Origin of the sequence: Marinibium conchae, assembly GCF_015595035.1 — a bacterium.
Classification (GTDB): Bacteria; Pseudomonadota; Gammaproteobacteria; order Enterobacterales; family Alteromonadaceae; genus Glaciecola.
The window spans coordinates 692,059-749,729 of the sequence record NZ_JADNRN010000002.1 but is presented as its reverse complement, the minus strand read 5'-3'; the positions used below and the strand labels follow the sequence as shown (position 1 = coordinate 749,729).

The 57,671-nt window shown below is 44.0% G+C and carries 44 protein-coding genes (2 of these 44 only partly in view); 18 read left to right on the top strand and 26 right to left on the bottom strand.

All coding sequences use genetic code 11. The features are described from left to right. Positions 1–323, bottom strand: the 5' end (the start) of a protein-coding gene (locus ISG33_RS10950; RefSeq protein WP_229333538.1) for a hypothetical protein. The gene continues 535 nt to the left of window position 1, outside the view; only the first 323 of its 858 coding nucleotides appear in the window; its start codon is at positions 321–323; the stop codon falls past the left edge of the window. Between the two features lie 293 nt (positions 324–616). Between ISG33_RS10950 and ISG33_RS10945 the strand changes: the two genes are divergently transcribed. Continuing rightward, entirely contained in the window at positions 617–1,732 is a 1,116-nt protein-coding gene (locus tag ISG33_RS10945; protein ID WP_195733624.1) for a polysaccharide lyase family 7 protein, read from the top strand. 70 nt (positions 1,733–1,802) lie between these two features. Here the strand turns inward: ISG33_RS10945 and ISG33_RS10940 are convergent, their stop codons facing one another. Continuing rightward, positions 1,803–3,251: an NAD(P)-binding protein gene (locus tag ISG33_RS10940; RefSeq protein WP_195733623.1), complete on the bottom strand. Its 1,449-nt coding sequence runs from the start codon at positions 3,249–3,251 to the stop codon at positions 1,803–1,805. Positions 3,252–3,483: 232 nt separating this feature from the next. Here ISG33_RS10940 and ISG33_RS10935 point away from each other — a divergent pair, with 232 nt between their 5' ends. Next, a complete protein-coding gene (locus ISG33_RS10935; RefSeq protein ID WP_195733622.1) occupies positions 3,484–3,828 on the top strand; it encodes a 5-carboxymethyl-2-hydroxymuconate Delta-isomerase in 345 nt (114 codons plus the stop codon). 112 nt (positions 3,829–3,940) lie between these two features. On the opposite strand, the gene ISG33_RS10930 is transcribed toward ISG33_RS10935, so the two are convergent. The 7 genes from ISG33_RS10930 to ISG33_RS10900 form a co-directional block, all read right to left on the bottom strand. Then, positions 3,941–5,230, bottom strand: a complete 1,290-nt coding sequence (locus tag ISG33_RS10930; protein WP_195733621.1) for a TRAP transporter large permease — start codon at positions 5,228–5,230, stop codon at positions 3,941–3,943. Further along, positions 5,227–5,712 (bottom strand): TRAP transporter small permease, encoded by a 486-nt coding sequence (locus ISG33_RS10925; protein ID WP_195733620.1) that lies wholly within the window; start codon positions 5,710–5,712, stop codon positions 5,227–5,229. The genes ISG33_RS10930 and ISG33_RS10925 overlap by 4 nt, the downstream gene beginning before the upstream one ends. A gap of 5 nt (positions 5,713–5,717) precedes the next feature. Beyond that, positions 5,718–6,713, bottom strand: coding sequence for a TRAP transporter substrate-binding protein (locus ISG33_RS10920; RefSeq protein ID WP_195733619.1), 996 nt, complete (start codon positions 6,711–6,713; stop codon positions 5,718–5,720). 202 nt (positions 6,714–6,915) lie between these two features. Continuing rightward, positions 6,916–7,551, bottom strand: coding sequence for a PqiC family protein (locus ISG33_RS10915; protein WP_195733618.1), 636 nt, complete (start codon positions 7,549–7,551; stop codon positions 6,916–6,918). Next, positions 7,551–9,221: an intermembrane transport protein PqiB gene (pqiB, locus tag ISG33_RS10910; RefSeq protein ID WP_195733617.1), complete on the bottom strand. Its 1,671-nt coding sequence runs from the start codon at positions 9,219–9,221 to the stop codon at positions 7,551–7,553. Before pqiB ends, ISG33_RS10915 begins: the two co-directional genes overlap by 1 nt. After that, positions 9,218–9,865 carry a paraquat-inducible protein A gene (locus tag ISG33_RS10905; protein WP_195733616.1) on the bottom strand — a complete coding sequence of 216 codons (648 nt, stop codon included), beginning with the start codon at positions 9,863–9,865 and terminating at the stop codon, positions 9,218–9,220. Before ISG33_RS10905 ends, pqiB begins: the two co-directional genes overlap by 4 nt. After that, the gene (locus ISG33_RS10900) at positions 9,855–10,415 is read right to left on the bottom strand and encodes a paraquat-inducible protein A (protein WP_195733615.1); all 561 of its coding nucleotides are present in this window, start codon (positions 10,413–10,415) and stop codon (positions 9,855–9,857) included. The genes ISG33_RS10905 and ISG33_RS10900 overlap by 11 nt, the downstream gene beginning before the upstream one ends. A gap of 180 nt (positions 10,416–10,595) precedes the next feature. Between ISG33_RS10900 and rlmF the strand changes: the two genes are divergently transcribed. Further along, positions 10,596–11,516 carry a 23S rRNA (adenine(1618)-N(6))-methyltransferase RlmF gene (rlmF, locus tag ISG33_RS10895; RefSeq protein ID WP_229333537.1) on the top strand — a complete coding sequence of 307 codons (921 nt, stop codon included), beginning with the start codon at positions 10,596–10,598 and terminating at the stop codon, positions 11,514–11,516. A gap of 38 nt (positions 11,517–11,554) precedes the next feature. Then, positions 11,555–12,709: an RDD family protein gene (locus ISG33_RS17095; protein WP_229333536.1), complete on the top strand. Its 1,155-nt coding sequence runs from the start codon at positions 11,555–11,557 to the stop codon at positions 12,707–12,709. 72 nt (positions 12,710–12,781) lie between these two features. Here the strand turns inward: ISG33_RS17095 and ISG33_RS10885 are convergent, their stop codons facing one another. After that, a complete protein-coding gene (locus tag ISG33_RS10885; protein ID WP_195733614.1) occupies positions 12,782–13,456 on the bottom strand; it encodes a YiaD family glycine zipper/OmpA-like lipoprotein in 675 nt (224 codons plus the stop codon). A gap of 146 nt (positions 13,457–13,602) precedes the next feature. Beyond that, positions 13,603–14,775 (bottom strand): XylR family transcriptional regulator, encoded by a 1,173-nt coding sequence (locus ISG33_RS10880; protein ID WP_195733613.1) that lies wholly within the window; start codon positions 14,773–14,775, stop codon positions 13,603–13,605. Positions 14,776–15,046: 271 nt separating this feature from the next. On the opposite strand from ISG33_RS10880, the gene xylB reads away from it, so the two are divergent. The 4 genes from xylB to ISG33_RS10860 all read left to right on the top strand — a co-directional run bounded on the left by xylB (position 15,047) and on the right by ISG33_RS10860 (position 22,073). Further along, positions 15,047–16,525, top strand: coding sequence for a xylulokinase (gene xylB, locus ISG33_RS10875; RefSeq protein WP_195733612.1), 1,479 nt, complete (start codon positions 15,047–15,049; stop codon positions 16,523–16,525). A 120-nt stretch (positions 16,526–16,645) separates the two neighbouring features. Beyond that, a complete protein-coding gene (xylA, locus tag ISG33_RS10870) occupies positions 16,646–17,965 on the top strand; it encodes a xylose isomerase (protein WP_195733611.1) in 1,320 nt (439 codons plus the stop codon). A gap of 92 nt (positions 17,966–18,057) precedes the next feature. Next, positions 18,058–18,660 (top strand): LysE/ArgO family amino acid transporter, encoded by a 603-nt coding sequence (locus ISG33_RS10865; protein WP_195733610.1) that lies wholly within the window; start codon positions 18,058–18,060, stop codon positions 18,658–18,660. A 455-nt stretch (positions 18,661–19,115) separates the two neighbouring features. Next, positions 19,116–22,073: a TonB-dependent receptor gene (locus ISG33_RS10860; protein WP_195733609.1), complete on the top strand. Its 2,958-nt coding sequence runs from the start codon at positions 19,116–19,118 to the stop codon at positions 22,071–22,073. A gap of 96 nt (positions 22,074–22,169) precedes the next feature. Here the strand turns inward: ISG33_RS10860 and glnG are convergent, their stop codons facing one another. The 4 genes from glnG to glnA form a co-directional block, all read right to left on the bottom strand. Further along, positions 22,170–23,576, bottom strand: a complete 1,407-nt coding sequence (glnG, locus tag ISG33_RS10855) for a nitrogen regulation protein NR(I) (protein ID WP_305040889.1) — start codon at positions 23,574–23,576, stop codon at positions 22,170–22,172. Then, a complete protein-coding gene (gene glnL / locus ISG33_RS10850) occupies positions 23,569–24,666 on the bottom strand; it encodes a nitrogen regulation protein NR(II) (protein WP_195733608.1) in 1,098 nt (365 codons plus the stop codon). Before glnL ends, glnG begins: the two co-directional genes overlap by 8 nt. 137 nt (positions 24,667–24,803) lie before the next feature. Beyond that, positions 24,804–25,355 carry a DUF4124 domain-containing protein gene (locus tag ISG33_RS10845; protein WP_195733607.1) on the bottom strand — a complete coding sequence of 184 codons (552 nt, stop codon included), beginning with the start codon at positions 25,353–25,355 and terminating at the stop codon, positions 24,804–24,806. 132 nt (positions 25,356–25,487) lie between these two features. After that, on the bottom strand, positions 25,488–26,897 hold the full coding sequence (gene glnA, locus ISG33_RS10840) for a glutamate--ammonia ligase (RefSeq protein ID WP_195733606.1): 1,410 nt from the start codon (positions 26,895–26,897) through the stop codon (positions 25,488–25,490). 511 nt (positions 26,898–27,408) lie between these two features. Here glnA and ISG33_RS10835 point away from each other — a divergent pair. The 3 genes from ISG33_RS10835 to ISG33_RS10825 are packed head-to-tail and all read left to right on the top strand — an operon-like array spanning position 27,409 to position 29,205. Next, a complete protein-coding gene (locus ISG33_RS10835; RefSeq protein WP_195733605.1) occupies positions 27,409–28,041 on the top strand; it encodes a YceI family protein in 633 nt (210 codons plus the stop codon). A gap of 4 nt (positions 28,042–28,045) precedes the next feature. After that, positions 28,046–28,627, top strand: a complete 582-nt coding sequence (locus ISG33_RS10830) for a cytochrome b (protein WP_195733604.1) — start codon at positions 28,046–28,048, stop codon at positions 28,625–28,627. Between the two features lie 26 nt (positions 28,628–28,653). After that, the gene (locus ISG33_RS10825) at positions 28,654–29,205 is read left to right on the top strand and encodes a YceI family protein (protein ID WP_195733603.1); all 552 of its coding nucleotides are present in this window, start codon (positions 28,654–28,656) and stop codon (positions 29,203–29,205) included. Positions 29,206–29,315: 110 nt separating this feature from the next. Here the strand turns inward: ISG33_RS10825 and ISG33_RS10820 are convergent, their stop codons facing one another. After that, a complete protein-coding gene (locus tag ISG33_RS10820) occupies positions 29,316–29,762 on the bottom strand; it encodes a hypothetical protein (RefSeq protein ID WP_195733602.1) in 447 nt (148 codons plus the stop codon). Positions 29,763–29,964: 202 nt separating this feature from the next. Continuing rightward, a complete protein-coding gene (locus ISG33_RS10815) occupies positions 29,965–30,585 on the bottom strand; it encodes a histidine phosphatase family protein (RefSeq protein ID WP_195733601.1) in 621 nt (206 codons plus the stop codon). Positions 30,586–30,857: 272 nt separating this feature from the next. Here ISG33_RS10815 and typA point away from each other — a divergent pair, with 272 nt between their 5' ends. The 5 genes from typA (at position 30,858) to ISG33_RS10790 (ending at position 40,393) form a co-directional block, all read left to right on the top strand. Further along, a complete protein-coding gene (typA, locus tag ISG33_RS10810) occupies positions 30,858–32,687 on the top strand; it encodes a translational GTPase TypA (RefSeq protein ID WP_195733600.1) in 1,830 nt (609 codons plus the stop codon). Positions 32,688–32,869: 182 nt separating this feature from the next. Further along, entirely contained in the window at positions 32,870–33,928 is a 1,059-nt protein-coding gene (locus ISG33_RS10805) for an efflux RND transporter periplasmic adaptor subunit (RefSeq protein ID WP_195733599.1), read from the top strand. After that, a complete protein-coding gene (locus ISG33_RS10800) occupies positions 33,921–37,040 on the top strand; it encodes an efflux RND transporter permease subunit (RefSeq protein ID WP_195733598.1) in 3,120 nt (1,039 codons plus the stop codon). The genes ISG33_RS10805 and ISG33_RS10800 overlap by 8 nt, the downstream gene beginning before the upstream one ends. Positions 37,041–37,148: 108 nt before the next feature. After that, positions 37,149–38,273 carry a MalY/PatB family protein gene (locus ISG33_RS10795; RefSeq protein ID WP_195733597.1) on the top strand — a complete coding sequence of 375 codons (1,125 nt, stop codon included), beginning with the start codon at positions 37,149–37,151 and terminating at the stop codon, positions 38,271–38,273. A gap of 113 nt (positions 38,274–38,386) precedes the next feature. Beyond that, the gene (locus ISG33_RS10790) at positions 38,387–40,393 is read left to right on the top strand and encodes a TonB-dependent receptor plug domain-containing protein (protein ID WP_195733783.1); all 2,007 of its coding nucleotides are present in this window, start codon (positions 38,387–38,389) and stop codon (positions 40,391–40,393) included. A 29-nt stretch (positions 40,394–40,422) separates the two neighbouring features. Here ISG33_RS10790 and ISG33_RS10785 read toward each other — a convergent pair whose 3' ends face one another. The 3 genes from ISG33_RS10785 to ISG33_RS10775 are packed head-to-tail and all read right to left on the bottom strand — an operon-like array spanning position 40,423 to position 44,990. Beyond that, positions 40,423–40,953 (bottom strand): DUF4920 domain-containing protein, encoded by a 531-nt coding sequence (locus ISG33_RS10785; RefSeq protein ID WP_229333535.1) that lies wholly within the window; start codon positions 40,951–40,953, stop codon positions 40,423–40,425. Then, positions 40,950–42,167 carry a saccharopine dehydrogenase family protein gene (locus ISG33_RS10780; protein WP_195733596.1) on the bottom strand — a complete coding sequence of 406 codons (1,218 nt, stop codon included), beginning with the start codon at positions 42,165–42,167 and terminating at the stop codon, positions 40,950–40,952. Before ISG33_RS10780 ends, ISG33_RS10785 begins: the two co-directional genes overlap by 4 nt. Next, positions 42,168–44,990: a M16 family metallopeptidase gene (locus ISG33_RS10775; RefSeq protein ID WP_195733595.1), complete on the bottom strand. Its 2,823-nt coding sequence runs from the start codon at positions 44,988–44,990 to the stop codon at positions 42,168–42,170. It lies immediately after the preceding gene. A gap of 182 nt (positions 44,991–45,172) precedes the next feature. On the opposite strand from ISG33_RS10775, the gene ISG33_RS10770 reads away from it, so the two are divergent. Further along, positions 45,173–46,030 carry a crotonase/enoyl-CoA hydratase family protein gene (locus tag ISG33_RS10770; RefSeq protein WP_195733594.1) on the top strand — a complete coding sequence of 286 codons (858 nt, stop codon included), beginning with the start codon at positions 45,173–45,175 and terminating at the stop codon, positions 46,028–46,030. Positions 46,031–46,056: 26 nt separating this feature from the next. On the opposite strand, the gene ISG33_RS10765 is transcribed toward ISG33_RS10770, so the two are convergent. Continuing rightward, on the bottom strand, positions 46,057–47,469 hold the full coding sequence (locus tag ISG33_RS10765; protein WP_195733593.1) for a sugar porter family MFS transporter: 1,413 nt from the start codon (positions 47,467–47,469) through the stop codon (positions 46,057–46,059). 421 nt (positions 47,470–47,890) lie between these two features. On the opposite strand from ISG33_RS10765, the gene ISG33_RS10760 reads away from it, so the two are divergent. Further along, a complete protein-coding gene (locus ISG33_RS10760) occupies positions 47,891–50,503 on the top strand; it encodes a beta-glucosidase (protein ID WP_195733592.1) in 2,613 nt (870 codons plus the stop codon). 36 nt (positions 50,504–50,539) lie between these two features. On the opposite strand, the gene ISG33_RS10755 is transcribed toward ISG33_RS10760, so the two are convergent. From ISG33_RS10755 to ISG33_RS10735, 5 genes are all read right to left on the bottom strand, one after another. Beyond that, positions 50,540–50,974 (bottom strand): thioredoxin family protein, encoded by a 435-nt coding sequence (locus ISG33_RS10755; RefSeq protein ID WP_195733591.1) that lies wholly within the window; start codon positions 50,972–50,974, stop codon positions 50,540–50,542. A gap of 88 nt (positions 50,975–51,062) precedes the next feature. Continuing rightward, positions 51,063–51,764 (bottom strand): hypothetical protein, encoded by a 702-nt coding sequence (locus ISG33_RS10750; RefSeq protein WP_195733590.1) that lies wholly within the window; start codon positions 51,762–51,764, stop codon positions 51,063–51,065. A 1-nt stretch (position 51,765) separates the two neighbouring features. Then, positions 51,766–53,517 carry an Aq_1262 family (lipo)protein gene (locus ISG33_RS10745; RefSeq protein WP_229333534.1) on the bottom strand — a complete coding sequence of 584 codons (1,752 nt, stop codon included), beginning with the start codon at positions 53,515–53,517 and terminating at the stop codon, positions 51,766–51,768. Positions 53,518–53,615: 98 nt separating this feature from the next. Then, on the bottom strand, positions 53,616–55,490 hold the full coding sequence (locus tag ISG33_RS10740; protein ID WP_195733589.1) for an alkaline phosphatase PhoX: 1,875 nt from the start codon (positions 55,488–55,490) through the stop codon (positions 53,616–53,618). 358 nt (positions 55,491–55,848) lie between these two features. Beyond that, positions 55,849–57,671, bottom strand: partial view of a TonB-dependent receptor gene (locus tag ISG33_RS10735; RefSeq protein WP_195733588.1) — the 3' portion only. 754 nt of this gene lie beyond the right edge of the window; the window shows 1,823 of its 2,577 coding nt (coding positions 755–2,577); the start codon falls outside the window, past its right edge — the gene reads right to left on this strand; its stop codon occupies positions 55,849–55,851.

Below are 57,671 nucleotides of genomic sequence, written 5' to 3'. Positions count from 1 at the left end.
TCACCAATTTCAATACTGCGAGGCAACTTGATATAACTCAGTGCTTTTCTGTTGCCAACAATCCCATCTTCAGCGGCTTGTTTCAAATAATAGGCATTCTGTGTTGATGGCTCGGTAATTATTTTTGACACTTGAGGTCGCGGTATAAAGGGTGATGTTTCGTTTTGAACATCTTCTATAAACCAATCACTTGACAGTAATTTAGCGCCCGACTCAAAGTTATCCACCAGAAGCCATTGTTTGTCATTCGCGTGAGCTTCTGCAAAGTAAATATGCAAAACAGCGCCTAATAAAAGGTAAAGCACTAAGCTGAGCTTTTTCATTTCCATGGCCTTTTTAATGAGTATTTTGTATGACCAATTTATCACAACAACAGTGGAAACCATATAATTCAGCACTAAAAAGTAAAATAATATAATTTCCAAATGCACTTTTGGTTAACAAAGTGGTATAAAAGGATTAACAGAAATGGTAGCTTATTTTAAAAAACTGATGCTAAACTCAGACGATAAATAGTAAGCAAGCCCGATAAACCCGCTTAACTAGAATTTGCTTTAAGCACCTAGTATTGAATGCCGGTTGTTGAATCTCGGTTTTTTGAATCAAAAGGAATATTATGAAAACGTCATCATCTCTCTATTCGTCGCGCCGCAGTCTTTGCATCGCAACAGCATCAAGCTTAGTGTTTGCCCTAAGTGCTTGTGGCTCAACGGACGACTCAACAAACGCCGCTGAAGCTACGGCAAAATCAGCAATAGATGCACCGGGCGCTTATTTTGACCTCAGCCAATGGAATATTACCTTACCAATTGATGCCAATGCAGATGGCAAGCCCGACATGGTAAAAGTCAAAGACCTTCAAACTTATACTCACCCAGACTTCTTTTACTTAAACGAAGATAAAGAATTGGTCTTTACCAGTCCTAACGTTGGTGTCACCACCGCCAATTCGAAAAATGCAAGAAGCGAGCTTCGACAAATGTCTCGCGGCATCAACACCAGAATAAAAACCAAAGCTCCGAAAAACAATTTTGCGCTAGCAGCTCACGAAAATGCTGCCGCTTTTGCTGCCATAGGTGGAAGAATGGAAGCCACCCTAGAGGTGAATCATGTCGCACTCAATAGCGCTCGACCAGAAAAGTACCCAAGCTACTCCGTAGTCATTGGGCAAATACATGCTGGCAACGATCCAGATCGCTCCAAAGGCTTTGGTTACGGTAATGAGCCGCTAAAAATATTTTATAAAAAGTTCCCTGACCACGACACTGGCTCAGTATTTTGGACATACGAGCGAAACTTACCCAAAGCAGATCCTAATCGAACAGATATCGCTTACCCAGTATGGGGGAATACTTGGGAAAATAGCGCCGATCCGGGTGTCGACGGCATAAAATTAGATGAGAGCTTCAGCTACGTAGTCAACGTTTACCAAAATACGATGCAGTTAATATTTTCGGCACCAGGTCGTGAAACAGTTAACTACACCATTAACCTAGCCAATAACGTTGATGCCTATGGCAAGGGCGATGAGAAAGACTTCGAACAAGGCTATGCTGGCGACTGGCATTATTTTAAAGCCGGTGCTTACAGTCAATGCAATGGCGGCACTAGTAATCCATTTTGGGGAACTGCTTGCGGTGGCACAGGTGTTTGGGAGACTGATAAAGCGAATGGCGATTATTCACAAGTTACCTTCTCACGCTTGGTATTATCAGAGCCTAAGCGTTTTTGATAAGGATGAAAAACGCTCAACGGCAAATGAGGATCAGGACGATCCTCAAAGCCAAGTGCAAGATAGAGCGTTAAGGTCGACTGATAGAACTGAGATAGCCCTGTAGCTTCATCATAGCTGGTTGGGCATTTTCTTTGAGCCTTTTCAAAATCAGCCTTTTTTCTATTTCATCTTCACCAACATTGCGCACCAGTTGACTAAAACCGTCTAAACGATTTTTCAATAACCACTCACGAAGCGCAGGGTCTTGACCCCAAATATGCTGGTTCATCATAAATGCAACGGTGAGTCTCAACCAATCTAGATCGGTATTTGGCAAAGGCACGACTTGGCAAAGCTTATTTTTTACTTCTTCGTTTGGATAGCTAAGCTCTACATGAGCTATAAAGGCTGCACTAAAAACAGGCTGATATGAACGCACAGTTTGTGGCGTAATCAGTTTATCTTCAAATATGGGTTTCATTACTAAGTTGGATATAGCACTTGCAGAGCAATCCACATGTATATGCTCCTTAGATGTCGTGATACTGCCTTTTTCTAGCGTAATTTGGCTGTTACTTATTGAAATAACCCGACCTTTACGCACAATATTCTTCACTCGACGGAGCTGCGCCAATTCCAGTCGACTGACAGTCGCGCCATGGAACATTTCTGGCCAAACATCAGTATCGATGCGTAAGAACACCCCCGCATCTTCCAAGCGAGAAAACATATCTTCAATCGAAGTCGACTGTGCAATAGCCTCCATTTGTTTAGCCTGTGCACCGATCGATTGATGAAAAAACTCTTCAGTAGGCTGTGTGTTTTCTCTATCCAACAACCATGCATCTCGAGGCATAATCCAGGTAATATCATCTGGCTCTACACCTTTGTCTAACAAAAAGAGCACAGCATCAATGCCGGTTTTTCCACCACCAACAATAACGTATCCTGCGGGTTTAGCGCTTATAGTAGGCAAGTTATTCAATGGCATAAACTGAAGATCAGCGTCTACGCTAAAGTTCGGTGTATGAGTTGAGGGAACCGTGGTTTTCAAGTACGTGCAATCAACCGTTTTTTTGTGTGCAGTTGCTTGGTATTGCGTTCCAGTAAGCAAGTTTTCAAACTTGCCATCGCCTTGGTAATTGCACATCGGGAAATACTGTACTCGACCAGTAGGTAAAAATTGTTCGCGCATTACGTCGTCAAAGTAAGCACTTATTTCAGCGCCAGTCGCTAATTCATTGAGTCCTTTATTCAGGCCTACTTGGTCTTTTTTGCCTTTGCTCAATTCGCGGGAGCTAACGCCATAGAAAGCCGAGGGTTGGTGCAGAGTGACAAAAGGATAGGCAACGTTCCAATGGCCACCAGGCTTGTGATGTTTATCAACAATGATAACGCTAGCATCACTTTCCGTTAGAATAATATCAGCAAATGCCATACCCACTGCACCAGAGCCTACAATTAGGTAGTCTGCGTTAATCTCATGGACTTGCTTACTGCTTAAAGTAGATGCTTGTAGCGCATTGTTCTTGCTCATTCGAAAACTCTTCTTTCATTTTTATCTTGTGAGTAAACATAGCACTCTTTTAGATGTAAAAAAAATGTAAATCAGAAACTCAAGCAAATGAAGCCACGCTCCATGCGTGCCGCCTCCGAAAAGCGCTATCTCCAAATTTCCATTTCTCGAATTATCTTTTGAGGCTGCCACTCTCAATGCTGTATAATGACCAAAATCATAAATCCGGTTAACCAAAACCCAAGGAAATTGAATGCCAAATTTTATCATTGAGCATAGTGAGTCACTTTTAGAGCAAGTTTCATTAGAAATACTTCAAGATGCCGTTTTTGAAGGAGCAAAAAACAGTGGCCACTTCCCACCTGAAGCTATCAAAATCAGAACAGAGGGGCGCAAGCACTTTCGTTTACATGGACAACAAAAAGACTTTCTACATATCAAAGGCCACATTCTGAGCGGTCGCACTGATGCGCAGAAAAAGGAGATATCTCAGGCAGTCATGCTGCCTTTAACACAACTTAAGTTAAACAGTGTGTTTGTATCGGTCGAGATTATTGATATTCACCGAGAGAGTTTTGTAGACTTTAGCTACTCATAAGCCGCAAAGCTCGTGTAAAGAAACAAAAAAGCCGATGCAGTCAAGTTCTGACACATCGGCTTTTTATGCTCTGCTATACTCCTCAGTTAGGCCTGAAGAGCATTCGCTCTGACTATGGCGCCAAGAGCGAGGGTAAGAAGGTACTGATAGATGGGAACATTGTTACCATAACCAACACCGCTATCATTCCCACGTAAAGAGGTAACATCGGTTTCACCATTTTTTCTATTTTGGTTTTCGACACTGCACAACTTACAAATAATATCGCTCCTACCGGTGGCGTACACAGCCCAATACATAAGTTCAATATCATCATAATACCAAACTGAAGTGGATCGATACCTAAGGTCGCGGCAATAGGTAGGAAGATGGGAGTGAAGATCAGAACAGCTGGCGTCATGTCCATAAAGGCGCCAATCAACAGCAGTATAAGGTTAATGATGAGCAATATCATTAAAGGGTTTTCGCTAATAGTTAGCAAGGTATCGGTAAGCTCTTGCGGAATATTCTCGTAAGAAAGCATCCACGATAAAGCTGAAGAGGTCGCAATCAAGAAAAGTACAATGGCGGTGGTTTCAACAGTTTTAGTTAAAATCGAACCGAACTTCTCCATATCGACTTCACGATAAACACCAGCAGCGAGAATAAGCGCATAAATAACCGCAATCGCGCCAGCTTCAGTAGGGGTAAAGATACCGCTAATAATACCGCCCATTACGATAAAAATCAGAGCAAGGCTCGGTACAGCTTGCCATACCTGTTTAAGCACAATACCTAAAGGCAAACGTTCGCTACCTTTAAAACCCTTTCTTTTTGCATAAATGACGCAGAAAATCATTAGTGCTAGTGCCACCAATAAGCCTGGAATGTAGCCTGCAAGAAACAGAGCCGATATAGATACACCACCGCTAGCTATCGCGTAAATGATAAGAATATTACTCGGCGGAATTAACAATCCTGTAGTTGATGCAGTTGCCGTCACAGCCGCTGAAAACTCCGGGCTATAACCCGCCTTTTTCATTTGCGGCACCATAAAGCTACCAATAGCAGAGGTAGCTGCAACCGCGGAACCAGAAATAGCACCAAAGAAGGTACATGACAGAACATTTACTAATGCTAAGCCACCCGGTAGCGCCCCAAGCAAGGCCATCGCGCAGTTTATTAAACGTTTAGCTATACCGCCCTGTGCCATTATCTGCCCTGATAATATAAAGAAGGGAATGGCCATTAAAGCAAAACTATTTACGCCATTTGTCATACGCTGAGCTACCGTAGTTGCTGCAGGCAAAAAGTCGATAGCAGTGAACATATACACAAAGGTAGCTAGTCCAATCGCGAAAGAAATTGGTACGTTTAGAAACAGTAGTAAGAAAAACAAACACAATAGAAAGATAATTGTCATAGTGACTCCTCCACGCTGAAGTCGGGCGTTAACATTGCCTTAATCGCATAAAGCACAATAAGAATGCCACTTATTGGCACCACCATATAAACGTAGCTAATGCCAATGCCCATTACAGCAGAGGATTGCCCGAGTTGGTCGGTCATATCCATTAATAGATAACCGCCGATTACCATTACACAAAGTGCAAAAGTCGCCACACAAAGATGAATAAAGTAATACATAACTTTGCGTTGTGTTGCGGTCGCCTGGGTATAAATCATGTCCAGACCTAAATGACTGTTTTTACGATAGGCAAAAACGCATCCTAATAAGGTAAGCCATATTAGGCAAAAGCGCGCGAGCTCTTCAGTAAAGGAGCTAGGAGCACCAAGCACGTAGCGTGAAAATACCTGCCAAGAAACCACTACGGTTATCAAAATAAGTAGTGATTGCAAAAAGCGGTTTAGAAAACTGTCTAATAGTGAGAATAACTGATTCATCCTAATTACCTCTGCTGGTCGATACGATTGAGAATATCGCCGACATCTGTCCCTTGAAAACTACTTTTATAATTCTTCACACGATCTTGAAAAGGCGTTTTATCGGGATAAATAATATTAATACCGGCAGCTTCTAACGCGTCTAGTGCCACTTGTGTGTCAGACGCCCATAAGTCACGCTGGAACATAACTGTTTTATCCATCGCGCTTTGTATCCAGCCTTTTTGTTGGTCGTTGAGCTGACGCCAAATTTTTTCGCTAAACATAACAATGCCCGGAATAGTATTGTGTTCGTCCAAGGTGAAGTTCTTACAAATCTCGTAGTGTCTGGCTTTGTAATACGTTATTGGACTGTTTTCCGCGCCATCAACAACGCCTTGTTGCAATGCCGTATACAACTCACCAAAGGAAATAGGTGTAGCTGAAGCGCCCAACTCCCCCATTAGCTCAACCGCCGATTTACTTTTCATCACGCGTATTTTCATACCCGCTAAATCATCTGGATTACTTACCGCTTTTGGACAAGTGTAGAAACTCCGACTACCGCCATCAAAAAAGGCCATTCCTCTCAAATCAACCGCCAATGGGGATAACAACAGCTCTTTACCTAAGTCACTTTCTATTACTCGCCAAAAGTGCTCTGCATCGTTAAATACATAAGGCAAACTAAATATTTGCATTTTAGGTACGAACGCCTCCAAAGGGCCTGCCGATACTTTGGCCATTGCTAAGCTACCAATTTGCAATAACTCAATGAGATCTCGCTCGCTGCCCAGCTGACCGCTTGCGTAAATCTCTAGGTCGAGGCTGCCATCAGAAATGTTGTTTAATTCTTGCTTAAAATACACCAATGACTTGTGAACAGCATGTTCAAGATCAACAGCATGACCAAGCCTGAGCGTCAGTGTATTGTTCTGTGATTTAGGCGCAAACAAAAAGCCGCCTGACACCAAGGTGCCAGCGAGCAAGAGTGCGATAAATATTTTGTAATGGGTCGCCATTGGATTTCCTTCCTAATGCAGCCAAAAGTGAAGAGTGACAAAAGTGCCACCACTCAATAAAACCATTCGAGTATAGACCAAAAATCAAATTTTGGTTAATCATTTGGTAAACAGCCTATAGACTAGTGCAATTTGAAAATAAGATAATTCGTTTTATTCTCAAATTTCATCAGGGGAAACCGATGTAAAGGGATTTTTAAGCCTATCTATTTAAATACGCGACTAATGATGCTGAGAAATCCGCAACCAAGCTTCTCATTTGTGTTACTGCGCTGGCATAACCATCACCTTTCAACTCGCTCGTAAAATGAAAATAGCGAACCTGCCCCTCGTTTTGCGCATGATCAATTTGATAGTAGCCCGATAGCAGAACATCCCCTGCTTGAGTCGGATAAAAATGTTCAACGGTAATGCGCACTTTTTGGCAACTATTGCAAAAATCAACAACGCTTGTTTCCGATAGTGCCACGTTGAGGTCGTTAATGATTGCACGCTGAATCGACTCATCTAAATCATCGGCCCAGCTATGATAGTTGGCCTTAACAATGCGATTTTCACCTTCTTTCATCACTAATTGGTTAGTTTTCAAATAATCGGGTAAAGCCACCACATCTATCATTAACAAGCCATTGCTAGTGTTAACTTTCTGCGGGTAAGATACTGGATTACTATCAAACAAGTAGTATGTTGTGTCTGGGGCTTGTACCGACGTGGTGCATGCTGACAGCATAAGAACAACTGCACACACTGATGTTTTTAGGAACAAACCTGTAAACCAAGCAGTGCCATTAAGGGCGCAGTGTTGATATGTTTTCGCTTCTAAAGTGGGCTTACGCATTAATCATCCTTTAGCGGTTTTGATTTCGGCTGTTTATCTTCTTTTGCTGGCTCACCAAATACGAGTGCATTGGGTTGATTGGTGACTTCTTTTACCAAAGGCTCTAATTCATCAAGGGTAGACTCGACCTTGCTCATCACCTGCTGCACCGAACGATAAACTTTAGAATCTGGTTGCAGCCCACTTAAGGTTGTTTGTAGTTCGTCCATGGTTTGCTCAAGAGTATCCAATGTTTGTGTCGCGCGTTGTAGCGATTCAGCAGTTACTTGCATAGTGCTATCGGTGCTATCAATAAGCTCATTGATATTTTTCAAAGTAGCATCCAGCGGCAGCTTTTCGAGTTTCGCTAAAATATTCTCGAGCTTGTCGGTAAGACTCGCGAAACCGCCAGATGAAGCTGGAATAACTGGGTAGTTCCCGAACTGGGCAATTTCATCTACGCGCTCGCCACCTGGCTGCAAACTCACCTTCAAGCTACCAGTGAGTAGATTGGCATTATCAATAGTTGCCGTAAGCCCCTCGCGTATCCATTCATCCACCATGCCACGAAAAATATCAATTGATATATAGCCATTTTTCATCAGCCTTTCGGGCTCTAAATTAATTACTACAGGAATACGCTCCTCTCGCCCTACCCCTGCAATATCGATAATTTCCCAAAACTCCATATAAGGTTCAGCCACCGTGCCTAAACGTATGCCGCGATACTCCACCGGCGCACCTTTATGCAAGCCACCAACGCTGTCCTCTACTAACACTACGTACTGAATGTATTTGTATTCACGTTGCTCATCAATACTGTCTTGTGAATCATAAAGAATAAACTCATGATTTTGTGGTACACCTGGCCCTGGCGCTGCACCATCAAGCAGATCAAATTCAACGCCACCCGATACTAAAGTGTCGAGTGACGACATGTTGACTTTAATCCCCTCGGTAGATGTAGATATGGATAAACCACTGACATTCCAAAATGAAGAATTCTGGGTAACCAAATTATGAAATGGCGCTTGAATAAAAATATCGTAGTGGGCTTCTTGCTCTAGGTCGTCATACACTCTCGACTCTACTGCCCCTACTTCAAAGCCTCTATGCATCACTGGGTTTCCAACATTGAGAGTTTTACTCCCCTTTGAAATCAGCTTTACATGGATGCCATCAGCACTTAAAGAGGTTACCGGTGGGCGCTCTAAGCCCACAAATTCGAATTGTTCAATGTTGGAATTGCCCGGCGAAACTTCAATATAAGCCCCCGACAACAAAGTGCCAATACCCGTGATACCCGTTGCACCAATACGCGGTTTAACCACCCAAAACTCACTGTCTTCAACAAGGAAGGAAGCCATGCTTTGCTGCACTTCAATATCAACCAGTATTTTAAGTTTATCTTCGCTAAAGCTGACTTTCTTAACTAATCCAATGTCGACATTACGGTTTTTGAGAACTGTTTTCTTAGCCTCTAAGCCCTCCGCTGTATCAAACTCGACCTGAACGAGAATACCGCGATTGCGCCAGTCGTTGTAAACCATGCCCAAGCCAATAAGCAAGGCAATTATTGGCAGTATCCAAATACGCGAGATGCGAGGCTTCTTCTCAATTAAGGGGCTGCGTGATCGTAGCGTTGTACTTGGCTTCGCAGTGTTGCTTTCCTGATTATTGCTGCTAGTCATTCATCTTCCATTTTATCCCATAAAATACGGGTATCGAATTGGTGAGCACTTACCATCGTTAAAATAACCACACCAGCGAATGCTGATGCTGCTATACCAACTTGAATCGACATAAGTCCGCCGAGTTGTATCAGGGCCACTAAAATAGCCACAACGAATACATCAACCATCGACCACTTCCCAATAAATTCGGTTATTCGGTATACTTGAGTGAGTTCCGCTTTCCGTATTGGCTTTTTACGGTTCACGCTATAACAAAGCCACGCAATTGCCGCCATCTTGCCAACTGGCACAATAATGCTAGCGATAAAAATAACAGCCGCGATGAAATACGATTCGCTTTCAAGGAAGAGTATCACACCACCAATGATCGTACTTTGCGTTCTGTCACCGAGCATATCCGTGATCATGATGGGATACACATTTGCGGGAATATATAAGAATAAAGCCGTTAGTAACAGAGAAAAGGATATCTGAGTACTATTGTTAACTCTAGCACGAAGCTTTGTTGAACAGCGAGGACAACGCTTTTCATGGTCACCCACCAATTCATGACACACCAAACAGTTTAGCAAGCCTTGGGCAGCAGCAGAATCTGGGTGAAAACAGGCTTTACCGCCCTGTGGCATCCGCTTATTTTGCATCGTCGACCCAGCGCCAAAGTCTGTGGTTGTCAACGATAAACACAATATGAGTAAATAGCGGAGCAAACAACACATAGGCCCAGAATGAGGCCTGTAAGAATATATCGGCCATCGATATAATCTTAATCAGCGCGACCAACACGCCAATGAGAAAAACCTCTGCCATCGACCACGGCAAAATGTGTGAAATGACCTTCCCTAAGCCGATTACCGGAAGGAACCCAAGCCTATAGCGGGTTGATAAAATAATATAACTCAGTGACAACAAATACAGTAGTGGCAAAAGTAAAATAAAAAGAAATACTAAAAGGGATACAAAAATATAGCCTTGGGCATAGAGTTCAGTGAAGGTTTGCAGCAAATTTATTGTGCGGGCTTGCCCGTTAGATGCAAATGAAATAAATGAGAAAGAACAGGCCACAGCAAGCAATATCAAGGCGGTAACACAAAGGGCCAACACATAATGCTTGGCATTATTATGTCCAACTGCTATCACATGCTTACAGCGAGGACACACTACGTTAGACCGATGCTCGATTTTATCGGGCATCGTCAAAAGTAAATCGCATTCTAAGCAAGCATGCTGGGTCACGTTCGTCGACTTTGATGGTTTTTTATAAAATTAGTATAAACAATCATTTGGAACAGTAAAGGCAAGTGCTAACATTAGAAACAATCGCTTAGCGCGACGAATGCCTTTGCATTCCGACCAAAACTGACTCTTGAGCCCATGAATAAAACTGAGATGCACCCACGTAACCCACATAATAAGGGCTACAACTTTGATGAGCTGGCTACTAGCTATTCGCCGCTAAAAGCATTTTTAGTGCCTAAAGCCGACGGTAAGCACTCGATAGACTTCGCTCAACCTGAAGCGGTAAAAGCATTAAATGCAGCACTGCTGAGCCATTATTACAAGGTGCATTTTTGGGATATTCCAAGCGGCTTTTTGTGCCCTGCTGTGCCCGGTCGAGCTGACTACATTCACTACATTGCCGATTTACTAAAACAGTCATCAAGTCAATCGGAAAGCGTTATTGGCTTAGACATCGGCACCGGTGCCAATCTCATTTATCCGATAATTGCTTCACAAAGCTACGGTTGGCAGATGATAGGAAGCGACATTAACCCAATATCATTTGCTAGCGCTAAAGCTATTGCAAAGAGCAATAAAAACCTGTCAAAAAAAATTAACCTACGCTTTCAAAATGAAAAGAGTATTTTTAAAGGCATTATCAATGATGGTGAGTACTTTTCATTTACGATGTGTAATCCGCCTTTTCATGAGTCTGCAGCGGCGGCTATGTCGGGCAGTAGGAAGAAAAATAAAAACCTAGCTCGGCACAAGCACAAGCGTCAACAAGGCACTGAAAAAAATAGTAGCGCAATTGATAAAGACAAACTGAATTTTGGCGGCCAACAAAGTGAACTTTGGTGTGATGGCGGTGAGTTTCGCTTCGTTAAACAGATGATAGAAGAAAGCGTTCGGTTTTCGCAGCAAGTAGGTTGGTTTACCTCTTTGTTATCAAAAAAGGAAAACGCACAAGCCTTATTGGAAATCGCCAAACACGCAGGTGCAACAGAGCAGCTTGCTATACAGATGGCACAGGGCGCAAAAGCTAGCCGATTTATAGCTTGGCGATTCAGCTAAAACCTTTTAAGCTTAATGGCGAGAACCTAAGGAACGCTATGCCTTCTTCAAAAAACAAAATTAAAAACGAAGAAAACCCACAACAACAGTCATTCGATATCGACGACGCTTTAAGCGATGCGCCTGAAGCTCCAACAACTGAGCCTGCGGAAAACAGTAAATTATCGAGTAAAGAAACCCGCGAAATCGTAACGCCCTATGCATTTACGGTCTCGCCAGACTTACTAGGCCAAGCTTTAGCTAGCCCGAGGAGACGGGCCGCAGCAATACTCATCGACCTTTTTTGTGTGTCGGTACTAAGCACTCTGAGTGCTCTTTTTTTTGCGGGCTTTGTTGCCTTAACCTTCTTCAAAGCTGGCGGCCATTTAAAACAACAAAGACGTTTCAATACCACCCGGCGTGGTCTGCGAGGCAGTGCAGCGATATTGATATTTATTATTGCGTTTAGCCTTGTTAACGCAATTAACGGCGAAGATGGCCCCCCAACGGCACCTGAACTCTCATTCGAAAACAAAGACAAAGAAGACATGGAGAGTTTAATGGACCTCGCCTCTGCTATTTTCGCTTTGGCCTGTGCTGAAAATGAACCAAATAAGCAATCAGCAACACCTCAAGATACCCAAGCACATACAAGCTGCATTGTTGAATCGGCTGAGGGCTTAGCTATTGCTGCAGCAGCAATGCCTACCCCAATTGAAGACGTAAAAGCGTCGGCAGCAGATTTAGTTGCGCAGCAGTCTTGGCAGGAACAAAACAAGCTTCTTTTTCTCACTCAATTTAATACAACGCTGGAAGAGGAAAAGAACGCCTACACTGAAGATGTACTCGCCATCACGCAAGCCGAAAAGAAATCAGAAGAAACATCATCAACGAGCTACAGCGTCATAAATTGGGTAAAAGGTGTGATGTCAGACTTAGGCCTCGGTCTAGGATGGGCCGCACTTTACTTTACCGTATTCACCGCCTGGTGGCGCGGCCAAACTATTGGTAAAAAAGTGCTTGGGATTGAGGTGGTCAAGCTCGACGGTAACTACCCTAGCCTTTGGGAAAGTTTTGGTCGCTATGGTGGTTATGGCGCCGGTTTTGCGACCGGATTGCTCGGCTTTTTGCAGATCTATTGGGACCCGAATCGTCAAGCGATCCAAGACAAAATATCTGAGACTTTAGTACTTCGCTTGGGCAGAAAACCCTAAACAGCCATTGAGTGTGGTGAAAAGTCACACTGCCTCAAACTCAAGCAATGCGACCTTAGCTTTACTAGAGCACTATTCGCTAATTGGCATCAGCGTTATTTCTACACGTCGATTGAGCTCTTTACCCGCAGCCGTTTCGTTTGTTGCTATCGGATTAGATTCTCCAAAACCAACCGTTTCGAGCCTGTCAGTGATAACACCTGCATTAGCAAAATAAGTTGAAACAGAGCTAGCTCTGCGCTCAGACAAGGCTTGATTTAATTGTTGTGAGCCGGAACTGTCAGTATGCCCAGCAACTACCACTAATGTTTGGTCGAATTCGTTCAATACCAAAACAACTGAGTCGAGCACCGATAAAAAGTTACTTTTGATGTCGCTTTTTCCAGAATCAAAGGTGATATTTCCTGGCATGATAAGGTTTATGTTGTCGCCGTCACGCTCAACACTCACGCCTGAGCCTCGCAGTTGCTTTCTAAGTTTCGCCTCTTGTGTGTCCATATAGTAACCGATACCGCCGCCTATAGCGCCGCCACCCGCTGCCGCTTTAAGAATACGACGGTTACGCTTTCTCACATCGTCTTCGTCTTTATTGTCAAGGTAAGCCACAATAGCCGCGATACCAGCGCCAATTCCTGCTCCTTTCGCTGTATTACTGACTTTCTCTTCGCCGGTGTAAGGATCGAAGGTAGCACAGGCACTGATACTCAAACATGTGAAAATTGAGATAGCAAGTTTAGATAGTTTCATTGATTTCCTATTCTATATTGATGATTTGGTTCGTCTGAAGTATAGCAGAATAGAAACACGAATACGGCTACAATAGTATGTAATTAACGCACATTAGTATTCTTACATTAGTTTTGAAAAGACCATGCATAGCAATGTGTGCATGGCTATTTAGTGTGTAAGCTGTCGCGATATTCCTTGGGTGTTTTATCAAAGTGTTTTTTAAAGACTGCGTACATATACTGCAAAGACGGATAACCCGCTGTTTTTGCGATATCTTGCGTGCTCAATTCTGGATTTTTTAACATCCTACATGCCGTTTCCAGCTTCTCTTGATGGAGTTCATGGTGAATACTGTGCCCTCGCTCTTCCTTAAATCGACTCTCTAGGTTAGAGCGAGAAATACCCACAAATTCTAGAACCTGATCAACCTTAATTCCACGACACGCATTCTGACGAATATAATGCATCGCTTGAATCACGTAAGGGTCTTGGAGCGCCTTAAAATCTGTACTTTGACGTTGAACAACACCCACCGGCGCTACGGTAACAATTTTATTCTTCAACTTCGGGTTTTCGATACGTCGATGGAGGAGTTTTGCGGCTTGAAAACCCATGTCAAAACAGCCCTGCGTAACTGAACTGAGGCTGATGCGACTTAAGTTCCTAGCAATATCGTCATCGTCGATACCCACGATGGATATTTGATCGGGTACCAGTTTTCCAATATGGTCACACGCTTGAAGTAAATGTCGAGCTCTTGCGTCGGTGACCGAAATTACCCCTACCGGATTAGGTAAGGTCTGTAACCACTCTGACAGACGATTCATGGTGTATTGCCAAGTTTCAGGACGCGTGGGATGCCCTCGATACACAGCACATTCATACCCATCATCTTGGCAGAGCTTTACGATCGCACTCTCTCGCTCACTGGCCCAGCGGTGATTTAGGTCGTTAGGCACACCGTAGAAAGCAAAGCGCTCAAGTCCTTTCGATTTCAAATGCTCGTAAGCGGCTTTGATCACTTCATAATTGTCAGTTGCCACGTAGGGCACATCAGGGTAATCATGCTCGTTTTTGTATGAACCACCTACACCTACCACTGGCATATCAAGATTTTTGAGTGCTTCCTGAATTTTCGTATCGTCAAAGTCTGCAATAATGCCATCACAGCCCCAATTTTTCACATTATCAAGCCTTGCTAGGAAGTCTTCTTCTAAGTAAACATCCCAATTAACTTTCGATGACTGCAAATAATGTCCAACGCCTTCAATAACTTGACGGTCATAGACTTTGTTTGCGTTAAACAATAGGGTAATGCTGTGTCGAGTGCTAAACATAGTGCCTTCCTAAACCATACATACTTCGGATAGCTCGGTGCTTTATGAGCCATTAACGCTAAGCCAAATAGTGTTGTATTTGTAGATTAAACGATCGTTACGTCAAAAACGATAATTACGATTTTTTTATTTAGTCGATACTAATACGAAAAAAAATAAATAGAACTACCACACTAGATTACGAAATTTAATTACTAATTTTCGTAATTGAGATGGAAAGCATAATCTTCAACTATAATCAGGTCATTTTTTAGACCAAGAGAATTTGTATATGTATATGGGAATCGATTTAGGCACGTCGGGAATTAAAGTCATACTGACCGATGTTGCGGGTACTATCATTGATAGTGCATCAGCATCAATAACGGTGTCACGCCCCCATGCTCTTTGGTCTGAACAGAACCCTCACGACTGGCTTTCAGCGACACACTCAGCGATTGCTAATTTAGCAAAGTCGCACAGTCTCAGCAATGTAAAAGCGATAGGAATTGCCGGTCAGATGCACGGAGCAACGCTACTTGATGAAAATCATCAGGTTCTTCGCCCTGCGATATTGTGGAATGATGGACGCTCAGAAGCTCAGTGTAAAACCATCGAGAGCATGGTCAGCAATAGTCGAGAGATTACAGGCAACCTAATGATGCCTGGGTTTACCGCACCAAAACTGCTTTGGGTGAAAGACAATGAACCTGAAATATTCGCCAAGACTGCAAAAGTACTGTTACCGAAAGACTATTTACGCTTTCTCCTAAGCGGCGACTTATATTCAGATATGTCTGACGCCGCAGGCACCTTATGGCTGAACACAGAAAAACGCTGCTGGGACGAGTCATTATTAAATGCGTGTGGGCTTAGCGAAAAGCAAATGCCGCAGCTCTGTGAAGGCAGTGATATAAGCGGTAGGCTTTCGGCATCAATTGCAAAGCAATGGGGCATGGACGAAGTGCCTATTGTAGGCGGCGCTGGCGACAACGCTGCAGGTGCCATAGGTGTTGGTTTGGTTAAACCTGGTCAAGCGATGATTTCATTAGGCACCTCTGGCGTTTATTTTGTTGTGACCGATGGCTTCTGTGCCAATCCAAATTCGGCGGTACATAGCTTCTGCCACGCCCTGCCTAATACTTGGCACCTCATGTCTGTATTGTTAAGCGCGGCAAGTTGCTTGCAGTGGTATGCCGATAACCTTGCTTCAAAGAGTGTTGAAGTACTGTTGAACGAGTTAAATCTAGCGTTAAGTTCCAAGGCAACACTAGCAAAAGACAGTACAGCACTATTTTTGCCTTATTTGAGCGGAGAACGAACACCGCACAACAACCCGCATGCTACTGGTAGCTTCTTTGGGTTAACGCATGAGACAACGCAAGAGGAAATGACGCTAGCTGTACTAGAAGGGGTTAGCTTTGCTTTCGCCGATGCGGTGGATGCCTTAGAAGCCAGCTTCAGCTCAACGCAGCAACTACCTGACGAAATCACCTTAATAGGTGGTGGAGCGCGAAGCGAAGCATGGCGTTCAGTACTTTCAAATGTCTTAAACCGCACTCTTACCTTCAGAGAAGGTGGCGAGGTTGGCCCTGGCTTAGGTGCAGCTCGCTTAGCACAATTAGCGATAGATAGTAGCAAAACACTTGAGCAAATATGCCCACAACCGGCAGTGCTTGACACCTATTACAGCAATCGAGAAATGCATCAATTTTACAAAGAAAAAAGGCGCAAATTTCAAGCGCTATATCAAGCAACAAAAGATATTTAATAGTAGTAAGTGCCAACAATCACCTACTAACACATCAAGTGAGAAGCTAAGTAACTAGCAAGGTCACTTTACGCAAATACGGCATTTTTCAACTGCCGATAACAACAAAAAGGAAAACTCATGGCTAGTTATTTTCAGCATATCGATCAAATCCAGTTTGAGGGAACTGATTCAAACAATCCTCTGGCATTTCACCACTACAATCCTGACGAAGTTGTGCTAGGTAAAACAATGAAAGAACATTTGCGCTTCGCTGCTTGCTATTGGCATAACATGTGTTGGGACGGTTCAGATGTTTTTGGTCAAGGCACTTTTGGCCGACCTTGGTTGACACCCGGCGACCCTATGCAAAAAGCGATTGAAAAGGCCGATGCGGCATTTGAGTTCTTCCATAAACTTAACATTCCTTACTATTGCTTTCATGATGTCGATGTTTCTCCAGAGGGTAACTCGATCAAAGAATACACTGAAAACTTTGCGAGAATGACCGACATACTTGAGCAAAAGCAAGCTGAAACAGGACTAAAGTTATTATGGGGAACTGCCAACTTGTTCAGTCACCCTCGATATGCTGCTGGCGCTGCAACCAACCCCAATCCTGAAGTATTTAGCTATGGCGCGACACAAGTATTCCACGCAATGAACGCAACAAAGCGTCTTGGCGGTGAGAACTATGTATTGTGGGGCGGTCGTGAGGGTTACGAAACGCTTCTAAATACAGATTTACGCCAAGAGCGCGAGCAACTTGGTAGATTTATGCAAATGGTTGTAGAGCACAAGCATAAGATAGGTTTCACTGGTACGTTGCTGATCGAGCCTAAGCCGCAAGAACCTACCAAGCATCAATACGACTACGACAGTGCCACTGTTTACGGCTTCCTGAAGCAATATGGTATTGAAGAAGAGTTTAAAATGAATATTGAAGCTAACCATGCAACCTTAGCTGGACACTCTTTTCATCATGAAATCGCTACGGCGATATCATTAGGTATTTTTGGTAGCATCGACGCTAACCGTGGTGATGCGCAAAATGGTTGGGATACAGATCAATTCCCCAACGCAGTAGATGAACTGTCGTTAGTCATGTATGAAATCATGAAATCAGGTGGCTTCCAAACAGGTGGTTTGAACTTTGACTGTAAACTTCGTCGTCAGAGCTCCGATCCAGCTGACCTATTTCACGGTCACATCGGCGGAATGGACCATATGGCAATCGCACTGAAAAAGGCCGCAGCTATTCTTGAAAATGATTTCTTAGCAGCCAAAGTTGCTGATCGTTATTCGGGGTGGAGTAAAGCGCTTGGACAATCGATCATTACTGGTAAAGAAAGTTTAGCATCACTGGCTGAAACAGCGAGTACTAATAACTTCGATCCAAAACATAGTTCTGGTGAACAAGAACTCCTTGAAAACAAAGTCAATCGCGTACTATTTGGCTAAGCCAACATAAGCGTTTAGACACAACGCTATTTTTCTAGGCATAAGACGCAGACCTGATATGATTGAGTCTGCGTTTTTTTATATGGAACGATATGGACATTAATGTTGTTGTTACCGGCTTTACTCTTGGTATTTCTCTTATTCTGGCAATTGGTGCGCAAAATGCTTTCGTATTGAAGCAAGGCTTGAAACGAGAACATGTATTTGCGGTCTGTTTTATTTGCGCCTTGTCTGACGCCATACTCATCTCTGCTGGCGTTGCAGGTTTTGGTGCAATTGTGAAACAGTTCCCGCTAATAGAACAGGTATCGAGATATGCTGGCGCCGCGTTCTTATTCGGCTACTCTATGATGAGTTTTAAGTCGGCGTTTACCAACCAACATAAAATGGAAGCTAAGGGTGAAGAAGTAGGAAACTTAACAAGCGCTTTGTTAACTTGCTTAGCATTCACGTGGCTTAACCCTCACGTATATCTGGATACTGTGGTACTGCTGGGTTCAATATCTACCCAATACGAAGGGGAGCAGTTTTCTTTCGGCTTAGGTGCAGTTCTTGGTTCATTCGTTTTCTTCTTTTCGCTTGGTTACGGAGCCCAGTTTTTAATTCCAATATTTAAAAACCCAAAAGCATGGCAAGTTTTAGAATTCATCATCGGTGCGGTGATGCTGAGCCTGGCAATAAGTCTTCTCGTTTAAGGTTAATGTGTAAGACCCTCACTTAAATCGATTCTCTACTAGGTCTTCCACATTTGCCTTGCCACCAATTGGTAAGGCCAATAAGTCATAATAAGCAAGAATAACAACAAGCTCTCAGTGTACCCAAGCATAATTATCAACACTCATCCCCAGCTTATCAAAAAACACCAAACCTAAAAATAAAACCCAATAAAAACATAAAGATAAATGACCACCCTCTAATTGTAATACCAATTACAACACAGGATTATTACCAATATTTAACAAAATTATAATATTAAGACAAACTTAAGGTTGACCAAAAAGTTAATTTATGGAATATTTTGTAATGAATTTGTAAATACTTAATGAAGTATTTGTAATTTCTTTTCGCGACATGCACGCACACACGCAAATATATTAAGTAGTACAGCCGTCTTTTCGAAGCTGCTAAAGCTACATCAGGGAGACAAACAATGAATTGTAAATTATCCAAGGTCAGCATGGCTGTTCTTTCAGCCACAGCTATGACGATAGCCTCGCCCATCTTCGCTCAGGAAGTTCAGCAAGAAGAGATTGTAGAAATTATTGAAGTTACCGGTATTCGTAGCGCCCTCACTAGTGCATTAAATGACAAGCGCTCAGCAGATAATCTGATAGAAGTCATCCAAGCAGAAGATATTGGTAAGTTGCCAGATCAAAACCTTGCAGAAGTACTTGAAAACATCACGGGCATTCAAATTACTCGCTCGGCAGGCGTGGGCACAAACGTACAAATTAGGGGGACATCCTCAAATAGAACTGAAATAAACGGTGTATCAACTGTTGGCACAGGGTCGACAAGAACCGGTATTAATTTTGAGGATGTTTCGGCCGCTATCGTTTCTGCAATTGAAGTGACTAAGGCTCCCGACGCTTCAACCATTGAGGGGTCAGTAGGCGGTACTATCAACCTAAAAACCATACGACCGCTAGAACTCACGGAAATGCTAGCTGCATTTAGAGTACAAGGTGAAAATAGTAGCTTATCAACAGATACCGACTTCTCTCCCCGTTTTTCAGCAAGCATGGGTAACAATTGGGACACTGACAATGGTGAATTTGGTTTCGTATTCAGTGCTAGCTACGCTCAGCAGGACGTATCAGCCTTCAGGCCGCGTGTTGACCGAGACAATTTAGTCGCCTCAGATGGCGGTGCTGCTAGTGCGCAGAGTTTTGACTTTCTGCCTATTCAATTCTTAGTTCAAGATTATGACAACTTCGAATATGAAACAGTAAACCTTGTAGGTACGATTGAGTGGGCCCCAAGTGATGAATTGAAATTTTACTTTGATACCGTAATTAACGACCAGGAACGATATCAAGAAAGTTCGCGAGTGCAAGCCTCAGGAGTAAGCGACTTACGAAACTTTGCAGTACCCAGCGAATTCGAAACGGTTAACTTTGGTTCGTTAGATGGCCAAGATTTGGGTAGCATACAAGCTGCATTGCGCGGCGTAATACCTGTAGAAGATGGTGATGCAGATCCAAACTTGCGCTTCTCAAGTGATACCGGCGCTCGTGTAACCCGCAGTGAAATATTCAGGTTGGGCGGCGACTACCAAGGCGAAGACTTCTTGGCAAGCGTGGAAATTAGTACCTCTAGTTCTGATTCTACGACGCCCACTTTCAACTCGACACTGAACTTCATCAACCCGAATGTAGCGACAAACTCGTCTAACGAAAATGGTACACCATTCGAGTATGACTTAACGGGCGGTGCGCTGACTTTCGGCATAGCAACAGGTGAAGCAAATGCCCCTACTGCGGCTCAATTGGTTGATCCAGCTAATGTCATGCTTCGTGATGTAAATGTGAGTCGTAATGTAGCAGAAAACTATGAAGACGCTTTCCGTGCTGATTTTACATATTACTTAGAGGACGTTATTACCTCTGTTGATGTTGGTTTCAGATACAATAAATCAGGCAGTTTATCCGATGTTGTTCGTTCCAACGTTGGCTTGAGAAGCGCAGCTGACAGCCCCCGCGGCAACTTGTTTGCCGACGTATTGACCCTTGGTCCTGATAACTTTAATGCCGCAGACGGCCGTCGCTTGTTTGTAGGTAATTTTATTACTATCGATCCTGAGTTGGTCGCTTCTGACCCCGACGCAGTGCTTGCCACCTTAAATTCAGCTATTTCTGCAAATAACTTACTCACAGGTTCTGATCGAGCACCGATCAGCGAGCCAACCTCTATTTCAAGTTCCTTCTTCGATATTGAAGAGAAAACTACAGCCTTATATGCTCAAGCAAACTTTGAGTATGGTATTTTTCGAGGTAACGCAGGTTTACGCTACTTAGATACAGAGGTAAATTCTGTTGGTAATTCAATTACTGAAGATGCTAATGGCAATGATGTTGTGTCGCAGGTAACCACCAAAGGCGATTATGACTTCCTTCTGCCACGCATCAATGTAATCGCGGAAGTACATGATGATGTACTAGTCAGGGCTGGTTGGTCGAAAGATATCCGTCGCCCTGATTTTAATGACCTGTCTACTTCTGTCGTATTCAGCACCAGCCCCAATAATTCAGTTGCAATTGGTAATCCTGGTTTGGTGCCAGAAGAAGTTAGCTCTTTTGACCTATCTGCAGAGTGGTATTTTGCTCCAGCAAGCGTACTAACCGTTGGCATTTTTCACAAAAAACGTACCGATCTTCATGTAAATCAGCAAGTTGACCCATTTGAAGATGCAACAACAGGCTTCCGTGATATTACGGGCCCTGATTGTGAAGCGGGTGGTATATTCAATATTATTGCCGACATTAACGTCTTTGGTCCAGAACCTGGAGTCGGTGTTTGCGTGCCAACTAACACCATCATAAACGATAGTGGCACAACGACTCAGAAAGGTATTGAACTTGCAGTGCAATACGACCTGTCTCAATTTGAGGATGACTTAGGTTGGGCATCTGGTTTCGGTGTGCTAGCTAACTACACTAAACAGGAATTCTCAGGTGGTGATTCTATTGATACTGCAACAAGCCGAGCTAGCAATGTGTTTGAAGCAACTACAGGTATCGACGACATCGAAGTCACGGCAAGACAGTCGCTTATTAACCTGTCGGAAAATGCTTACAACTTCACTGTGTATTACGAGAAATTCGGTATTTCAGCCAGAGCTCGATACACATGGCGTGACGCATATCGCTCAACAGATTTCGGCAGTACAAGCTCATTCCCATGGGGCTTCCCGGTAGTTCAAGATGACCGAGGCCAGTTAAATGCAAGCATCAACTATGATGTTAACGACCAGTTAAACATCGGTATTGAAGGCATTAACTTAACCGAGTCAGAAGTTAGCCAGTCTTGTGTGAATGAAGGCGCTCTGCTGTGCTTCCAAGGGTTAACAGACCGTCGTGTTACCTTAGGTGTGAGTTATCGTTACTAAGCGGATAACAATTTAGCAGTTAGTCCCTGTAGCCGACGTTTCTAAGCTCGTAGATTCGTCGGCTTTTTACATGTAGAGCTAAAAGCTTTGCCAAAACTATTCAATATCAAGTTCTTTCAGCTTACGAGTAAGAGTGTTTCTCCCCCAACCTAGCTTCTTAGCTGCATCTTGTTTATGCCCGTGGGTATATTTGAGTGCTCTCTCAAGCAGTATCTTTTCGAAAGTCCCTACTGCATCGGCCAATATATTGTCTTTACCAGAGCTCAGTTGCTCGTCGGCCCAGGTGGATAACAAAGATGCCCAATCACCTTCGGGATTAGCTGGCATAAGCTCATCTGGCCCCGCCATCAGCTCGGGGGGAAGATCATTCGGGTGGATCTCTTGGCCGCTGGCCATTACCGTTAACCATCTGCAGGTATTTTCTAGTTGTCGTACATTGCCTGGCCAGCTCAGTTGAGACAGTGTTTTTGCAGCAGCTTTGCTAAGTACTTTGCCCTCAACACCCAACTCTTTTGCTGCTTTGACTAAGAAGTGAGATGCCAAAATGGGAATGTCTTCGCGTCTCTCGTTCAGAGACGGAATATGAATGCGTATCACATTTAGACGATGGTACAAGTCTTCTCGGAATTTACCCTCCGCAACCCGTTTTTCTAGGTTTTGGTGAGTCGCGGCAATAATTCTTACATCAACACTCACTGGGTTGTGCCCCCCCACGCGATAAAACTGCCCATCGGCAAGAACGCGTAATAGTCGGGTTTGCACATCAATTGGCATATCACCTATTTCGTCCAAAAATAAGGTACCGCCATTTGCTTGCTCAAAACGCCCTTGCCTGGCAGCTGCAGCGCCTGTAAATGCACCTTTTTCATGGCCAAACAATTCTGACTCAACAAGATCCGCTGGAATAGCTGCCATATTTAAGGCCACGAAGGTATTGCTTGCCCTTGGACTATGTTTATGTAAAGCATGCGCGACGAGCTCTTTACCCGTGCCTGACTGCCCATTGATTAACACACTGATAGAAGAGCGAGATAGGCGTCCCACGGCTCTAAACACTTCCTGCATTGCCGGCGCTTCACCAATAATTTCAGCAGTTGGGCTCTCTTGCTTTACTTGCTTTAGCTTATTTTGCTCGTTGGCATGCTCAATAGCTCTTTTCGTAAGGGTAACTGCTTCGTCAACGTCGAAGGGCTTTGGTAAATATTCAAACGCACCACCTTGATAGGCGTTTACAGCGCTGTCTAGGTCGGAGTGAGCCGTCATAATAATTACGGGCATATCAGGGTAGTGTTGATGAATTTCATTCAGCAAAGTCATGCCGTCCATTTGTGGCATTTTTACATCTGAAATCACGATTTGCGGTGACTGACCTGATTGAATCTGTAATAACAGGTCTTCTGGGTTCTCAAAACTAACACAGGCAATATTGGCTGCTTGCAAAGCCTTTTGCAGCACCCATCTTATCGAACTGTCGTCGTCAACTATCCATACTGGTTCATTCATAAGTATCCGTCCTTTTTCTGATTGGCAAATACAGCGTAAATTCGGTGTAGCCGGGGTAGCTCTCTACATCGATTTTGCCATCATGATGATCTGTAAGTGTTTGTGCTATTGATAAGCCTAAACCGTTGCCGTTTTTCTTAGTGGTAACCATTGGGTAAAAAAGTGTGTCTTTCAGTTCTCTTGGAATACCTGGTCCATTATCAATAATGCTAATCAAAGCGCACAAACCGTGTCTCTTGCCTTTAATAACTGATTGACGTTCCACCCTTGTCTTTAGGGTAATAGCAGCGTTAACGGTCTTCGCTGAATTCATGGCTTGCATACTATTTCTGGCAATATTTAACAGTGCTTGTTGCAACATATCTGGGTCAACGTAGAGCTCTGGTATTGACACATCATAGTCGCGCGAAAATATAATGTTGTGACTAACATCTAACTCAATAACTGAGCGCACTTTTTCAATAATTGCGTGAATATTTACCCATGAAAATTGAGGTAAAGAGTTCGGCCCTAACAAGCGATCAACTAAGTTGCGCAAGCGGTCTGATTGATCCACGATCATTTGCGTGAACTCTTTATGCTCAGGGTTATCAAGTTCTTTTTCCAAAAGCTGTGCGGCGCCTCTGATGCCACCAAGCGGGTTTTTAATTTCATGCGCTAGCCCGCGAACAAGTTCTCTCGCCGCACGCTGTTGTGCATGTTGCTGTGTTTCTTGAGTAATTTTCTTTTGTTTATCAATTTGCCGTATTTCAAGCAACATCAAGCGCTGATCGTCAAGATTGAAGCAAGTTGCCGTAATATCGGTTAATACACACCTGCCATCTTTAAAACATAGCTGCACTTCAGTTTCACTGAAATCTTCACGGTTTTTGATGGCATCCTCAAAAGTGCTGCGCTCCAAACCATCATCTAAGAAAAAATCATAAAACTTTTTATCGTGGATCTGTTTAAGGCCAGTTTCAAGCAGGGCTAAGGCGGCATCGTTCACATACAAGATGTCAAAATGCTCATCCATGATGATCACAACGGTTTTGAGCATATTTCTCAGCTCAATTGGTGATAAATTTAGTGATGCTAGTCTGTCTTCCATATCGCCCTCGCGCAATGCACCATATCTGTGCAACGCACTATATTAGTCAATGTTAAACGCAATGTCTGCACAACAAAGGAAAAACCTCACCATAGGCACCGTAGGCTTGTGGCTAAGTAGTTTGCTAGCAGATAAGCTTAATTTGAATTATTTTGAGGCTTAATAAGCACAGATGGTTTGTGAATAAAAAAGCGTCTTACTTCCGACGATGCAATTACCTTGCCTGAAGTCTCAACGAAATTTATTTGGTAGGAATACTCGCCTCGCTGCAGGTCTTCAACAGTGAATATACCTGAGGTAGAGCGCAGTTTTTTATCTTGTAGGCTTAGTTCAAAATAACCTTTAGCACTTGGCGAAATTGACGCGCTGATGTTAACCGTGCCGCTTGTATTACGCACGGTTGCTCCAGGGCTAGGCGAAGATACATTCAAACTGTACTGAACGGTCTTCTTCTTCGTTATCACTTTAGCTTGTTTAGTTTTGGCTATAGGGTTTTCAACAACAGTGGTGGTATTTGACGAAAAATCTACTTCGATTGCACCAGGAGAGGGAGTATCGGAATAAGTTACTGTGCCATCTTTATTGATGGTTTTATAAATCTTACCTGCAGACACAGGAGATGAAAGCAGCATAGCCGAGGCTAGGCAAGTCATTAGAACAGCGTTTTTTAAATGGGTAATCTTATTCATAGTCTACATTGTAGTCTTTTATCGAAAAAAAAAAAGCCTGTCGAGACAGGCTTTAGCATTTTTTAAGTCTTTCCGATAAGTTCAGTCTATATTCATAAAGAATGACCTAACAAATCAGTTAAGCCTAAGCGCTTATACGCTGTAGTACATTTCGAACTCAACAGGGTGAGTTGTCATGTTAAGCTTTTCAACTTCATCAGATTTTAATGCAATGTAAGCGTCGATCATGTCGTCACTCATTACGCCACCAGCAGTTAAGAAGTCGCGATCTGCATCTAGTGCTGCAAGTGCTTCTTCAAGTGAACTTGCCACTTGTGGTATTTGCGCTGCTTCTTCTGCAGGTAGGTCGTATAGATCTTTGTCCATAGACTCGCCAGGATGGATCTTATTCTTGATCCCGTCAAGACCAGCCATAAGCATTGCAGTGAATGCCAAGTATGGGTTAGCTGTTGGGTCAGGGAAACGTACTTCAATACGACGAGCTTTGTCGCTAGTAACGAATGGAATACGGATAGAAGCTGAACGGTTACGAGCTGAATAAGCTAGCATAACTGGCGCTTCAAAACCTGGAACCAAACGCTTGTAAGAGTTGGTTGACGCATTTGCAAAAGCATTGATTGCTTTAGCGTGCTTAATAATACCACCAATATAGAACAATGCCTCTTCAGAAAGACCTGCATATTTGTCACCAGCGAAGATGTTCTTGCCATCTTTACCGATTGATTGGTGACAGTGCATACCAGAACCATTATCACCTACAAGCGGCTTCGGCATGAAGGTTGCTGTTTGTCCGTAAGCGTCAGCAACGTTGTGCACAACATACTTATAAATTTGAATTTCGTCAGCTTTCTTAACCATGGTGTTGAACTGGCAAGCGATTTCATTTTGGCCAGCGGTAGCAACTTCGTGGTGATGCGCTTCAACAACTAAGCCCATTTCTTCCATAACCAAGCACATTGCTGTACGAGTATCGTGAGCTGAATCAACAGGTGCTACTGGGAAGTAACCACCTTTAACGCCAGGACGGTGGCCTTTGTTGCCGCCTTCGAATTCGGCACCAGAGTTCCAGCTAGCTTCTTCTGAATCAATTTTGTAGAAAGAACCTGACATGTCTGTGTGGAAACGAACATCATCAAATAAGAAAAATTCTGGCTCAGGACCAAACAATACAGTGTCACCAATACCGGTCGACTTCAAATACTCTTCAGCGCGTTTTGCTACAGAGCGTGGGTCGCGGTCGTAACCTTGCATAGTAGACGGCTCTAAGATGTCACAAGTGATGTTTACTTGTGGCTCTTCAGCAAAGGGGTCGAGTACAGCAGTGGTCGCGTCAGGCATAAGAACCATGTCAGATTCGTTAATACCTTTCCAGCCAGCAATTGAAGAACCGTCGAACATTTTACCTTCTTCAAAGAAGTCTTCATCGATTTGGTGCGTAGGAATTGAAACGTGTTGCTCTTTACCTTTTGTGTCTGTAAAGCGTAAATCTACAAATTTCGCTTCGCTTTCTTTAATAAGTTCTAATGCCGACTCAATTGACATAATGTCCTCCAATATTTAAATGTCGTTGTAGTGAAAGTCCTTCGCTACAAAATCAAAAACTATTTTACGTTTACCATTCTTGGGTGTTCGTATAGCTCTGGTAACCCATAAGCGATTATCATGCCAGATAGTCATCTAATAACAAGCCTTAATAACACTCGCCTGGCCGCGAAATCTTAGCTCACGATGGCAACTTTATTGCACCACAAAGATACACCACCGCACCAAGATGAAGCAAAAAAAAGACAGTGGGCGTTATTGCAACCTTTTGCTCATTTTAGAGTATTAAGTTCTTGAAGCACAAAAATAACGATATTGAGCTAAAATGTTGGTTGTTGAGCTGAAGTTGTTTTACCAACTTGTCGGTCTAGGACATGCATACCACAATAGCCATAGACGAATACAAACAGACACTCAGACGAAGCTGCCAAGCCACCTTCGCCACAAAAAGCACAGATGTTTGGAAAAAGTTCTCAAATAATGAGAAGTCATCAGAAAAAATGGAGTAAGAATGAAAGCACTTAAAATTATATTGTTAACTACGACGATAAGTCTTGTAGGTTGTATTTCATGGGTCTTTGCCAAGAGCCCGTTCAATGATATGCCCAAAGGAGATTATGCAGTCGACCTCAGCCATGCGTCAGTTGTATGGAAAGTGTCGCATTTGGGATTATCTGATTACGTGGCACGCTTTGCTGATTTTGATGCCAATATTCAGTTTGATCCATCAAATCTTGAAAAGTCGGTCGTCACTGCGTCTATCAATCCAATGTCGATTCAAACAGCCTATCCAAACGCCGAAGAAAAAGACTTCAACATGGTGCTGGCGACAGAAAAAGGTTGGTTCAATGCAGCCGACTACCCCTCAATTGATTTTCGGTCAACCTCAATCGACATGACAGGTGAAAAAACAGCAGTAATGCAGGGTGAGTTGACGTTCTTAGGTGTAACCAAAGCTGTCAGCCTAGATGTTGAGTTCAATGGCGCAATGCTTCGCCAGCCTTTCAGTGGCAAACCTACCATGGGCTTTTCGGCCACGACCATTATCAAACGGTCTGATTGGGGTATGAGCAAGTATGTACCAAGCATTGGCGACAATGTTGAAGTGATGATCGAAGGCGAGTTCGCAAAGGTTGACGATTAATCTGATGGCCAGCGCTTTACACTCAGTGCCTTCTCGCTACCACAGTATTAGTATTGTGTTGCATTGGGCCGTCGTATTGGGTCTGATATTTATGTTTATCAGTGGCATAATGATGGTCTATGTGGAGATGAGTAAAGCTGAACAATACAAGCTTTTTCAGATACATAAGGCGGCTGGTGTCGTCATGCTCTGGGCAATCGTAGTGCGAATTGCAGTTAGATTATTGACAACATCGCCTACTCCGCCCTCTGAGTTGAGTGCTAGCGACCTTAAAAAAGCAACATTAGGCCACATAGCACTTTACACTGCCTTGGTGCTAATGCCACTCTCGGGCTGGCTAATGGTATCGGCTAGCCCATTTGGCTTACCTACTTTTGTCTTTGTTGATTGGATAAAATGGCCCCATATATCTGGCGTAGCTAGAAATAAAGCGATTGAAAGTGCCGCGAATAGCACTCATTGGATTACAGCCATCGCGCTATTTATACTAATCATAGGGCATATTTCAGCTGTCATTTGGCACAAGAAAGTACATAAAATTAACCTACTCACACGCATGTGGTGGCGTAAAAAACCAAGCGAGTAATTAACCTTTATTAAATAAGAGATGAAATGAAATACAGACAACGCATCATCAACTCCAGTAGCTTAGTTCTATTATCTTTGTTAGCGCTTATGGCTACACAGCTTCAGGCACGTGAAACACTCAAGGTATCTTCGAAAGACAGCGAGGTTGTATTCTCTGGCGAACATGCTGGCATGACCTTTTCTGGCATATTCGAAAAATGGCAAGGAAGTCTGCGTTTGCCACCACTAGAGAAGCCAAGTATCGAAGCTGAATTCCACCTTGGATCTGCGAACACTGGCGATGCCACATACGACAGTACTTTGCCCGAGGGTGACTGGTTTGACGTAAAAAACCACCCCAAAGGGAAATTCAAGAGTACGACAATCATATCAAAAGGTAGCGACTTTGAAGTACAAGGTAAACTGACGCTTAGAGGTATTGAACAAGCCGTGGTATTTGTACTGCAAGACAAAGGCGATAGCTACGAAGCAAAATTTGACATCAACCGCCTCAAATACAAAATAGGTATGGAATCCGACCCCGAGGCAGAGTGGGTAAGCAAAACAATTAATATGCACATGACTCTAAAAAAGTGAGTGATAGCCGACCGTGAGCACTGTATAAATAGGCCACCATCACTGTTAGGGTGATGGTGACCATATTCTCATAAATTCAGCTCTACATTAAAGCCAATTTTATACAATAACTAAGTATAAATGCTCAGAAGAGACTGCCCCTCTGGCAAACCAAATTTTTGGCTCAAAGTTTCAGCTAGGCTTCCAGAGGTTTCCGACGAAGATGTGTCGGAAAGGCCATCAAGATAGTCAACAACAGATGACAAGTTACTTGCTGATGACTGTGGTGGTGGTCGTTGCTCGCGTGCTCCCCCTACTCCAGCTAAATCCCCAAGTTCTCTTGCATCAAATCCAGATTCGGCAAGCAAATCTGCAAAACCTGCACTGGGTTTTATTCCGGCTTCAGCGAAACTATTAACAATATCTGATGCGTCTTGCTCAGTAAGCTTATTTGCATCATAGGATGAAAGCGTTTTTTCGATGAACTCGCTTTGCTCACTCGAAAGCTCACTAGAGGATGAATTTTTTGGAGGTGGTGGTGGCCGAAAACTGGCGCTACCGCTTATTGAATCAATCATAGGATCTACCTTTTAATTAAATTAAGTTTATGCGTGTACTAGGCATTCACAACCTCTTATGCATCTTGTAGTCCATACTTCTGATTCACCTACTTGTGTCATCTCCTTTATACCAGTCTCACCTGTACTCGAACACCATAACGGAGCTATGAGGTTAAAGGATGGAGATAATGTGGAGAAAGTATGGAGATGACAGCGGTGATTAAACCGCGCCTAAGTTACTCGACAGCGCTACTGAGTGAATGTCTAAATGCGAGGTATCGCATAATAAAGGCATGTCGCTAAGATCATGGCAGTTTATTTTCGTCACGCATGTATTCTTGACGTCTATGGTGCTCAAAATAGACTCTGGTAGCTTGAGAATTTCGCTGAGCACACAACGCACAACCAAACCATGTGTCATAACAAGCAAATGCTCATGCTCTGATTGCTGCTTTGCTAGTTCAACAAGCTCTCCCCAAACTTTCTGAATACGCTCCACAAATTGTGGGTAGGCTTCTCCATTTGCAGGTTTATAGTCTTGTGCAAAGAAATCAGCGTCAATGTCATCATAGGCAAGCCCACGAAGATCACCAAAGTCACGTTCTCGAAGCATTGGCTTCAGCGTCAAGCTCACACCCAAGGCATCAGCAAGGGGCAAAGCCGTTTGTTGTGCTCTTTCATAATCGCTGCACAGTATTTTTGTAATGTTTGTGTTTGCGTAAACTTTTGCAAAGGCATTAGCTTGATGTGGGCCTAGCGTTGATAGTGGCGTTGAAGGTTTTTGTACAATTCGCGCTATGTTGCCAAGCGTTTCGGCATGCCGAGCGAGGTAAATCCACACTTTTACATCTCCATTTCTTAGTGGGCGATAACTAAGCAAGGTAATAAGCAAGGCACATTGGAGCAAAATAAGTAGTTTGCGGAATTAATCCAATTAATCCTTAAACAACCGACACTTAACTTAGCAATTCGCGGCGTAGCAAAGGCATACCAGAAAAATTTCACACAAACACCGCAAACTTATTCGCTAATTGCGCAATAACTCTGTACAATCCGCGCCCAACAATCCTAGGGTGATTTTTCCCTGCGTATTATATTTTTTGAGAGTAAAACATGTCTTCATCCATTGCAAATTTGCGCAACATAGCAATCATAGCGCACGTCGACCACGGTAAAACAACCCTAGTTGATAAACTTCTTCAACAATCAGGCACATTGGAAAGCCGCGGCGAAGCCGAAGAGCGAGTAATGGACTCGAATGATATTGAAAAAGAACGTGGTATTACCATTCTTGCAAAGAATACAGCAATAAACTGGAACGATTACCGCATTAACATTGTTGACACCCCTGGGCACGCCGATTTCGGTGGTGAAGTTGAGCGTGTTATGTCAATGGCAGATTCCGTTCTTCTTTTAGTAGATGCGCAAGAAGGCCCAATGCCACAAACGCGTTTTGTGACTCAAAAAGCATTTGCACAAGGTTTAAAGCCAATTGTTGTTATCAATAAAATTGACAAGCCAGGTGCTCGTCCAGATTGGGTTATCGACCAAGTATTTGACCTTTTCGATAACCTTGGAGCAACCGACGACCAGTTAGACTTTAACGTTGTATATGCATCAGCACTTAATGGCTGGGCATCGATGGATGCTGATGAGAAGAGCGAAGATATGACGCCGCTTTTCCAAGCTATTGTTGATCAAGTAGAAGCGCCAAATGCTGATCCGGAAGGCGGATTCCAAATGCAAATATCGCAGCTTGATTACAACTCTTATGTGGGTGTTATCGGTGTTGGTCGAATTACCCGTGGTACTGTGAAAATTAATCAGCAGGTAACCATCGTAACAGCAGACGGTAAGCAACGTAATGGTAAGGTAGGTAAAGTACTTGGCTACTTAGGTCTCGACCGTCACGATGTTGAGTCGGCGGCTGCGGGTGACATCATTGCAATCACCGGTCTAGGTGAACTGAAAATCTCAGACACTATTTGTGATATCAACGAAGTTGAAGCATTGCCACCTTTGTCAGTAGATGAACCTACGGTAACAATGACCTTCCAAGTAAACACCTCACCTTTCGCTGGTAAAGAAGGTAAGTATGTTACCTCTCGTAATATTCTTGAGCGTTTACAAACTGAATTAGTACACAACGTTGCATTGCGTGTTGAAGAAACAGCAGATCCCGACAAATTCCGTGTATCAGGTCGTGGTGAACTTCACTTGGGTATTTTAATTGAAAATATGCGTCGTGAAGGCTACGAATTAGCTGTGTCACGCCCCGAGGTAATACTCAAAGAAGAAAACGGTCAATTAATGGAACCGTACGAAACATTAACAGTTGATGTTGAAGAACAACATCAAGGCGCTATGATGGAACAGCTTGGTTTGCGTAAAGCAGAAATGACCGATATGTCTCCAGATGGCAAAGGTCGCGTGCGCATTGACTTTGAAATTCCAAGTAGAGGTCTAATTGGTTTCCAAACAGACTTCATGACAATGACTTCTGGTTCTGGTTTGCTTTATCACACATTCGACCATTACGGCCCTCATAAAGGCGGTAATATTGGTCAGCGTAAGAACGGTGTTCTTATTGCTAACGCTACCGGTAAAGCCTTAACTAACGCTATATTCAATCTTCAAGAACGTGGTCGTATGTTCATTGGTCATGGTGTTGAAGTATACGAAGGCATGGTTATTGGTATTCACAGTCGTGACAATGACCTTACCGTAAATGCCCTTAAAGGAAAGCAACTTACCAACGTTCGTGCTTCTGGTACTGATGAAGCGCAAACACTCGTACCGCCTATCGTTTACACCTTGGAACAGGCGCTAGAATTCATCGATGATGACGAGCTAGTTGAAGTAACACCTGAGTCAATTCGTATTCGTAAAAAGCTCTTAACTGAGAATGAGCGTAAACGCGCGAGTCGTCCTAAGAAAGACTAAATTATAAAACGCTAACAGCGCTTATAGAATGACGAAAGCCCAAAGCTTAATAAGCTTTGGGCTTTTTTATTGCTAATCCATTCAGCGCAATGTCTTAAGGCTTGCAAAGTAGTGTAAAGATTTGATCTAGGCAACCGTAGCCAGCGTATTCTGGCCTACATAATCAACCTTATCCGAGTTTTATGATCAAGCTATACCACTATTTACGCATTTTCGCCTTCATCGCCCTCACCACAAGCGTGACAATACCAAGTGTTAGCGACGCGCAGTCGAGGGGTGGTCGTGGCGACTCGAAAACTCAGGTTATAGTAGCCCCTTTGGCTTACCAAACACAACAATCAAACCTTGAGGCGGTAGGCACCGCTGAAGCAAGAAAGTCGGTTAACTTATTTGCTGCGGTAAGTGAAAGAGTTACATCGGTTAACTTTCAACCGGGTCAGCTTGTTGAAAAGGATAGGATATTAATCACGCTTTACAACGAACGCGAACAAGTAGCACTGGAAAGAGCGCAAATAAGTTTGAAAGATGCCACTAGAGAGTACAACCGCCTGTTGGAAAGCAAACAGAAAGGCGCTGCCGCTCAAAGCCAAGTTGATGTTGCCCAAACTACGCTAGCACTGGCTAAAGTGGCTGTTAGAGAGGCTGAAGTTGCACTGAATGAACGCCTATTAAAAGCTCCTTTTTCGGGTATCGTTGGTTTTACCGATATTGAAGTGGGTGATCGAATCAGTCCTCAAACTTTGATTACGACAATAGATGATCGTGCCGAGCTATATGTGAATTTCACCGCGCCAGAGCTCGCGGTTAGTGTATTGAGTAATGATGCTAAAGTTACACTCACGCCTTGGCAAAGTAGAGATGTAGACATTAATGCCAAGATTGCCCAGATAGATTCTCGCATCAATGAGCAAAATCGCAGTATTCGTGTGCGTGCCTTGCTAGATAATAAAGATGACCAGTTTAGACCAGGCATGAGTTTTAGAGTGAAGTTGACGGTCGACGGACAACAATATGTTGCCGTACCCGAGGCTGCACTGCTGTGGAGCGCAACCGGCGCTTATGTTTGGCAAATGGTTGACGAAAAAGCAGTGCGTGTTGATGTAAAAATCCAGCAACGTTTACTGGGCACTATATTGGTCGATGGTGATTTCAATCCAGATGCTCCCTTGGTTGTCGAAGGCGTTCAGCGCCTGCGCAATGGACAGGAGCTGGAAGTAGCGCGAGTACAGTCTAATGTCTGATACAAACAAAGCCTCAATGCAAATTAACGATTTACCCTCCTTATCAATCAGACGACCCGTTCTGGTCATGGTGCTTAACCTGCTTATTATTTTGGCAGGTTTTGCGGCTATTGCTGATTTAGAAATCCGCGAGCTTCCGGACGTAGATAGGCCGATAGTATCAGTAAGAGCTGTTTTCCCTGGAGGCTCACCTGAAACAGTCGATAGTGAAGTCACCAGTCGATTAGAAGGCGCGGTTGCGCGTGTTAGTGGCGTGAAGTCGATTCGTGCTTCGAGCGAAGAAGGTTCGTCGCGCGTCAGGGTTGAATTTCGCCCGGGTATCAACCTTGAAGATGCAGCAAACGAAACGCGAGAAGCCGTTAGTCGAGTGCAACGAAGTCTGCCAGCAGAAGTCGAAAATTTATCAATTATTAAAGCCGACAATGACGCTCAGGCGGTAGTCAGTCTAGCGATAAGCAGCAATACCCTCGATATGGAGACCTTAACAGAACGGGTTGAAGTTGACCTAGCCCCGCTGTTTCTCAGTATTCCCGGCGTTGCCGATGTTTCGTTAAATGGTGAGCGTCAGCGGGTGATGCGTGTATCCGTTGATCCGCTTCGCTTGACTAGCTTCAACTTGTCGATGACCGACGTAGCCGCCGCATTGCGACTTGCCCCATTTGATGTGCCTGCTGGGAGTGTTAAGTCCCAAGACCAAGAATTAATCGTTCGCGCTGATGCAACGTCCATCAGTACTCAAGATATTGAGCAGATTGTCGTAGATGGTGATACTCGCATTAGCGATATCGCAAGTGTGTATTTTGGTCCAGCCGATGCTGGCAGTATTGTTCGCCTCGACGGTAACCCAGTTGTTGGCCTTGGTATTATTCGCCAAGCACGCTCAAATACTATCGAGATTTCAGATGAAGTTCTGGCCATGGTTGCTGACCTCGACAAGCGTTTTGCGGATATGAACATCGTAGTAACATCCGATGATGCTGAGTTCATACGAAGCTCAGTTGACGAAGTAATGTTATCGCTTACACTAACAATACTATTGGTTATTGCCACCTTGTGGCTCTTCCTTGGCACCTTTCGCGCCACCTTAGTGCCTGCATTATCAATTCCCGTGTCGTTGATTGGCGCATTGGTTATTATGTGGACGCTTGGTTTTTCTATCAACATCCTTACCCTACTAGCACTTGTGTTAGGTACCGGCCTGATCGTTGATGACGCGATTGTGGTGTCAGAAAATATACAACGTCGCCGTGCTCAAGGCTTAGGTGCACGAGCCGCTGCAGTATTAGGCACCCGTGAAGTGTTTTTCGCTGTTGTTGCTACCACTGCGGTATTAGCGGCTGTATTCATTCCGATTGCATTTTTGCCGTCAACGGCTGGCCGCTTATTCCGAGAGTTTGGAGGGGTTCTGGCAGGTGCCGTTATTATATCGTCATTTGTAGCACTGAGCTTAGTACCAGCACTAACGGCAAAGTTACCGATTAAAGCCAAACAAAGCGGTTTTTTTGCTAAAACATTAGGTGCATTCGGAACCAAAGTGCTGCAAGGCTACATGACCATACTCAAGCGCACGCTACAATTCTCATGGTTAACCGTTTTTATCTCATTAGCTGCTGCCGGTGGCGCGTTTTACTTGTATGACAAAGTTGAAAACCAGTTGCTTCCTTCCGAAGACAGAGGGTCAATTCGCGTATTTGCTCGCGGACCTGATGGCGTAGGCTTAAACTATATGAATCGCCAAGCCGAAAAAATCGAACAAATCCTATTGCCCTATGTGGAAGATGCAAACGTCGATTCTATCTATACCGTGGTTGGGCGCTGGGATCCTAATGTAGTATTTATAACCGTGCCACTTGAGCATTGGGAAGATAGAGACAAGTCTCAACAAGAAATCATTGACGAAATGCGTCCTAAATTACGCGGCATTCCTGGGGCACCGGCCAATGCATTCGGCTCCAACAGTTTAAATTTACGAGGCCAAGGTGGTGGGCTTGAGTTAGCACTTACTGGCGACACATACGAGAGAATATATGAATCTGCTCTTGCGTTTGCTCAAGTCCTTGAGGAGCGTCTACCAGAATTAGGCCGACCCGATATTAGCTACCAGCCAACTCAACCTCAACTACGCGTTAATATAGATAGACGCAGAGCAGAAGAGTTGAGTGTACCATTTACAGATATTTCAACCACACTTCGCGTCGCGATAAATGGAGAAGATATTGCTGACCTAAACATTGGCGATCAAGCTGTGCCTCTTATTCTACAAAGTAGTAATCGCACCAATACGGCACCTTCGGATCTCACTAACTTATTCGTGAAGTCTAGCAACGGAAATCTTGTTCCTTTATCCAGTCTTGCCTTTATAAGCGAAGAAGGCGTTGCAGCAGAACTCGAAAGGCATGCTCAGCGAAGGGCAATAGAAATTGAACTAGAACTGCCTGATAGTATTACGATGGCCGATGCTGTTAATCAGATCCGCGCTCTTGCCAACGAAAGCCTACCTGATGGCATTGGTCTTGTGTTTCAAGGAGAAGCCCTAACCTTTGAGGAAACATCAAACCAAGTTGCGATGACTTATCTGTTTGCCTTCATTATTGTGTTATTAGTATTGGCAGCGCAGTTTGAAAGTATCAACAGTGCGATTATCGTTATGATTACCGTTCCCTTTGGAATAGCGGCTGCAATATTTGCGCTATATTTAACTGGCACCTCCATCAATATCTACTCACAAATCGGTTTAGTTATGTTGATAGGTCTGCTAGCAAAAAATGCGATTTTACTTGTAGAGTTTGCTGATCAACTGCGCGACAGAGGTTTACAAGTTAACGATGCCATCGTTGAAGCTGCGGCTGTTCGCTTGCGTCCGATTATGATGACGCTCATGTCGACTATACTGGGGGGCTTACCGCTCATTCTATCAACCGGAGCTGGCGCAGAAGCAAGAAATTCTATTGGTTGGGTAGTGTTTGGCGGCTTGGGCATTGCCGTTGTATTTACACTATTCTTAACGCCGGTGCTCTATAAACTTATCGCTCGCTTCTCGAAGCCTCGTGCTGATGAAAGCAAGCGTTTGGAAACCGAGCTTGCCCATGCAGAAATGAAGGGACAGAACTAAAAACGCGGGGCTATAAAAGACAATTACATATGATTTATAGCCACTTGTTCTTTAGAAAATTAAGTACATACTCTACACTCACTGCACATCAATATAGTGAGAATAAACATGAACTTCAGTAGCAAGCCCGACCGCTCATCTTCAAAAGCTTACAAATGGGAAAAATACAAAGGCACTGACATTTTGCCTATGTGGATTGCCGACACTGAGTTTCGTTGTGCCTCTCCTATTCTTGAAGCCTTACATGCGCGTGTTGACGACGGTTTGTTTGGTTATACCCTTCCAGCCCATCACAGCGAAGCACTCGATGCTATTGTTGATTGGTGTAAACGACAATACTCATGGTCGATACAAGCTGACTGGATTGTATGGACGCCCGGAGTTGTGCCAGCTTTCAATGTAGCCATTAAAGCCAACTGCAACCCGGGTGATACAGTGATTGTGCAGAGCCCTAATTATCCTCCTTTGCTTGCTGCTCCTGCCATCAATGGAATGCAGCGAGCAACAGTCGATACGATTGAAATAAATGGAAGGTGGACCTTAGACTTTGAGGCCTTAGAACTAGCAGCAGCGGACCCAAAGGCTAGCCTGTTCATTATGTGCAACCCAATGAACCCTGTAGGTTCAGTACTCACACAGGCCGAGCTCGACCGTGTTGCAGACATTTGTAAGCGTCATAACGTGCGCTTGTGCTCCGACGAAATTCACTGTGACTTAATTCTCGATGATGTTAAACACCTCCCGGCAAGTGCTCATGCTGAGCTAGAAGAAAACTCGATTACCCTTATGGCTGCGAGTAAAACCTTTAATGTCGCCGGCTTAGGAACCTCATTTGCTATTATTCCAAACAGCAAACTGCGAGCGAGTTTCAACAAAGCATCGCGCGGCATTGTTCCTTGGGTGACGGTAACCGGTTTAGAAGCCACTAATGCGGCATTTAGACACTGTGATGATTGGCATCAAGCTGAGCTCGCCTACCTAAAAGATAATCGCGACTATTTAGTAGCAGAAATTAACAAAATCGAAGGGCTTAAAGCTAACCGCCCTGAAGCAACATTTTTATTGTGGGTTGACGCTTCTGGCTTACATGTTGACGACACCCAAAAGTGGGCAGAGAGCAAAGGCATTGGACCTTCACCCGGTCGTGATTTTGGTGCCAAGTCTTTTTTCAGAATCAATTTTGGTTGCTCGAGAGAGTATTTAGTTGAAGCAATAAATAAACTAAAATCCTAACATTCGACTATAAGCACCATCGTCGCTATTTCTGACTAATATTGAGGATAGATTTGTACACTCTGCCTAAAACCTTTTCTCACTCCTTATGTGCTAGCGCCGTCGCGCTAGCTATGGTGTTTTCTCCTTATGCCAGGGCTCTACAACAAGTAAACGATGTCGATACTCATGACGCTGAGCAACATGAGCATGAACATGAACATGAACACGAGCATAAACACACTTTGGAATCCATCATAGTGCGAGCAACCAGAACCGGTGTTGCATTGAGTGACGAGCCTGTACGAGTGCAAGTGATTGTGGGGGAGGAAATCCAAGAAAAAGCCATGATGCGACCCGGTAATATTTCTATGCTAGTAGCAGAAACAGGTGGTGTTAGAGTGCAAACAACCTCGCCTGCCTTGGGAAGTGCAAATATTAGGCTTCAAGGTTTATATGGTCGCTACACACAACTGTTGAGTGATGGCTTACCTCTATATGGCGGTCAATCAGCTTCGATTGGCTTACTTCAGATTCCTCCCACTGATTTGGCCAGCGTTGAAATCATTAAAGGCTCAGCCTCCTCGTTATATGGCGGCTCGGCGATGGGAGGCGTGATCAACCTGATATCTCGTAGACCCACAGGCGACAATGAAGCTGAACTGCTGGTTAATCTAACATCTCGCGATGGTCAAGACCTCACCGCTTATGCCGCGACTCAAATTGATAAGGGTATAGGTGCATCAATTACGGCCGGTTTGCATCACCAAGCCTCTGTCGATCTTGATAAAGACGGATGGATTGACCTTGCTGGTTACGAAAGAGTAACTGCCCGACCCAGACTATTTATTGAAACCGATAACGGTAGCTCTGTTTATTTCACCGCAGGGGTGATGCAAGAGTCGAGGCGAGGTGGCACGCTAGCAGGTACCACGGTTGGTTCGGTTGGCAGCCCTGACTTCGGGGGATTTGTACAGCATCAAGATAGCGAACGTGTTGACGCTGGTGTTATCGCTGAGGGCTCACTATACGATAGCGTGAATTGGCATTCTCGCGCTTCGCTCATGCTTCAAAAGCACAACAAAGAATTTGGAAATATATTTGAAGATGATCGTCATGAAAGCTATTTGATTGAAAGCAACTTGTCGGGTTATAGCGACCGCACACGCTGGGTAGCTGGAATCGCATTTCAATCTGAACGCTTCGACTCTGAGCAGTTTTCTCAGTTTAATTACCGCTTTGATACACCCGGAATATTTGGCGAGCTTGAGCATGAATTTAGCGACATTATATCGGGCTCAATTAGCGCAAGACTTGATGAACATAGCGAATATGGAAGCCAATTGAGCCCAAGGGTATCTGTGCTTTATCGACCATCAAATTTTAATATCCGGGCATCCTATGGGCGAGGTTTCTTTGCGCCCACCCCGTTTGTTGAGGCAATAGAAGCGGCCGGCTTATCACGTTTAGACTCCCTTAACGACATTCGAGAGGAGAAAGCCACAACAGCATCAGTAGATATTGCCTATGCGCACAATAGTTTTGAAAGTAGTGTTACGCTGTTTAGCTCTTCAGTAGATGGGGTTACCGAATTGCTCCCGTTGTCTACCCAGAATAATGACACTTTTGATCGAGTACGCTTAGTCAATAACCCGGGAGAGTCACGTATATATGGCTCTGAACTTCTTCTTCGCTACAAGTACGAGGCACTAAAACTTACCGCTAGTTATTTATACCTCGACGCTACAGAATCAATAGCTCCTACAGGCAGTAACCAAGGTACAAGGCAACGGATCGCGCTCACTCCTGAGCACTCGGCTGGATTTGTTGCTATGTGGGAAGAGCACGGCAAGTTCCGTCTCGGTTTTGAAGCTTACTATACTGGCAAACAAAGGCTAGACAACAACCCATTCCGAGACGAAAGCAAATCGTATTGGCACCTTGGCCTATTAGGCGAAATCACGAAGGGCAGAGTGAGTTACTTTATTAATTTTGAGAATCTATTGAATATCAGGCAAACGAAGGAAGACTCGCTTGTACTGCCTAATCGCGCAGCTGATGGACAATGGACAACTGATATATGGTCTCGCAACGATGGTTTTGTTGTTAACGGTGGTATCAGAGTCAACTTTGGGCACTAGCCTCGTGGCAAGTGCCCTGATAGTGTGAGTTATAAAGCTTTTGGGATTCTGACCGAGCTTGCTACTATTTCGTAAACCTTGCCCGCTTGTATTGATGCGGACAAAGCCGAATCGCTGCCTAAATCTGAGCGATAGTGCGCAGCTTGCTCTTGTGATAACTCCTTCTCTACTAGCTCACCTTCCAGCCTAACAATTCGGCCAGCAGTATCTGTCGGTATAAAAAAAGCATAGTCTTTGAAAGACACTCGCATGACAGTATCGCCGTCTTGAGCAATGAAGAAGCAGCCTTTCTTTTGGCACACTTTTGCTATTTTGGTATCTACTTGAAAAGCAGACTTAAGATAATTTTGCGGGTTCGACGCTAGGGTTTTTAACTGCAGTTTTGGTGAAGAGTTACTCATCACTGCACCAAAGGTTTCCGTTTTTTCGTCTTGCACGAGAGGCTCAGACAAGCGAAGCACCTGCTCGCTGACTTGCGCTTTTCCCGTGGATTCGATGCTTGTTTTATCGCCACTCAAGCTGAGTGATATGAGTAGGCTAAGAGCGAGGGATGTCATCATTTTTTAGTCTCCAATTCTTCTATCGACACACCGGCATGTTGTGCCAAGCGTGAAATTAACTTATCGCCCATGGCAGATGCTGGTGTCCAAAAACCGCCTTTAAGCTCGGGAATATCTTTACTTAAACACAGTACCGATTGCGCTAGCATTTTTGCCGTTGAACCATAGCCGGGATCACGATCACCATACACTTTGACACACAAGTCGTGACCATCGATATTTGCATAAAAGCGCATATCGAACATACCCGAAAGTTGTTCTTCTTCACTCGGCCCTTCTCCCGGTTTTGGCAGTACTTTATTTGCCAGAAAACGCCTAAGCGGTGATATGCTTGCTGCCACCATAAAAGCCCCTAGGCCAAGGGTAAAAGTCCATGCTTGAAACCCAGTTTTTGCCGTCATTGCTTCGTCATATCGAAAATTTTCGCCATACAAATTGTTTTGTAAGGCATTACTTCGATGTACTATTCTTTCGTTAATAGCGGCCATCACGAAAGGCATGGTCCACACCTTCATGGCATTGTCATATTCAGCCTTTTTATGATTTTTCTGACGTAAAGTGAAGCCATGCTCTGGTGGACACAATACATAGGGGTTTACCAATACTTTTCGCAAAGCTGGGTTATCTTTCGCTTCTTTAATCACATTAAGCATACTGGCAATAGTGCCACCAGACGCTGCGCCTTTAATTCTACGCACCCGCATTTTTACGCTATCAGCCGCTCTCGAGTAGCGCTCAATGGCTAAGTGTTGAAGCTTAAAAACACCTAAGTCTGAGGGGATAGAGTCAAAGCCAGTACAATGCACAATACGAGCACCAGACGCTTTTGCATCGTTTTCGTACTTCTCGAGCATTGCCTTTATCCACTGTGGCTCGCCGGTGAGATCACAGTAGTCGGTGCCGCTTTGAGCACACAGTTTAACTAATGTTTCACCATAAAGCGCATAAGGACCCACGGTGCTCACTATCGCTTTAGCCTTCGAGCATAAGTCGGATAACGCAGCTTCGTCATCAGCATCAGCAAGAAAGTGCGCTACCGATTGAATATTTAGGCGCTCTTTCAATTCAAGTAACTTGGTTTCGCTCCTTCCAGCAATCGCCCACGTAAAGCTCTCAGCCTGGTAAGACGCTAGGTATTCCGTCATTATTTGGCCAACAAAAGAGCTCGCGCCATATAGAATAAAATCGAAGCGGTGTTCGTTAGTTGAAGTCATTTACAGTTTATTCCCATCGGTGTCTAACAAAATTGGTTTTCCGTAACCCAGCGACTCCATTCGAGATAACTGAGTTGCCGCATCTCCAACCACTAGGTAAATCATCTCTTGCTCGGCTAAAAAGCTGTCGATAGCATTGTGCATATCAACTAGCTTAGCATTCATTACAAAGTTCTGTTCTTGCTCTATGTAGTTTTTATCTTTATCGAAGCTACTTATCGTTTCCAACATACGCAATAAGCTATTTAAGGTTTCAAAACGACGAGCATTGCTTTTTATTGTCATGTTTCTAGCAACACTTAAGTCTTCTTCAGTGAATGTAGCACGATAATTACCAATCAGGTCTTTGAATACCTCCAATGACTCTAAGGTGACGTTTGTTCGCACTTGAGAGGAAGCAATAAAGGGGCTCTGATAACCAGTCGCGGGCAGATACGAATATGCGCCATAGGTGTAGCCTTTTTCGATTCGTAGGGTTTGAGCCAAGCGAGCACTGATGCCTCCGCCTAAACGCATATTAGCGAACTGGATAGGATAGAAATACTTGTCATCACCGGCCACAGAGGCTTTACCAACGTAGATCACCGACTGTTTTGCGTTGGGTAAGTCGATAAAATATAGCTTAGGCTTTTTCACGTTTGTTATCGATGGCTGCGTGGGTAAAGCAATTTTCTCCCCCTGCCATGCTGAAAGCTGGCTTAACCCCTTTTCAACTTGACTTTGCTTAACATCACCCACGATATGGAAGCTCGCATTTTTCGGCGTAAGGTAGTTTTTGTAATAGGCTTTTAAATCGTCAAGGGTAATAGCAGCCACTGTAGCTGCTTTGCCACCAGTAGCTTGCCCACCCAGATGCTCTTCACCATAGAGTTGCTTCAAAAATGCTTGAGAGGCTATGCTATTGGCGTTGCCTTTGCTTTGTTGAATACTGGTTAGACGGCGTGATTTTAAACGCTCAAATTCGGCTTTATCCCACCTTGGTTGCATTATCATTTCATTTACTAAGGCCAGTGTAGCTTCAAAATTCTTAGCCAGCGCGTTACCTCGAATAACGACACTTTCTTTGCCACTCGATATTCTCAAACTTGCCCCCAACAAACCAATGGCTTCTTCCAATTGCTGAGGCGTTTTATTAGCCGTGCCTTCGTTCATTAGCTGCGCCATTAAGAAGGCGGTACCTAATTTATCCGGCTTATCAAAAGCTTGACCACCTTCGATGGTAATGCTGAAATTAACAAGGGGTAGCTCCGTTTGCTCGATACCAAGCACACGCATGCCATTTGCTGTGCTACTTTCCCAAACCAAAGGAATACTTAGCGCAGGCAACTCAGTAAGTGGTGGTTCGCTTCTGTCGTGTTTTGTTTCTGTTTTTTCAAATACAACTTCATCATTTTCTACAAATTTCTGCTCAGCATTTTGTTTAATTTCCTCTTCAACCACCGGTGCTTTCAACGAGTCGCTAACAATCAAGTCGATGCCACCTTTTGGCACAAAGCTGGTGATAATTGCAGGTTTATTGTGCACATATTTTTCGAATACACGCATGATATCTTCACGGCTTACCGCGGTAATGTTGGCAATATCTTGTTTTATGAAATCAGGCGAGCCCGCATATTCGTTATAGATCCCCAACTGCAGTGCTTTATCAAGAATACTCTCAATCGCATAGTAGAATGAGGTTTCCGATTGCGCTTTGATTTTTGTGAGTTGATCGTCAGTAAAACCCTCAACCGCAAAAGTATCAAGCGCACTTAATATTGCCTTATACACATCATCAAGTTTTACGCCGGAATTGGCACGAACTCGAACGGTAAAAGTGCCAGCGATTTCCTCGGCACGATGATAAGACGAAACGCCTGGCGCTTGTTTATTTTGCTCCACGATCACCTTGTATAAGGCTGAGTTTTTGCCACTGGATAACAGACTTCCAAGGGCATCAAGAGCATAAGCGTCCTCATGGTATTGTTCCACCGTAGGAAAGGTTAAGCGTATTTCTGGAAGCTTGGCAAAGTTATCAATGTGATATAGCTTTTTACTCTCTTTGAGTGTTACCGGCATCGGTTTCATTGGCTCGACAGGTTTACCCGCTTTTATCTCACCAAACCAACGTTCAACTTTTTGCTTTGTTTCTTCAATATCTATGTCGCCAGCGATTACCAAGGTAGCATTGCTGGGTACATAGTAGGTGTCATAAAACTCTTTTACGTCGGCTAATGTTGCTGCTTGAAGATCCTCTAAATCACCAATCACTGTCCAATTATAGGGGTGAGAGCTTGGATATAAACTCTTTTTAATCACATGACCCGTGTGGCCGTAAGCACGATTATCAACTCGCTGACGCTTTTCATTTTTCACCACCTGCTTTTCTCTTTCGAGAGTACCTTGGTCGACGGTGTTTATCATGTAACCTAAACGATCGCTGTCTATCCACAATAATTTATCGAAAGCATCTTTCGGTACCACTTCATAGTAAATGGTACCGTCGCTCCAAGTGCCACCGTTACGAGTGCCGCCAAGCTCTGGGATCATCTTCCGATTAGCCCCTTTTGGCACGTTTTCAGAATCGTTAAAAGACATATGTTCGAAGAAATGAGCAAAGCCGGTACGTCCGGGCTTTTCTCTGTTGGACCCAACATGCACAACTGTAGCCATGGCCACAATTGGGTCAGAACTGTCTTGATGGAGAATGACCTTTAAACCGTTGTCTAATTCATACTGCACATAATCAACAGTAAAGCCATCTTCGGTGTCGCCAGTGCTGCAGGCTGAGATGAAACACAAGGAAAGCATTGATATCGCAAGAGCCGATAATATTTTTTTCATAATTCTTATTTTTAGTTATTCCATTACATACTAAGAATAACAACCGTCAAGCCTAGTTAATAGCGCAATTAACAATTAATTGATGATTTATTATGTATATTTACATACAAAGTATTGCTGCTATGACAGCATGGAATCATTATATTGAACATAGCTCACAACACTAGACCACAGGAAAAATTATGACACGCCCTAACCTTGAACAAGCGCTTACTGGCTTCAGCACCTTAAAAGTCTCTATAGAAAATAATATTGCCCATATTGTGCTATGTCGGCCAAAAGAGTTAAACAGTATGAACGATGCATTTTGGAAAGAGCTCCCTGAGGCTGCTCGGCTGATAGACGAGTATGCTTTAGCGCGTGTAATTGTTGTATCTTCTCAAGGAAAGCACTTCAGTGCAGGTATGGATTTATCTGTGTTTGCGAACATGGGTGCCAGTTATCAAGGCGAACCAGCACGCAGAGCAGAAAGTGCAAGAAGAATGGTATTAGCTCTTCAAGATGCCTTTAATGCATTAGAAGAAGTAAGAATGCCCGTATTGGCAGCACTTCAAGGCGGAGTAATAGGTGGCGCTGTTGATATGGTAAGTGCTTGCGACATGCGCTACTGCACGGAAGATGCGTTTTTTTGCATTAAGGAAACAGAAATAGGCTTAACCGCCGACGTAGGTACCTTGCAACGCTTGCCCCACCTAATATCTCAAGGTTTGGTGCGTGAACTCGCCTACACAGGCCGCAACATGGGCAGTGCAGAAGCAAAGGCTTGTGGCTTGGTAAACGCTGTATTCAGCGATCAGGAAGAAATGCTTGCCAGCGTAATGAAAATAGCGCAAAGCATTGCACAGCATTCACCTATGGCTGTGGCTGGGTGCAAAGAGATGATTAACTATACTCGCGATCACAGTGTGGCTGACAGCCTGAATTATATGGCCACATGGCAAAGTGGCATGTTACAAATGCCGGACATTATGGAAGCGATGACAGCAAGCAAAGAAAAGCGTGTACCCAAATATGACGACCTCAACCCAAAAACTAAGTAGCTGATGAGTTGAGGTACTGAGCTGCGCTAACCTTGCATATCCTCAAGAGCTCTACCTTTGGTTTCTTGTACGAAACGAATGATAAAGAATATTGAGATAACTGCGCATACCGTGTAAAAGCCGTATGCGCCGGCTAAACCGATACCCGCTAACATAACTGGGAAGGACAGTGTTATTGCAAAGTTTGATCCCCATTGCGCTAATCCAGCCACTGCAAGGCCTGAACCGCGTATTTGATTAGGGAACATTTCTCCAAGCATCACCCACATTACCGGGCCCCAAGATAAGTTAAAGAAAAACACATAGGCGTTTGCGGCAATAAGAGCAACGGTGCCAAGCTCTCCCATATCAAGAGAGTTGCTACTTGCATCAAAATCGGAATTTAAGAAAGCCACTACCATAGCACCTAAAGATACCGCCATTCCTATCGAGCCAATGGTTAACAATGGCTTACGCCCCACTTTATCAATAACTTTAAAGGTGATTAAACATGCGGCGATACTCACACTTGCGCTGATAATATTGATCAGCAATGCATCTGACTCTGAAAAACCAACGGCTTGCCAAAGTACTGCACCATAGTAGAAAACAACGTTTATGCCGACAAGTTGTTGGAATGTTGCTAAACCGATCCCTACCCATACTATAGGCCGCACTCTGCTTTTTACTGCATCATAAAGGTCGCTCAATTGTGGTTTGCTATCTTGGCGGTCGAGAGAGTCTTGAATCTCCTTCATCATCGGTGCTTGCGCTTCGCTACCATACAATTTACTCAACACCGCGGCGGCTTTTTCACTTTGCCTATTCATTACCAGAAACCGAGGGCTTTCGGGAATGAAAAATAAGACCACAAAAAATAGTGCGGCAGGCGCCAGTTCTACCCAAAACATCCAGCGCCACGCTTCGTAACCGAGCCAAAAAGCTTCTGTGGATAGTCCGGCTTTGTCTGCTAGTAAATAGTTACTTATAAACGCAGCATTCAAACCAGCAATGATTGCTATTTGTTGAATAGAAATGAGGCGACCTCGGATACGAGCAGGCGCTATTTCACTGATATATGCCGGTGCCATGACTGAGGCAGCGCCCACGGCAAAACCACCAATAATTCGATAGATAACAAACTCTAAGGAACTGCCAGCAATACCCGAACCCCATGCACTCACGATAAAGAAAACGGAAGCAGCGATTAAGAGTGGTTTACGACCAAACTTATCCGCTAACCATCCAGCAAAAAAAGCACCCGCAGCACAGCCAAGGAGCATACTCGCGATGTTAAACCCACCAGCTAAGTCACTTGTATTGAACGCTTTTTCGAGTCCGTTGTAGGTACCATTGATTACCCCACTATCAAAACCGAAGAGAAAACCACCAATGGTGGCTACGCATGAAATGATAACGATAAATAGTATATTTTCGCTATGTTGATGGCTACTGCTCATTGATTTTCCTTGATCAATATTACGAAGAGCTGAAGCTAGACAAGGCTTCTTTGCTCATACAATTGTTAGTATCATGTTAACGAGCAAACTGTCCACTGTCTAAACATAAATACCCGCTATCATTTATTAGTAAAAAAACGAATATGGAATGTGAATAATCGTAATCGGCGAATATATGTCGTTTTCAGTCACATGAGCGGCCATAGACTTTTGCTAAGCAAGTTGCGACTGCAAGCCTCAATAGTAAGCACGGCTTGAGTTAGGAAGCTAGTGTTCACCTAGTACGTGAGCACAAAAAGAGACTAAGGTAGCATCACAGGCCCTTCAAAATGCCTTGTTTCTAGTGGTTTGATTGAACAAATAAACAATGCTAGTTTGCTAACAAAGAATTAACACTATTACTCATTGGATCATCACCACTATGTCATTTTCGGCAACAAAAGCTTTAATTCCCTCATTCGCATTACTAAGTTCAACCTTGCTTTTACTCTCGTGTTCAGTAAAGAATACAGGTGATATCAAAAGCGACACAGCGCCCGAACAGCTAACGGGCGTTTACGCTCGGTCGAGTAGCAAGGTTGAACAAGACACTGAGGCTTTGCTTGCCAAGCTCACCTTAGAAGAGAAAATATCCTTAGTTCACGCCAGCGGTAAGTTTCATGTCAACGCAATTGAACGCGTTGGAATACCAGAAATGTGGCTCTCGGATGGGCCTCATGGTGTGCGCCAACAAATAGAACGAGATAGCTGGTCTCCGGCTGGATGGACTGACGATCATTCAACTTACCTCCCACACCTAACATCGGTAGCGGCTAGCTGGGATAAAGACATGGCAGCTTTGCATGGGAAGGTGTTGGGTGCAGAAGCAAGGCATCGGGAGAAGGATTTTATATTAGGTCCGGGCGTGAACCTTGCTCGCTTACCTCTGTATGGCCGTAACTTCGAATATATGGGTGAGGACCCTATTTTAGCCGCAAAGTTAGTTGTGCCGCTGATACAAGCAATTCAGGAAAACGATGTGGCTGCAACCATCAAGCATTATGCGCTTAATACTCAAGAGCTTAACCGAACTGGCGTGAATGCCAAGCCTGATGAGCGCACCTTGCGTGAAGTTTACCTTCCAGCCTTTGAAGCTTCAGTAAAGGAAGCCAATGTTCTTGGCATGATGGGCGCATACAACGAATATAATGGCACTAATGCCAACCAGAGTGAACATCTTATACGCACCATCCTGAAGGGAGACTGGGGCTTTCAAGGGGTGCTATTAACTGATTGGAATGTCGACATTAATACTTATGATGCTGCGATGAATGGGCTAGATTTAGAAATGGGCACAGATGTGCCAAGTTATGACGAATATTTCTTAGCGAAACCCTTACTAAAAGAAATTCAAGCGGGCAACATTCCCGAGGCTATACTCGACGATAAAGTAAGACGTATACTGCGCGTTCAACATGCAATTGGCATGTACGATAAGTCTCGCCTGCCGGGCCAACGAAATACGCCAGAACATCAAGCTGCAGCTCGCAAAATTGCTGCGGAAGGCGTTATTTTATTAAAGAACGAAGCTATTGCTACCAAGGCAAATACAGTGGAAAGTAAAGTGCTACCACTTAAGCAAAAAGACCTTAAGAATATTTTGGTTTTAGGGCCGAATGCTGATATGAAACATGGCACTGGTGGCGGTTCCTCAGAGGTAAAATCGCTTTATGAAATTACGCCATTAGCAGGGTTACAAGCACGCCTTGGAGATGATGTAAACATCGAGGTAATGCGAGCGCGAAGTAGTGAACTATCCCCTATTGCTGGTGATTATCTCGTGTCACGGCATTGGACTGGCACGGTTGCTTGGAATATTGCATTTTACGAGGATGAAGCCCGAAGCAAACTGGTGAATGAATCATGGATAGTCGATTCGCAGTATCAATCAAAATTACAAGACGGTAAGCAAGACCACATCACGATGACTGCACGCTTAAAGCCACTAGAAAGTGGTGTGCATGAGCTTAAGGTCTCAAAAGCTGGGAAATTCAGCCTAAAAATAGATGGTCAAGTCGTTGTGAGTTCTATTAGCAGTGATACAAGTACCCTCAGTGAAAGTGTGAGTTTAGATGCCAACAAAGAATACCTGTTTGAAATAGACTATGACGGCAACCAAGCCTTCACCTTAGGTTGGGACGCGCCCGGGAATCTTTTCACGCCCAAAGAACGCTATCTTGCTGCAGCAAAGGCCGCTGATGCCGTGATTTACTTCGGTGGCTTAAGCCATGCAGACGACAGAGAGTCGATAGATAGGCCGCACATGAAGTTGCCAATGGGTCAAGACGACGTTATTCAAAACCTCTTAGAAGTGAATGACAATACAATTATATTCTTAGTGGCGGGCTCTGCCGTGGAGATGCCGTGGGCGGAGCAAGCGAATGCGATTGTGTGGGGATGGTATGGCGGGCAAGAAGCTGGGCATGCCTTCGCCGATGTTCTATTTGGTGACGTGAACCCAAGCGCCAAGCTACCAATAACATTAGCTAAACGCTTAGAAGATACAGCCCCAATAGCATTAGACGACTATAATGCAGTTGAATCGCTTTATAAGGAAGGCGTGTTCATTGGTCATCGTTGGTTCGAACAACAAAAGATAAAGCCGAGCTTTGCATTTGGTTACGGCTTGTCATATACCGATTTTGTTATTAGCGATATACAATTATCAGACGTAAGCATCACAGCTGGCGACATCCTCACTGTAAAAGCAACAGTAAGCAATACGGGTAAGCGAGCTGGTGCCGAAGTTGTGCAACTCTATCTAGCCGACAAAGAAGCCTCGGTTGAGCGGCCCGCGAGTGAATTAAAAGACTTTGCTAAAATATTCTTAGAAGCCGGCGAATCTGGACAAGTAGAGATGCAATTAACACTGCGAGACATGTCCTTTTGGAGTGAGGCATACAATAATTGGCTGGTTGAGCCTGGTGAATTTGAGGTATTACTCGGAAACTCATCTGACAATATCAGCCTAAGAAAAAGCTTTGAACTGAGGTAGTGAGCGACTTGAGCGCCGCGCTGCAGCTGCGCTCACTTAATCGTTCAATACCATTTGAAACACTTTGCGCAAGGTGTCGGCACTTTGAAAGCCATAAAATACAGAGTATTGCTCATCTTTGATTATCACGAAACCGGGTGAGCCTTCTAAGGTTAATTCATCGCCATTTTCATCTCTCAGATCACTAAGCTTGTTTGGAAAAATACCCAAGGTATGCATTCTTACCGGTATAAAATCATTATTCAGGGTAGCCGCAATATCATCAAGCACAAACACATCTTCTTTCATCTTTTTACAGGCCGAACAAAAAGCCATTTCCGCAAAGACAAATATCGGCTTGGATGAGTTGCTAGCTCTGGCGTCTTCGTAGTCCATCCATTTGATTTCCTGAACGTCATCAGCCTGTGCAGAAGCACTCATAAAGAAGAAAAGGGATGCCAATATACTGATGTGAAGCTTTAATAATTGCATTTTTTACTCGCTATAGTTAATACATACTAGTAGTGCTTAGTTGTATTAATAAGACCGACTGGCGAGAATTTACTTTCACAGCTTGTGCCTATTGATATTGGAAACGATTCAATTTGAGTCGACACAGCATCAACACCCCAGTTATGGTTAAGGACAAGCCCATGATTGAATACCAGGCTAGTGACAAGTTAAGTGTGTAGCGAGTGATGGCTAGAAAGCCGAAATACGCAATAACCGAATATTGCATACAAAGCAGACTAAGGTGAACTGGCTGGCTTTTCAAAATAATTGCTTGTAGCACCTTTGAGAACACGAATGCGCTAGTCGCGAGTAAAGAAACAACAACACCTACCAGTATAAATGACACCCACACTAGCAATTCAGGCCAACCAATCACTTGCGCAGACTTTGCAGGACCTGACCATAAAGCATCCCAGCTAACCGCCAAAATCAAAGCCAAAGAGACGAGAAAACGCTGTTTGTCGCTCGCGTCATTTTCACGGCCTAAGTTGACTAATTCATGATACAAGAACCAGAATATGCACAACGCTGCCAGAATGCCAATCGCAGGGGTAAGCATTGGAACAACTTGCACAGAAAAGTAGGTCATTAAGTAGCCGAGCATAGGAAACAAAGTATGAGTTAACGACACGCCAAATATCCACAATATAATACTTTTTATGCTTCGGAGCTGTTCAGCTCTCGCAAGAGTTGCTAGTGCGACATCCGTCCCTATGCCGATGGCCATTACCGCACAAGCAAAGCCAAAGTCAAACCAAGAAATATCCATATCAATTCTCCTTCGCTAAATTTAGTCCACTTTGATGTGCCCAATCCAAGCGCATGTCCCACTTATATTGATGTTCATCCAATAGCGGCGCTTGCTCCGTGTCTATTTTTTCAATAACATTTTTTGCTGTTGAAATGGTCGCATCTCTGCCAAAGAGGTAGCTTTGCTCCTGCACGATGGTGAAATAGGCTTTATTCAGTTTTCTAGCTCGTTCCGGTGACGGAACAATCAGAGCCTGCAAGGACGGAGTATTGGCAACCTCCGATGCTTTTATCTTGCCATCATCATCGAACCATTTATCGAGCATTTCGGTGTTTTGTCTAAACTCATCTCCACCACCGACTCTAGTCATATAAGTAAGGTACTCTCCAAGTTCCTCGTTTATATTAGGTGCATCGGTTAAGCTTGCTAGGTCGATGTAACCCCAACCATCAATGCCTGGAGCCTTACGTACGAAGGAGAAAGTTTGATCGAAACTGGCTCCAACCGACTTATGACAGCCGTTGCAATAGGCTAATTCTTGTTCATGCTGAGGACGAAGCTCACCTGATTTATTTTCAATAAAAGCATTGATTGTCCAACCAAAACCGTTGTCGATGCCACGCTCACCCAAGTAGCGAGTTTGAGGTAATTGTTCAAAGTGTTTGTCTTTTGCCTCAGCATAATAGGCTGAAGCTAAACTTTCGCGAGAACGAAACAAGTGCTTTTGCATGTAACGCACCTCTTTCATGCGCTTGGATGGAAGGATATCACCCTTCTCATTTTCATCTAGATAACGCACAGTGTGCAAAAACTCACTGCCTTGCGGATAAAGCATCCTTGCCAGGCTTGTGTTTTTTGCATCGCCAAAATAGTGGCTGGGTTTTACTAGACGATTCACACTTTCACTTAGCAAGTCATCGCCATTAATGTCTATTCCGTGTGCCTTTTCATTAAAAGGGTAGATAGTCACCGACTCTAGATCCTTCATAGCGAGTTCAACTGCCGCCAAATTAAGAAAATAAATAGCTTCGCTAAACTTGCCGTTGATATTTCTGAAATCCTTGGGCAAGCGGATCATTGCATCACCGAAAGATCCGTTAGTTGGCCAGAAAGTACTCGGGAAAGGTTTATAATTGTAGGCCACCCAGAAGCTTCCGTCCGTAGCCAATCCGTTTTTACTGAATGCAATGTCAGGATTACCTAGGTTAGCAAGGCGCATATTTGCAGGCAGCGGCTGTGCTTCAAGAAAGTCATATTCTTGTTTCTGTGCCGAAGTAACCGCCGCAGACAATGCCTGATGATAATTATCTTCGTCTACCCATAGGTCAATGTCTTTATCTGGGATACTTTCAATCAAGGCTTGCCTATCTACAAATAAATTTTTCCAGCTGTTCCTTAGCCCAACATCAGAAAACTCGTAATTGCCTTGTAGTGTCCCATCTCCCATTTGATTTGGTCGCGCCTCGGATCTATCGTAGCTTTGATGGCAGGCATAGCAAGGGTTATTTACCCCTTCGGTTTTAGTATAACACTGGGGTGGAATGACGGATTCCGCATTGTAGGTTTCGTCGTGGTGCATGTAAGCGATGGCAGGGATATCGTCACCTTCAGAATACGGGTAGTCACTCTGCAATAGTTGACTAGATTCATCACTACTCGCTAATCGAGTCTTGTGTTTATGTTGGCCTTGATAAGGAGAGCAGGCAATCAAAAACGCCATTGCGCTGACCGATAAGATAATCTGAAAGAATTGTTTTGACATGACTTTCATGGGCTTTCTCTTGTTATTTGATGGCAAAATAGAGCGAGCCTAGATCTTCCTTTTTCACAGGCTCGCTTTATACACAGTGGCTAAATGCTAATACCGCCTTAGTTACTGGCTGGTTGATACATCCACAAAGTGTTGTTTTCTTGGAAGCCATCTTCTCCAATCAGTATGCGCCCGTCATTCATGACGATAACGTTGTCGGGCTGAGACAAGTTATCAACATCACAGCGCTCTGCTCCGGTCAAGCTCGAACGGTAAGTTGAGCCCATAACAACAGGTTCGATTCGACTAATATTATAGTTTTCACCAAGACGAGCTCGATAAACGCCCCCACAGTCTTTAACACGCGCTGACAGCTGTATGTCACCTTCACCATCCGTCATAGTATTGTCTATATCAGCAATACCCATATACAGGTAGGCGTTAGTCACTAGCTCACCCTCAATCAAATCGACACCTTCAACAGCTTCTTTTGCCCTATCATGATTGATACTAATTCCCTCTAATTTACGCCACTCAGCTGTTGCACCTTTCATTTTTGCAGCCGCACGAGACTCCAAAAAGGCAACGCGATCATCCATTGGATCACCTGCAGTAACGGCACCACCGCCATTTTCTTCACTTGGGTAGGTCGTGTCACCGTTGGCCCAAGCTTGAACATCTGCCATGGTGATATAGGAGCTTGCACCCTCAACATAGTCATCACTTCCGATACCATTGTATTCGTCGATCCAAGCACGAATTGTCGCGTTGTCTCCTGAAGCTATTTCAACCCAAGTTACATTGAAGCCTGTGGTTGCTGGGTCGTTTTGCCCTGGGTCTTGCTCGAGTTTTGCGCCATATAGGGTGCCAGCAGATAAGTCTTCGGCGTTATCCGCGATAAATTTAAAGAACACGCCACCGGTATCATCTTGCGATAAATAGACCGTTTTACCGTCTGGCATCACCGTAGCATTTTCATGTTCATAACGCCCCATTGCCAAGTGTTTAACAACTTGAGGAGTATCAGAAATTGCCTCTTTAACTTCTGCTATGTATCCATAGTTGTATGGATTTGGGGCATCTGGCGCTGTCATTGCCCACATGCGACCAAGGCGACTATTATTTGCAATCTCATTAGGGTCATTCCAATCGGCATCAGTAGTACTGTTTACGTTTGTATCAACTACCCACTCTTCAGAAGTCAGTGGCGTATTCCATGGCGTCATAGAGCCGAAGCAATTTGCAGCTGTTCCCCAAACCGAAGAGAAATCAATCATCATTGCTTCAGTAACTTCCCACATTCCCTGTGCATCTTTCTCGACTTTCATTCGGCTCATTCCACCAGGAAGCTCCTCCCAGTTAGAGAATAGATAGCCCTCACCTTCACCAGTTGAGACAAAACCATTAAAATCTGGCATATCGTTTTCGAGGATCAAGCTTTGTTTATCAAGGGTATAAATATGACCTAAACCTTCGGAAAGCATGCCCTCGAAGGTATCGCCTGTTTGCCCAAGCACCTGATATTGACCGTATGCACTAACCACCGTTTCACGCTCTTGCTGACTGGCAGGAACAGGAGAATCTATCAATGTAGAAGGCAAACGGTTGAAATTCACACCTGAAAGCACGCCAACTGTGCCGGTATTAATGGGCATGGGATTAATATCAGTCGTGGCAGTATTAGCATTTGACGGATGTTGAACATTGAAAAACAAATCACCTTCATCTGTGAGAAAAATGCCTGTAACTTCAGCGCCGTCAGGGACTGTTGCTATACGAGTTAGTTTTCCAGCAGAATCACCGCTAGGCCCCTGCTCACCTTGCCCGCCGTCTTGACCTTCTGGACCGATTGGACCTTGAGCGCCGTCAGCACCATCAATGCCGTCGATGCCATCTGAACCCTTATCACCCTCAAGAAAGCAACCCGACAAACCAAGAGACACAGCAAGCGCAAGAGTGGTGAGTTTTAAATTTGTAATAGATGAGTTTTTCATAACATTTCCCAGTTATTTATATGAAGACAAAGCGTTTTTGCAGTGCCTTGTTGTTAAATCCAAAGCGACTCTATGGCCAATGACTGCATACTTTGGTTTGTGTAGTTTGGGATTGACCTATGACAGTGGGGTGACATTTAACTTGCATTACAGTGAAGCTTTTTTGACATCAACATCATAAAACATTCATAAAATGTTAAGAAATATCAGTTATGGAAGAAACTGGGGGGCGTTTGATATACACACAGTAAGCACAAAAAAACCAGCTAACACAAAGCACTTTCGTACCTTATATTAGCTGGCCACACACGGGAACCATATTGATTGCCAGCCAAGAGAGAGGCTGGCACAGACGCACTTAGAAGTTTGCGCGCACGCCGAAGATAAATGAGCGACCTTGTACCGGCGTTAAATCTTTTAAGAATGAAGTATGAACCCTGGCTTCCTCATCCGCTAGATTTCTACCTTTTAAGAACACGGTCAAATCAACATTTTGATATGCCGTTTGGTAGTTAAGGTCTAGGTCGACCAAAGTGTAAGCATCTGTGCTTGTTTCAAACTCAGCTGTGCGATCTTGCTCGAAATGATGGTTAACACTGAGTTCAGCTTGCCACTCATTCAACACGTAGTTTGCACTCACACCAAATCGAGTTGGCGGGGTGCGCGGCAAGAAACGACCATTTTCTGTGTTATCTAAACGGGTACGGATCATGTCGCCTTGTGCTCGTAGGCGAAGCGATGAAGTAGCCTGCCAGTTTAACTGTGCTTCAAAGCCGTAGAGATCAGCATCAACGGAATCAAACACGAATACCGGAAGCCCTTCCTCAGAATGCTCGTGCTCATCTTCGTCCATGTGCTCATCCGCATGCTCTTCTTCATGCTCATCACTCGCAATAAAACCGGTTTCGGCTGCGTAATAATAATTATCTACGCTGTTGTAAAATGCATTTAGTACGAAACCAAAATTTCCACTAAATTTGCGAAGTGAAATATCAATGTTGTTGGACTCTTCTTCCTCTACACCACCGCTATTGAAAGTAATATCACCATCCTCATCAACATTGAACAAGGCACCTAGCTCATAGGTGCTAGTGCCGATGTGAGGGCCGAATGAGTATAATTCTGCATTAGAAGGCGCTCGTTGCGCATGTACATAAGACACACCCAAATTGTAACCTTCAGCGAAATCCCATACTGCACCCGCAGATAAACTCATCGGTGTAAAGTTTCTACTGCTGCTACCACCAGAAAAACGCTCGATGTCACTATGGCCTTCTGAATGACCGTGCATGTCATCATCCATATGATCGTCATCGTGGTCTTCATGCAATTCGCCTTCCAGCTCTATTTCGCCAATTTGAAGGCTAGGCACTTCAATGCGCACTCTTTCAATGCGTGCACCCAGTTGCACCAAGACGTCACCAAAGTGTTGCTCTTCAATAATACCCACACCCAAGCTGCGTGTTCTCGATGGCGGAGTAAATGCCTCTTCACCAATTGCTTCGAAATCGCTATCTTTGTAATGCACGCTCAAACCACCACGCCAACCAGCCATAGGCTGATGTATAAGCTCTACTCTAGCCTCTTGCGAATCATTGGCAAACACAGTACCAATCTCGCCATTTTCGATCTCTGCGTGCGTGTAATTGGTATAGGCAAAGCTTGTATTGATGGCACTTAACCAGTCTGAGCTTATTTGATGCTGACTGATCAGCTGATAACGATTCTGCTGTAGATCACCTTTGACGATCTCTTCCATTTCATCGTCATGTTCGCCTTCATGTTCATCACCATGCTCTTCATCGTGATCTTCATCATGCTCGTCTTCATGGCCATGTGCATGACCCGGAATGCCATAGACACTCGACATATGCTCAAAGGAAAAGCCAACGAAACCGTTATCCATCAGATAGCTGCCGCCAAGAGTAAAACCTTTGCTACGGCTTGATGAGTTCTCAACGATGCCTTTTTCATCGCTTTGATGTTCATCATCGTGCTCTTCGTGATCCTCTTCATGCATATCATCATGATCGTCGTCATGGTCGTCATCGTGATGTTCATCATCATGTGCTTCTTCGTTTTCGGCATAGCCTGGAATACGATAATCATCGGCGTCACGATAAAAGGCTTGCACGTTGAATGCAAAATCACCACTACCACCTTTTAGTGAACCGGCAAAAC

What these genes read in the sequence shown, in the direction of transcription:
- ISG33_RS10945 (WP_195733624.1), top strand. Translation starts at nt 617, where the DNA reads ATGAAAACGTCATCATCTCTCTATTCGTCGCGCCGCAGTCTTTGCATC.
- ISG33_RS10940 (WP_195733623.1), bottom strand. Translation starts at nt 3,251, where the DNA reads ATGAGCAAGAACAATGCGCTACAAGCATCTACTTTAAGCAGTAAGCAA.
- ISG33_RS10935 (WP_195733622.1), top strand. Translation starts at nt 3,484, where the DNA reads ATGCCAAATTTTATCATTGAGCATAGTGAGTCACTTTTAGAGCAAGTT.
- ISG33_RS10930 (WP_195733621.1), bottom strand. Translation starts at nt 5,230, where the DNA reads ATGACAATTATCTTTCTATTGTGTTTGTTTTTCTTACTACTGTTTCTA.
- ISG33_RS10925 (WP_195733620.1), bottom strand. Translation starts at nt 5,712, where the DNA reads ATGAATCAGTTATTCTCACTATTAGACAGTTTTCTAAACCGCTTTTTG.
- ISG33_RS10920 (WP_195733619.1), bottom strand. Translation starts at nt 6,713, where the DNA reads ATGGCGACCCATTACAAAATATTTATCGCACTCTTGCTCGCTGGCACC.
- ISG33_RS10915 (WP_195733618.1), bottom strand. Translation starts at nt 7,551, where the DNA reads ATGCGTAAGCCCACTTTAGAAGCGAAAACATATCAACACTGCGCCCTT.
- pqiB (WP_195733617.1), bottom strand. Translation starts at nt 9,221, where the DNA reads ATGACTAGCAGCAATAATCAGGAAAGCAACACTGCGAAGCCAAGTACA.
- ISG33_RS10905 (WP_195733616.1), bottom strand. Translation starts at nt 9,865, where the DNA reads ATGCAAAATAAGCGGATGCCACAGGGCGGTAAAGCCTGTTTTCACCCA.
- ISG33_RS10900 (WP_195733615.1), bottom strand. Translation starts at nt 10,415, where the DNA reads ATGCCCGATAAAATCGAGCATCGGTCTAACGTAGTGTGTCCTCGCTGT.
- rlmF (WP_229333537.1), top strand. Translation starts at nt 10,596, where the DNA reads ATGAATAAAACTGAGATGCACCCACGTAACCCACATAATAAGGGCTAC.
- ISG33_RS17095 (WP_229333536.1), top strand. Translation starts at nt 11,555, where the DNA reads ATGCCTTCTTCAAAAAACAAAATTAAAAACGAAGAAAACCCACAACAA.
- ISG33_RS10885 (WP_195733614.1), bottom strand. Translation starts at nt 13,456, where the DNA reads ATGAAACTATCTAAACTTGCTATCTCAATTTTCACATGTTTGAGTATC.
- ISG33_RS10880 (WP_195733613.1), bottom strand. Translation starts at nt 14,775, where the DNA reads ATGTTTAGCACTCGACACAGCATTACCCTATTGTTTAACGCAAACAAA.
- xylB (WP_195733612.1), top strand. Translation starts at nt 15,047, where the DNA reads ATGTATATGGGAATCGATTTAGGCACGTCGGGAATTAAAGTCATACTG.
- xylA (WP_195733611.1), top strand. Translation starts at nt 16,646, where the DNA reads ATGGCTAGTTATTTTCAGCATATCGATCAAATCCAGTTTGAGGGAACT.
- ISG33_RS10865 (WP_195733610.1), top strand. Translation starts at nt 18,058, where the DNA reads ATGGACATTAATGTTGTTGTTACCGGCTTTACTCTTGGTATTTCTCTT.
- ISG33_RS10860 (WP_195733609.1), top strand. Translation starts at nt 19,116, where the DNA reads ATGAATTGTAAATTATCCAAGGTCAGCATGGCTGTTCTTTCAGCCACA.
- glnG (WP_305040889.1), bottom strand. Translation starts at nt 23,576, where the DNA reads ATGAATGAACCAGTATGGATAGTTGACGACGACAGTTCGATAAGATGG.
- glnL (WP_195733608.1), bottom strand. Translation starts at nt 24,666, where the DNA reads ATGGAAGACAGACTAGCATCACTAAATTTATCACCAATTGAGCTGAGA.
- ISG33_RS10845 (WP_195733607.1), bottom strand. Translation starts at nt 25,355, where the DNA reads ATGAATAAGATTACCCATTTAAAAAACGCTGTTCTAATGACTTGCCTA.
- glnA (WP_195733606.1), bottom strand. Translation starts at nt 26,897, where the DNA reads ATGTCAATTGAGTCGGCATTAGAACTTATTAAAGAAAGCGAAGCGAAA.
- ISG33_RS10835 (WP_195733605.1), top strand. Translation starts at nt 27,409, where the DNA reads ATGAAAGCACTTAAAATTATATTGTTAACTACGACGATAAGTCTTGTA.
- ISG33_RS10830 (WP_195733604.1), top strand. Translation starts at nt 28,046, where the DNA reads ATGGCCAGCGCTTTACACTCAGTGCCTTCTCGCTACCACAGTATTAGT.
- ISG33_RS10825 (WP_195733603.1), top strand. Translation starts at nt 28,654, where the DNA reads ATGAAATACAGACAACGCATCATCAACTCCAGTAGCTTAGTTCTATTA.
- ISG33_RS10820 (WP_195733602.1), bottom strand. Translation starts at nt 29,762, where the DNA reads ATGATTGATTCAATAAGCGGTAGCGCCAGTTTTCGGCCACCACCACCT.
- typA (WP_195733600.1), top strand. Translation starts at nt 30,858, where the DNA reads ATGTCTTCATCCATTGCAAATTTGCGCAACATAGCAATCATAGCGCAC.
- ISG33_RS10805 (WP_195733599.1), top strand. Translation starts at nt 32,870, where the DNA reads ATGATCAAGCTATACCACTATTTACGCATTTTCGCCTTCATCGCCCTC.
- ISG33_RS10800 (WP_195733598.1), top strand. Translation starts at nt 33,921, where the DNA reads ATGTCTGATACAAACAAAGCCTCAATGCAAATTAACGATTTACCCTCC.
- ISG33_RS10795 (WP_195733597.1), top strand. Translation starts at nt 37,149, where the DNA reads ATGAACTTCAGTAGCAAGCCCGACCGCTCATCTTCAAAAGCTTACAAA.
- ISG33_RS10790 (WP_195733783.1), top strand. Translation starts at nt 38,387, where the DNA reads ATGGTGTTTTCTCCTTATGCCAGGGCTCTACAACAAGTAAACGATGTC.
- ISG33_RS10785 (WP_229333535.1), bottom strand. Translation starts at nt 40,953, where the DNA reads ATGATGACATCCCTCGCTCTTAGCCTACTCATATCACTCAGCTTGAGT.
- ISG33_RS10780 (WP_195733596.1), bottom strand. Translation starts at nt 42,167, where the DNA reads ATGACTTCAACTAACGAACACCGCTTCGATTTTATTCTATATGGCGCG.
- ISG33_RS10775 (WP_195733595.1), bottom strand. Translation starts at nt 44,990, where the DNA reads ATGAAAAAAATATTATCGGCTCTTGCGATATCAATGCTTTCCTTGTGT.
- ISG33_RS10770 (WP_195733594.1), top strand. Translation starts at nt 45,173, where the DNA reads ATGACACGCCCTAACCTTGAACAAGCGCTTACTGGCTTCAGCACCTTA.
- ISG33_RS10765 (WP_195733593.1), bottom strand. Translation starts at nt 47,469, where the DNA reads ATGAGCAGTAGCCATCAACATAGCGAAAATATACTATTTATCGTTATC.
- ISG33_RS10760 (WP_195733592.1), top strand. Translation starts at nt 47,891, where the DNA reads ATGTCATTTTCGGCAACAAAAGCTTTAATTCCCTCATTCGCATTACTA.
- ISG33_RS10755 (WP_195733591.1), bottom strand. Translation starts at nt 50,974, where the DNA reads ATGCAATTATTAAAGCTTCACATCAGTATATTGGCATCCCTTTTCTTC.
- ISG33_RS10750 (WP_195733590.1), bottom strand. Translation starts at nt 51,764, where the DNA reads ATGGATATTTCTTGGTTTGACTTTGGCTTTGCTTGTGCGGTAATGGCC.
- ISG33_RS10745 (WP_229333534.1), bottom strand. Translation starts at nt 53,517, where the DNA reads ATGAAAGTCATGTCAAAACAATTCTTTCAGATTATCTTATCGGTCAGC.
- ISG33_RS10740 (WP_195733589.1), bottom strand. Translation starts at nt 55,490, where the DNA reads ATGAAAAACTCATCTATTACAAATTTAAAACTCACCACTCTTGCGCTT.